The following is a 51420-nucleotide window of genomic DNA, read 5'->3' as shown; positions in this document are numbered from 1 at the left end:
GCCGGATTCCGGCCGGGCACCCCGGGACGGAGGACCGCGCGGATCGCTTCCGCAAACGAACGCCTATCCGCCGAACATGTGCACGTGCGGGAAATGCAGACCAGAACCCTCATCAAGTCACTTACGCCTCAGGAAAGTTGACCTGCCGTGCCGGCATCCGGCGCATACCCTCGAGTAACTCCGCGAAGACGGTGGCATATGCCAAGGGCACGACCTTAAGGTGTCTTGCCGAATCCCTTACAGGGCGTCGCGGGCTGTGCAACAGTCGTAACGGTCCCTCCGTCCGACTCCGGCCCGAACCGTCCCACATCGGAGTGCGTCATGCCGCCCCACCTCTCCGCGGACCGCTCAGCAGCCCAGCCGCCAGGACGCGGCCCGGTCGAGGCGCTCATCTCGCAGACCCGGCGGCTCAGGGGCGAGGTGGACGCCGTACGGCGCGGCACCCCTGCGGACACCTCGGACCCGCGGGACCGCTGGCGGCGCGCCCTGTACGAGCTGGCGCTGCGCCGGCTCGACGACCTGGACGAGCACCTGGCACAGCTGCGGGACGGCCCGCCGCCCGTCCCCGCGCCGGCCGCTCCCGCGGGGACGGCGCGGCCGCCCACCACGGCGTCCGCGCCGAGGCAGGGCGCCCTGCTCAGCCGGGTCGGCAGTGCCGAGTGGAACCTGCTGACGGACGAGGCCAGTTGGTCCGGGGAGTTGTACCGCATCCTGGACCGCGACCCTGCCACCCCGCCGCTCACACTCGACGAACTGCCGTCGCTGGTGCACGACGAGGACCGGCCGAGGCTGACGGCGATGGTCACGGGCTGCCTCGTCGACGCCCGGCCCATCGACGGGGAGTTCCGGCTGATACGCCCGGACGGCAGCGTCCGGACCGTGCACATGATGGGCGAACCGGTTCTCGGGTACGACGGCAGCACCGCCTCGATGTGGGCCGTGCTGCGGGACGTCAGCGAACTGCGCCGGTGCCGACGGGCGGTCGGCGAGACCCGTGACCCGCTGCACCACCGGGGACAGCACGCGGCGCGGCCCGAGCACCGGATCGCGGTCGAGCTGCAGGAAGCCGTGCTGCCGGCCTGGCGCGGCTCCCTGCGGCTCCCGCGAAGGGGGCCCCGGACCCTCGACGTCGCCGCCCGGCACCTCCCGTCGGCGACGGGCGCGGCAACCGGCAGGGACTGGTACGACGCCCTCGAACTGTCCGACGGCACCACCCTGCTCAGTGTCGGCGGGCTGACCGGTCAGGGCGTCGGCGTGGCCTCGAGGATGGCGATGCTGCTCGGTGCCATGCGCGGCATGGCGATGTCCGGCACCGATCCCGGACCGCTGATGGCCTGCCTCAACCGGTTACTGGACGCCACCGGGCAGCCCGCCCTCGGCAGCGGCCTCTGTCTGCGCTACCGGCCCGAGAGCCGCTCCCTGACGTGGGCTCAGGCCGGACACCCCGTCCCACTGCTGTTCCGCGGCGGAACGGGGTGCGCGCTGGACGCCCCGGACGGCGTCCTGCTGGGCGCCACCCCGGCAGCCTCCTACGGGCAGGCCGAGGAGATCCTCGAGGCCGGCGATCTGCTGCTGCTGCACACCGGCGGACTGGTGCCCGGACGGTCCGGGGCCGCGTCCGTGCGCCGGCTGATCGGCCTGGCACCACAGTTCGCGGAGAGCCGCACCGCGCAGGACTGCCTGCTGGCCGTCCTGCGGGAGTTCGGGGACAGAGAACGCGAGGACGATGCCTGCGTGCTCGTCGCCCGGGTGGCCCCGTAGGACTCAGCGGGCTCGTACCACCCGTACGCCTCGTGAGCAGGGCGCCCCGGTCCCCCTATGCCCGTGCGCTGTTGCCCCCCTTGCCCCTGGGCCTCGGCAGGGTCGCCCTGATCTCCTCCCGCAGTTCCTGGATCCTGGGATACGAGGAGTACTCGGCGGTGAGCCGGTACATCTCGCGCAGCCGGTCCCAGGTGCGGCGCGAGGAGTTGGAGCCCATCGACATCAGCGCGAGCCGCGCGTACCGGTCCGCCTGTTCCGGGTCGTCGGCGATGAAACATGCGGAGGCCATGGAGAGATGGTCGAAGATCTTCGACCGTTCCCGGCCGTCGATGCGCAGGGACAGCGCCTTCTCCGCGTAGTGCTGGGCGTGCACCGCCGCGCCCGGTTCGAACTCGGCCAGCGTGCGGTAGGCCAGGGCGTGCATACCGTACAGATCCTCGTCCTTGAAGATCTGCATCCAGTCCGGCGGCTCCTGGTCCCTCCCCCGGTCGGAGGCGAACAGGTCCTCGGCCCGGCCCAGGGTGCGGCGCATCGCCTGTCCCCTGCCCATGGACGCCTGTGCCCAGGCCTCGATGGTGTGGAACATCGCGCGGGTGCGCGGCAGTACTTCCTCGCCCGAGCCCGAGTGGGCGAGTTTCAGCAGGTCCAGGGCGTCGTCGGGACGGCCCAGGTGAACCATCTGGCGGGCCGCGCGGGACAGTGCCTCCCCCGCGCGCGGCCGGTCGCCGCCCTCCCGGGCGGCGTGCGTGGCGATGACGAAGTACTTCTGCGCCGTGGGTTCCAGGCCGACGTCGTGCGACATCCACCCGGCGAGGACGGCGAGGTTGGCGGCGACGCCCCACAGGCGCCGCTGGAGATGAGGTGGGTGGTGGTAGGCGAGCATGCCGCCCACCTCGTTGAGCTGGCCGACCACCGCCTTGCGCTGGAGGCCGCCGCCCCGGGCCGCGTCCCAGGCGCGGAACACCTCCACGGAGCGCTCGAGTTCCTCGATCTCCTGGGACCCGATGGGGGCGGCCTCGTACCGGTCGATTCCGGCGGCGTCGGCATGCGCCGGACGGTCGGGCCGGTGAGCGTCTGTGGTCAGGACGGGGTCGGTGTGCAGCCAGTCGTGCATGGCGCCGGTGAGTGCGGATCCCGCGGTGAGCGCGGCGCCCGCGCCCACCAGGCCTCGTCGATTGAGCATGAGGTCCATTCCCGTGAATTCGGTGAGGACCTCGGCCGTCCGCTCGGGCGCCCACGGCATTCCGTCGGGATGTTCGGTCTTCCCGCCGCTCTGCCGTTTCCCCGTACGCCCGTGCCGGACCAGACCGAGATCCTCGATGGTCACGACACGGCCGAGACGCTCGGTGAACAGGGCCGCCAGCACCCGCGGTACGGGATCACGCGGGATCTCTCCCTTGTCGATCCACCGCCGCACCCGGGAGGTGTCGGTCGCCAGCTGGGGATGGCCCATGGCCGCCGCCTGCCGGTTGACCAGCCTCGCGAGTTCACCCTTGGACCAGCCGGCCAGGCCGAACAGGTCCGAGAGCCGGGTGTTGGGTTGTCCGCTCACGTCAAGCCCCCAGGTTCTCGGCTGAGTTGACAGTAGTCCGGTGAAAGGTGCCGGGCGACTATTCGCCAGGGTTCGCCAGGGTTCGCCAGATGGTGTGCCAGGGGTCGACGGGTGTCGAGTAGGAACGCGCCACCACGACCCGGTCTCCGCCGGGGCATTCCCCAGGATGCACCTGGGCGACCGGGCCGTGTGGTGCGCTGACGTCGCAGGCACACGAAGGGATCTGTATCGCCCATGTACGCAGCATCGTCCTCCGTGTCCGCACCGCCCCGGCCGCTCCGGCCGCCCCGGCCGCGTCCGTCGGACAGCGGTCCCTACCTCGCCCCCGCGCGCCAGGCGGCCCCCGTGCTCGGTGCGGGCACCGCCCGGCGCGCGCCGGGCGCCGGCCCCCAGCAGCTCAGTGGGCGGCTCGACCTGTCCGGCCCCCAGGGCGCCCAGTTGCGCTCGGCGATCGCGTCGGTGCACCGCATCTGCCCGGAGTTCGCGCCGGCCCAGGTGCTGCGCCGCAACGGCCGGTCCGTTCTCCTGGTCGGTACGACGGGCCGGAGCACCGCGGTGGCCAAATGCTTAACGGATCACTCGCCCGCCTGGTCCGAGCGGTTCCGGCACGAGATAGCGGCCTACCGCTCGTTCGTCCGGCACCGCCCGCCTGTGCGGGCGCCCCGGCTGATCGCGGCGGACCCGGACAACTGCACCCTGGTCATCGAGCGGATGCCCGGCCGGGTGGCGGCCCTGCAGCGGCATCCGGTGGAGGCACCGCCGCGGGCGGACATCAGGGCGGCGCTCGGCGCGATCTGCCGGCTGAACGCATGGCGCCCGCCCGCCGGTACGTTCGACGCCCCGCTGGACTACGCGGCGCGCATCGCCCGCTACCACGAGCTGGGTCTGCTCACCGACCGGGACATGGACGATCTGCAGAAGCTGCTGCACGGCATCGCGCAGACAGCCGGGCGCCAGGGCATGGGCCAGTTCTGTCACGGCGACGCGCTGCTCTCCAACATCCTGATCTCGCCGGCCGGTCCCGTGCTGGTGGACTGGGAGCACGCGGGCTGGTACCTGCCGGGCTACGACCTGGCGACGTTGTGGGCGGTCCTCGGGGACGCCCCGGTGGCGCGCCGGCAGATCAGCCAGATCGCGCAGTCGGCGGGCCATGCCTCACGCGACGCGTTCCTGGTGAACCTGATGCTGGTGCTGACACGTGAGATCCGCACCTACGAGACGGCCGTACAGCGTTCGATGCACGACGCGCCCCCGGTGGCGCCGAACACGGCCCGGCCGGGCGCGCTGCCGTCCGGCGAGGAGCAGCGGCTGCTGCTACGGCGGCTGCACGACGACTGTCAGATGGCCCGCAAGGCCGTGCGCGCGGCGGTCGGCACGCGCTGACCCGCCGGGGACATGCGAAGGCGCCGCACGCCTTCGCATGTCCCCGGCGGGTTCCCCACGGGTCCCGGCACGATGTCGGCACGTCTTCGACATTTCACAACCGGTTTCCGGTGCCATCGGTGTACGCCACTGATGTGCCGCAGGTCTCCGGGCCGCCGCCACGAAAGTCCCGTGGGCCCTGGACGACAGGGGAATCACACTCCTCCTGGGCATGATTGACGGATCATCGGCCAGCCGGTAGCACAGTCGCACCCGCAGGCCCCGTACGAGTCACCCGTACGGCCCTACGGCTCGTACGGCCCGTCCCGCCCGATCGTCCCAGGAGACCGCGTTGCGAGGATCCCCCGTCCGACCCGGCCGTGCGCCGGCCGTCGGTGCCCGCCCTGCCCGCCGTACGGCCGGTGCCCTGGCCGCGGTGGCGCTCACTCTGCCGCTGCTCGGCGCGGCCCCGTCCGCTGTCCCACCGGATGCCGGGCCGTCCGACGAGACCCGGCTGCAGGAAGCTTTCGGCGCTGCGGCCGCCGCGTACGAGGTGCCGCGAACCGTGCTGCTGGCCGTCTCCTACCTCCAGTCCCGCTGGGACACTCACGACGGCGCGCCGAGTGTGACCGGTGGCTACGGCCCGATGCACCTCACGGACGCCCGCACCGCGTCGGCGTCGGTGACGTCGCATCACGACGAGGGGACGGAGGATCCCCGGGGCGACGAGGCCCGTCCCGCGCTGCGTCCCCAGGCGCACGTGCCGCGCACCGCCGCCGCCCTCCCCGACCGGCTGGCCACCCTGCCGAGGGCGGCCGAGCTGACCGGGCTGAGCGCCGAGCGGCTGCGCGACGACCCGGCAGCGAACGTGGCGGGCGGCGCCGCGCTGCTGGCCGACGCCCAGCAGCAGCTGGGCATGGCGCCGAGCGAGGATCCGGCCCATTGGTACGGCGCGGTGGCCCGCTTCTCCGGCGCGGACGACACCGCGTCGGCGGCGGCGTACGCGGACGACGTCTACTCGGTGATCCGCGCCGGTGCGCACCGGGTCACGGACACGGGAGAGCCGGTCGCCCTGGCCGCCCGTCCGGATCTCGCCCCGGACCGGTCGGCGCTGCGCCGCGCCGGTCTGCGGACCGTGTCCGCAGGCTCCGCCGGCACGGAGTGTCCCGCGACGGTGTCCTGCGAGTGGATCCCGGCCCCGTACGAGGAGTTCGGGGACGGTGACTACGGCAACCACGACCTGTCGGACCGTCCTGCCTCGCAGCCGATCCGGTACATCGTCGTCCATGACACCGAGGGCGCCTGGGAGGGCGTTCTCCACATGGTCCAGGACCCCACCTATGTGTCGTGGCACTACAGTCTGCGCTCGACCGATGGTCACATCGCCCAGCACGTGAAGGCGAAGGACGTGGCTTGGCACGCGGGCAACTGGTACGTCAACGCCGGATCGATCGGGCTGGAGCACGAGGGCTTCCTGACAGAACCGGACGCCTGGTACACCGAGGCGATGTACCGCTCCTCGGCCCGGCTGGTGCGGTATCTCGCCGAGAAGTACGACATCCCCCTGGACCGGCAGCACATCCTCGGCCACGACACCGTGCCCGGTACGACCGCGGCGACCGTGCCCGGCATGCACACCGACCCCGGGCCCTACTGGGACTGGGCGCACTACTTCGAGCTGCTGGGCAGCCCTTTCGTGGCCACGGCCGGGAAGAGCGGCGGCCTGGTGACGATCCGCCCCGACTACGCCACCCACGGCCCGGTGTTCACGGGCTGCGGGAGCGCGGGCGAGCCGTGCGCGGCGCACGGGTCCAGCGCGGTGCGGCTGTACTCCGACCACGACGAGAAGTCCGCCCTGATCAGGGACATCGGCCTGGGTTCGCATCCGACGACCGGGGTGAACGACCTGTCGTCACGGGTGTCGGCCGGCCAGCAGTACGCGGTCGCCGACCGGTGGGGCGACTGGACGGCGATCTGGTACCTGGGGCAGAAGGCCTGGTTCAGGAACCCGGAGAGGCAGTCCACCGCGGTGCCCGCCGCGGGCCGGGTCGTGACCCCGAGGAAGGGGCTGGACTCCGTGCCGGTGTACGGACGCGCCTACCCGGAGAAGGCCGCCTACCCGGAGGGGGTGCCCGCACAGGAGGTGTCCCCGCTGCCGTACACGCTGCCGAAGGGCCAGCAGTACGTCACCGGGGACAGGATGCCCGGTGAGTACCTGTACGCGGTGGCCTTCGACCGGTCCTCGCACCAGGTGGTCAGGGGCAAGGAGCTGTACTACCAGATCCAGTTCGGCCACCGGGTCGCGTTCGTGCGGGCGGCGGACGTGACGGTGAAGCAGGCGTAGCGGCGGCCGTCCCCAACCCTCGATTCCGGCCCTCGTTCCCGGCCCTCTGTTCCCCGCCGGTGAGCGGGGCCGGTCAGCCCTGCTGGAACAGTTCGGCGGGCAGCGGCTTGAGGAGGGTGTACAGGTCGTCGGTGATGGGGCGGTCCCAGGCGGCGATGGTGACCAGCACGTTGTCGCTGCGGTCGAACTGCACGCAGGAGATCCGGCTCTCGGAGAGCTTCACCCGGCGCACGATGAGCAGGTTGTCGCCCTGCATGACGGGCACGTCCTCGGTGCCGACGACGGTGACCTCCTCGTCGTTCTCCAGCGCCAGCAGCAGCTGCGCGACCTCGAAGGGGACCTCGCCCTCGGGGACCTCGCGGGCCGGGGAGCCCTCCGGCAGATTGCCGATGATCATCGCGGGGCCGCGACCGCCGAACAGGTCGTAGCGCAGGAAGACGCCCTGGCAGGTGCCGTCGGGGGCGGGCAGCAGCCCGGCGCCCAGATTCCCGGGCCAGTCACCCGGGTCCATGGCCAGTACGTCGAAGTCGGGTCCGGCGGGAGTGGCGCTGCGGCGGCGGAGGAACGACATGCCGCCATGGTACGTGCCCGGACCCGCGGGCGGACGGCCGGGCGACCCCGCCACGCTCGCCCGGTCGGGCCTGTGGCCGACGCTGTGCCCGGCTCCCTTTGGACTACCCCTGCGGGGGCGCCGGCGGGACCACCGCGACGGGACTCGCCGCGTGGAGCAGGACGGCCTGGGTGACGGAGCCCATCATGCGGGCCGGTGCCAGCAGGCGTCGCCGGTGGCGTCCCACGACGACCAGATCGGCCCCGTCGGAGGCCTCGACCAAGTGCCCGGCGGCGTCCCCGGGCAGCACCCGGACCTCGGCGGCGACCTCGGGGTGCCGTTCGCGGTGCGGGGCGAGGAAGCCATCGGCGAGGATGCGGGTCTCGTGCTCGACGGCGCCCTGGTCGATCTGCGGCGCGGGCATCTCCCCCGGCAGCATCCAGGTCTGCAGGGGCCACGAATAGGCGGCGACGACCCGGACACCGGCGCCACGCAGGGCAGCCTCACGGAAGGCGAAGGCGAGGGTGGCCTCGTCGGGGCCGTCGACGCTCACGCCGACGACGACCCCGGGGCCGGCTCCGGCGGGCTCGGCGGCCTCGACGGGCGTGCCGGTGTCCCGTTCGGGCCGGGGGACCACGACGACGGGGCATTCGGCGTCCCGGGCCGCGGCAAGGGAGTTGGAGCCGAGCAGCAGGCCGGCGAAGCCGCCGCGGCCTCGGGAGCCGAGCACCAGCAGCTGTGCGGTGGCCCCCAGTTCGGGCAGGACGGCACCGGGAGCGCCGTCCAGGGCGGCGAAGTCGACGGCTGGAAGGCCGGTCCGTCCCTCCAGCCGGCCGCGGACCAGACCGAGGACCGGATCGTCCTCGGGGGCGGGCGGCCCGGCGGGCCCTTCTTCGGGCCGGCCCCAGAGGGCGTACTGGCGTACGTGCGCCACCCGCAGCGGGGCCTCGCGCCGGTGTGCGGCGTCCAGGGCCCACTCCAGGGCGCGCAGACTGTCGTCCGAACCGTCGACCGCCGCGACGACCGGCTGGGTGCTCATGGGGTTCCTCTCTTCCGGACCACGACCCTCACGTTCCCGGGCCGGCCTGGCTCGGGGCCCGGACCGGAAGGGTATCCCTGGTCATGTGTCCAGAAGATGGGCGGCGACACCTGTCCGGCGGTCCTACCGCTCACCGGCCGGCAGGCCCGGGCGCGTGCGTCCCGAAGCCGTACGCCCCGGCTCACGTCAGGTCGAACTCCCCCTCCCGGGCCCCCGACACGAAGGCGCCCCATTCGGCCGGGGTGAAGATCAGGGAGGGACTCTGTGGGCGGCCACTGTTCCGCATGGCGATGAAGCCCTCCACGAAGGCGATCTGGACATCCCCCAGGCCTCGGCTGCTGGACTGCCACTGTGCGTTGCTCAGATCCAGGTCGGGCTTGTCCCAGCCGGTGAGCGGTCGCTGCTGGATGGTGCTTTCGGCCACGTCCGTACTCCTCCCGATTTCCGTCGTCCGCGGCCAGCCTAGCCATCGGTTCCGGCCACCGACAGGTCATGTCGGGGGTCCCTTTCCACAAGGGGCGCGGACGGGCCGGGAGGCGAGGGCCCGCTGCTCGCCAGTCACACGGGGTGGCGGTGGGGGACGCCGGACATGTTGACGGGCAGGTCGCCGCGGAGTTCGGTGGCTCCCCGCCCGGTGGGTGGGAAGGCACATCCGGAGGAGGTCGAGCAGGCCCTCAGGTCCCGTCCGGACGCGGCCGTGGCGCGGGTCCGGACGGGCGGCGGCGCGACCGTCTCCGGAGAAGATCCGGGCCCGCTGCCGGGGCCGTCCGGCGGGATACGGGATTCCGCGCCGACCGGTGACCACGGGAGTCGTCCAGCGGTCGCCGCACGGGAGCGGCTGCCGGTGGGCACGCCGGCACGCGGCGGAGGGCTGAGCGGAGCGGGGTGCGCGTGACGCGCGCGCCGGGACCGCCGGCCTCCCGACGACGGGGGCCGGACAACGGGCTCCGAGCCGCGGAGTTCGACCTGCGGAGTTCGACCTGCGGACTCCGGACCACGGACCCCGGACCCCGGACCCCGGACCCCGGACCGCGCGATTGAACGCAGGATGACGTGTGAACGTACTGGTGGTGGCAGGTCCGTTCGCGGGCCCGCTGTGCCATGCCCTCGCAGTACCGCACGGAAGGACCCCCGGGTGCAGCTCTTCACACGCTCCCGTCAGCTGTCGGACCCCACCGGGAGCGGAGCGGACCCGGCCGACGGCCCGACCGAAACCACTGACCACCCCACCGCCCCCGCCGCCACGCCCAAACCTTCCGAAGAGCTCCCCGACGGCCCGGCAGCCACGCGACGGGACCGCTGGCGCCACGGCCACCCCCGCGCCGCCCGCGGTGTCACCGTCGGGACGACCGTCCTGGCCGGAGCGCTGCTGCTGTTCGCGCTCCTCGTACCGAACCGCGTGGAGCGGCTGTCCCTCGAGGCGTTCCTCCGCATCCCGGCCGAGGGCGTCCTGCTGGCGACGCTGCTGCTCGCGCTGCCGCCGAGGCCCCGGCGGATCACGGCGGTGGTCTCGGGCGTCCTCCTCGGTCTGCTCGCCGTCCTGAAGATGGTGGACATGGGGTTCTACCAGGTGCTGGCCCGGCCGTTCGACCTGGTGCTCGACTGGATCCTGTTCGACGACGCGGCCGAGTTCGTCCGGGAGTCGTTCGGCCGGGGCGGGCAGATCCTCGCCGTGCTCGGCGTGATCGTCCTGTTCGCCGCCCTGCTGGTGCTGATGACGCTGGCGGCGGTGCGGATCACGGACCTGATGGTCCGCCACCGTGCGTCCGCCGCCCGCACCATCCTGGTCCTCGGCGTCGTGTGGATCACCTGTGTGACCCTGGGCGTGCAGATCACCGGCGTCCCGCTCGCCACCAGGGGCACCGCGGAGATGCTGGGCAACCGCCTGGAGCAGGTGCGCGCGGGGCTCAGGGACGCACGGGTCTTCGAGCAGCAGGCCGCCGTCGACGTCTTCGCCGACACTCCGCCGGACCAGTTGTTCACCGGGCTGCGCGGCAAGGACGTCCTGTTCACCTTCATCGAGAGCTACGGCCGGGTCGCGATCGACGATCCGGCGATGGCGGAGCCGATCGACGCGGTGCTGAAGGAGGGCACCGGTTCCCTGAAGGCCGCCGGTTTCGAGTCGCGCAGCGGCTGGCTCAGGTCGCCGGTGACGGGAGCGGGCAGCTGGCTCGCCCACTCCACCTTCCTGTCCGGCCTGTGGATCAAGAACCAGCAGCGCTACCGCAGCCTCACCACCAGCGACCGCATGACCCTCACCAACTACTTCCGCAAGACCGGCGACTGGCGCACCGTCGGCATCGTGCCCGGAGTGCGGCGGGCCTGGCCGGAGGGCAGGTACTTCGGCCTGGACCACATCTACGACTCCGAGCACCTCGGCTACCGGGGCCCGTACTTCAGCTGGACGCCGGTGCCCGACCAGTTCAGCATGGAGGCCTTCGAGCGTCTGGAGCACGGCAGGAAGGACCGTGAGCCGATCATGGCGGAGATCATCCTCGCCTCCAGCCACAACCCGTGGTCCCCCAACGCCCGCATGATCGACTGGGACGACCTCGGCGACGGCTCCGTGTTCCACGGGATCAAGAAGGAGGGTACCGACCCCGCGGAGGTCTGGCAGGACCCGGAGAGGGTACGCACCGAGTACCGCAAGTCCATCGAGTACTCGCTGCGCAGTCTGACCGGGTGGATGGAACGGTACGGCGACGAGGACACGGTCCTGGTCTTTCTCGGCGACCACCAGCCGGTGCCGACCGTCACCGCCGGCAGCACCGGCAAGGACGTGCCGGTCACGATCGTCGCCCACGACGAGAAGGTCCTGGACCGGGTGGCCCACTGGGACTGGACCGAAGGCCTCAAGCCCGCGCCCGACGCCCCGACCTGGGGCATGGACGAGTTCCGCGACCGCTTCATGACCGCTTACGGGCCACAGGGCGGCAGGGGCAGCGGTGAAAACCGTACCGGGAGCGGCGGCTCATCCGGCTCCCCCCGCTGAGCGGAGGTCTCCCGGCCTCGCTCCCCCTCCCTCGCCTCCCTCGCTCCCCCGTCCACGGCGTCCCCGACGCGCGGAAGAAGTGTGCACCGGGCCTTGCCCCGGGCGGGGTCGGGCTGGATTACTGATGCCTGCGAGAGCGACCGAATGATCGGTCGTCCGCATTGGCCTGATGGACGCGACGGATGCGATGAGCGAGGGGAAGTTCCCGATGGCTCAGGCGGTGGACCTGCTCGACCCGGCGGAACGGCTCGGCGTGGAGGAACTGCGGGCGCTCCAGCTGGAGCGGCTGCGGGCCTCCTTGTGGCACGCCTACGACCACGTGCCGTTCTACCGGGCGTCGTTCGACGGGGCAGGCGTCCACCCGGACGACTGCCGCTCCCTCGCCGGCCTGTCCCGGTTCCCGTTCACCACCAAGGCGGACCTCCGGGAGAACTACCCGTACGGGATGTTCGCCGTGCCGCGCGAACGGATCCGCCGCCTGCACGCCTCCAGCGGGACCACCGGGCGCCCCACGGTCGTCGGCTACACCGAGGGCGACCTGTCCATGTGGGCGGACGTGGTGGCCCGTTCGATCCGCGCGGCGGGCGGCCGGCCGGGGGACACGGTGCACGTGGCGTACGGCTACGGCCTGTTCACCGGCGGCCTGGGCGCCCACTACGGCGCCGAGCGGCTCGGCTGTACGGTGATCCCCGCCTCCGGCGGCATGACGGCCCGGCAGGTGCGGCTGATCCAGGATCTGAAGCCCGCGGTGATCATGGTGACGCCGTCCTACATGCTCACCCTGCTCGACGAGTTCGAGCGGCAGGGCGTCGATCCGCGCGGCACGTCCCTGCGTGTGGGGATCTTCGGCGCCGAGACCTGGACGGAGCTGATGCGGCAGGAGATCGAGGAGCGGTTCGCCATCGACGCCGTCGACATGTACGGGCTGTCGGAGGTCATCGGACCGGGTGTCGCGCAGGAGTGCGTGGAGACCAAGGACGGGTTGCACGTGTGGGAGGACCACTTCCTCCCGGAGGTCGTCGACCCCGTCACCGGCGAGGTGCTGCCGGAGGGCGAGCGGGGCGAACTGGTCCTCACCTCGCTCACCAAGGAGGCGATGCCGATCGTGCGGTACCGGACGCGCGACCTGACCCGGCTGCTGCCGGGGACGGCACGGGCGGCGTTCCGGCGGATGGAGAAGGTCACCGGCCGCAGCGACGACATGGTGATCCTGCGCGGGGTGAACCTCTTCCCCACCCAGATCGAGGAGATCGTGCTGCGCACACCGGGCGTGGCGCCGCACTTCCAGCTCCGGCTCACCCGGGAGGGCCGTATGGACGCCCTCACGGTGCGCGCCGAGGCCCGGCCGGACGCGGACACCGCCACCCGCGCGGCGGCGGCCCGGTCCGTCGAGGCGGCCGTGAAGGACGGTATCGGGGTGTCGGTCGGGGTGGAGATCGTCGATCCGGAGACGCTGGAGCGGTCGGTGGGCAAGATCCGGCGGATCGTGGACCTGCGTCCGCGCTGAGCCGCACCGGTCCGCGCCGGGCCGGGTACCGCGCTCACCCGGTGAAACGGTCGCGCAGCTCCCGTTTGAGGATCTTCCCGCTGGCGTTGCGCGGCAGTCTGTCCACGAAGAGCACCCTCTTCGGCGCCTTGAAGGAGGAGAGCCGCTCGCGCGCGTGCGCGATCAGCTCCTCCTCCGTCACCTTGCCGCGCGTGACGACGACTGCGGTGACGGCCTCCACCCAGCGTTCGTCGGGAAGGCCGATCACGGCCGCCTCGGCGACCGCCTCGTGCGTGTACAGCGCGTCCTCGACCTGCCGCGAGGCGACCAGCACGCCGCCGGAGTTGATGACGTCCTTCACCCGGTCGACGATCGTGAAGTAGCCGTGGGTGTCCCGCACCGCGAGGTCCCCGGAGTGGAACCAGCCGTCGCGGAAGGCCTCGGCGGTCTCCTCGGGCTTGTCCCAGTACCCCTCGCACAGCTGCGGCGACCGGTAGACGATCTCACCGGGTGTTCCGTCGGGTACGTCCTTGCCGTCCTCGTCGACCACCCGCGCGTCCACGAACAGCACGGGCCGCCCGCAGGAGCCCATGCGCCCTTTGTGCTCGTCGGGGGCGAGGACGGTCGCCAGCGGGCCGATCTCGCTCTGCCCGAAGCAGTTGTAGACGGCCAGGTCCGGCAGCCGTTCCGTGAGCCGTTCCAGGACCGGCACGGGCATGATCGACGCCCCGTAGTACGCCTTGCGCAGTCCGCTCAGGTCGCGGGCCTGGAAGTCGGGGCGGTCGGACAGGCCGATCCAGACCGTGGGCGGGGCGAACAGGCTGTCCGCGCGGCCCGCCTCGATCAGGTCGAAGATCCGGTCGCCGTCGGGCGCGTCGAGGATGACGCTGGTCGCGCCGACCGCGAGGTAGGGCAGCAGGAAGACGTGCATCTGCGCCGAGTGGTAGAGCGGCAGCGCGTGCACGGGGAGGTCACCGGCCTGGAGGTCGAGGGCGGTGATGGCGCTCAGGTACTCGTGCACCAGGGCGCGGTGGGTCATCATCGCGCCCTTGGGCCGGGCGGTGGTGCCGGAGGTGTAGAGCAGCTGCACCAGGTCCTCGGAGCGCGGCTCGGGCCCGGCGTGGGCGGGTGCCTCGGCCAGCAGCTCGAGCAGCGAGCCGTCGGCGTCGCGCAGGGGCAGCGTCCGTACGCCGTCCGGGAGCCGTCCGGCGAGGCCGGGGTCGGCGAGGACCAGGCCGCTGCCGGACTGGCCGACGAGGTAGGCGAGGTCGTCGCCGGTCAGGTTCTGGTTGAGGGGTACGTGCACCAGGCCGGCGCGGGCGCAGGCGAGGAAACCGATCAGGTAGGCGTCGGAGTTGTGTCCGTAGGCACCCACCCGGTCGCCGGGGGACGGTCCCGCGCCGAGCAGGACGCTCGCCGCGCGGGAGACGGCGGTGTCGAGTGCGTCGTACGTCCAGGCGCGGTCGCCGTACTCGACGGCGATCCGCGCCGGGGTGCGGCGGGCGCTGCGTCGCAGGAGTCCGTCGACCGTGCTGGCGTGTCCGGGCGTCATGGAAGACGATCCTCGGTTCACCGGCGGGGGAGGTCAAGACACCGGGCCGCTCGGCGGCAGGCCGTGCGGACGGTCCGGCTGCGGGCCCCTTCGGCGTTCCGGGCTCGGCAGCTGCCCGCCGGGGTGGGCCCCTTGTCCGGATAGGCGTCGTGGGCCGGCACGGCGTCTGCGGCCGGACGGATCGGCTCAGCCCCGGTCCCGTCGACTTGGGGAGCTTCAGGGTCCTGCCTTTGGCCCGGGGCTTCACGCCCCGGTGGCCGAACGCGCGGGGCCTTCGTGGTTGATCCCGGCGGCGCGGTCGGCCGCGTGCTTGTCCCGCATCCGTTCCACGACGTGCTCACCCTCGTGTGTGCTCACGCTCGCCGGGACACGGGCGATCATTCGGCCGCTCGCCGAAGAAGGATCGAGTTCGCCCTGTACGACCGGCCGTACCCCAGTGACCGGACGCGGCTGTTCCCGGGTGAGCGGTGGGTGACGTCCCGCTTCTGCGAGAAGGACATCCGGTCCTCGCCCGAGCTGAAGGTGGTCCGCGTGCACGAGCGTTGAGTGGGACCCCGTACGCCGGCTGTGCGGGGTGCGGCCCACGTGCGCAGGCGCCGAGTGAGAGGTTCGCACGGGCCCGGCCGGTGGCGAGCTGTCGTCGCACCGGGCGGGTGCTGCCCTGCCGGTAGGGCTTTCGCAGGCGACGTCCGCAGAACGTGCCGTCGGGTTCGGGTGGTGTCCCGGTGGGGAAGTCGATGCTGCCGGACCGCTTGCAGACGGCGAGCCGGTCGACTCGGTGGGCGAGCAGGACGGCGGCCGGGGCGGGGCCTGGTTCCTGGCCGGGGGCCGGTTCGACGGCACAGCCCGCACGCCCCGTTGACACATCCCGCACCTGACAGGAAAGTTTCACCTCGCAAGGCGATCCCGGAAGAATTTTTCAGGCCGCCGGCCGCGGCCACGACACGGGAGGAACCTCCATGGTGGACGAAGGGGCGAGGGCGGGCACAGCGGAGAGCGGCATCACGCGCCGCCAACTCGGCGTTCACGCGCTGGGCTTGGGCGGTGCTCTGGCCTTCGCCCCCCTCCCGGCCGGTCCGGCCGCGGCCGCTTCACCCCCTTCGGCGACATCGACGGCCGGGGCTGCGGCGGGCGGTGGGCACCCGACCCTGCGGCACGGGTCGGCCCGGAGGGCCGGACTGCTCGCCGGCCATCTGGACCGACTCGTCACCGACGCCGAGGCGTTCCTCGGACCGTCGCCCGGACACCCCTGGTACGCGGGTGCGGTGCTGCTCGCCGGACGCGGCGGCACCGTGGCCCTGCACCGGCCCATCGGCATGGCGGTGCGCTACCAGGCGTACGACGAGAAGACCGACACCGGCGTCGAGTTCCCGGCGGACCGGCAGATCCCCATGACCGAGGACACCGTCTTCGACCTGGCCTCGGTGTCGAAGCTGTTCACCTCCATCCTCGCGGTGCAGCAGATCGAGCGGGGCGCACTGGAGCTCGAGGCGGCCGTCGCCTCGTACCTGCCGGACTTCGGCCGCGCCGGCAAGGAAGGCGTGACGCTCCGTCACCTGCTCACGCACACCTCGGGTTTCCGTGCCTGGATCCCGCTCCACCAGGCGCCCACGTACGAGGAGCGCGTCCGGCTCGTCCTCGACGAGACACCCGTCAGCCCGCCCGGAACGGCGTATCTGTACTCGGACCTGAACCTGATCTCGCTCCAGCTGGTGCTAGAGAAGGTCACCGGCCGCGCCCTGGACGTCCTCCTGCGGGACGAGATCACCGGCCCCCTGGGCATGGACCGCACCCGCTACAACCCGCCCGCCTCGTGGAAGCCGGGGATCGCGGCCACCGAGGACGCCCGCCTGCCCTGGTCCGGTCTCGACCGGGGGCTGGTGTGGGGAGAGGTGCACGACGAGAACGCCTACAGCCTGGGCGGGGTCGCCGGCCACGCGGGCGTGTTCTCCTGCGCCTGGGACCTGGCGGTCCTCGGGCGGACCCTCCTCAACGGCGGCGGCTACGGCCGGGCACGCATCCTGGGACCGGAGTCGGTGGAGCTGATGTTCACCGACTTCAACACCGGCTTCCCCGGGGACGAGCACGGCCTGGGCTTCGAGCTCTACCAGCACTGGTACATGGGCGCGATGGCCACCCCGCGCACGGCGGGCCACACCGGGTTCACCGGTACCTCGCTGGTGCTCGACCCGACGAACGACTCGTTTCTCGTCGTTCTGGGCAACTCGGTGCATCCGGTGCGCAGTTGGCGCACCGGTTCGGCTCCCCGGGTGGCCGCCGCGAACCAGCTGGCCCGCGCGGTGCCGGTCGGGCCGGCGCCGGGGCGTGAAGGGCGCGGCGGACGGGACGGGCGGACGTCCTGGTTCTCCGGGATGGCCGGTTCGACGACGGCGACGCTCACGCTGCCCGCGCTGGACACGTCGTCCGGCGGTGCACGGCTGCGCTGTGCCCTGTGGTGGGACACCGAGCCGCACGCCGACCTCCTCACCCTGGAGGCCACGACGGACGGCGGCACGACCTGGCAGCCGGTGCCGTTCACCACCGAGCGCCGGGGCGAGGCACCCGGGCAGCATGCGGCGGGCACCGCGACGGGCTGGTCGGGCCGGGTCTGGCACGGCCTCACCGCCGCCCTGCCCACCGCGCGGAGCCTCACCCTGCGCTGGCGGTACGCGACGGACCGGCTGTATGTCGGGCGCGGAGCCTACGTGGACGCAATGCGCGTCCGGGCGGGCAGCGGCGTCCTGTTCGACGAGGCCCGTCCGGCGGACGCGGCACGGGTGCGAGCGTCGGGGTGGACCCGGTCGGCCGACTGAACGGCCCGCGCATCCCGGTCCGGTCGCCCCGTCAGCTCGCCTCCAGCACCGACATCGCCGCGTTGTGCCCCGGTATCCCGCTCACCCCTCCCCCGCGCACCGCGCCCGCGCCGCACAGCAGGACGTTGGCGTGCCGGGTCTCCACCCCCCAGCGGCCGGTGCCGTCCTGGGTGTGGGGCCAGGCCAGGGCACGGTGGAAGATGTTCCCGCCGGGCAGCCCGAGGTCGCGGTCCAGGTCGAGCGGGGTCTTCGCCTCCAGGCATGGGCGTCCGTCGGCGTCGGTAGCCAGGCAGTCGGCGAGCGGTTCGGTCAGATGGGCGTCGAGCTGGGCGAGCGTCGCGGCGAGGAGTTCCTCGCGTACGGCGTCGTTGTCGTGGGCGAACAGCCGGGCCGGGGTGTGCAGGCCGAAGAGGGTGAGCGTCTGGTAGCCCTGGGCGGCGAGCTCCGGACCGAGGATCGTCGGGTCGGTGAGCGAGTGGCAGTAGATCTCGGAGGGCGGAGCGGCGGGCAGCTCACCGGCGGCGGCCTGGGCGTGCGCGGCGGCCAGCTGCCCGTATCCCTCGGCGATGTGGAAGGTCCCGGCGAACGCCTCGCGCGGGTCGACGGAGTTGTCACGCAGCCTCGGCAGCCGCGTGAGCAGCATGTTCACTTTCAGCTGGGCACCCTCGGCGGGGGCCGGGGGCGTGTCGCCGGTCAGTAGGGCCAGTTCTCGCGGGGAGGCGTTCACCAGGACGTGCCGGGCGGCGGCGACGCCCTCTTCGTCGGCCGTCCGGTGGGTGACCTCGGCGGTGCGGCCGTCCGTGTCGATGCGTACCACCTCGTGGCCGGTGGCGATGACCGCGCCCGCGTCGCGCGCGGCGGTGGCCAGCGCGTCGGTGAGCGCGCCCATGCCGCCGACCGGCACGTCCCAGTCGCCGGTGCCGCCGCCGATGACGTGGTAGAGGAAACAGCGGTTCTGCTCGAGCGTGGGGTCGTGGGCGTCGGCGAAGGTGCCGATGAGGGCGTCGGTGAGGACCACGCCCCGTACGAGGTCGTCGGTGAAGTTCTCCTCGACGGCGACACCGATCGGTTCCTCGAACAGGGTCCGCCAGGCCTCCTCGTCGTCGACGGTGCGGCGCAACTCCTCCCGTGTGGGCAGCGGCCCGGTGAGGGTGGGGAAGACACGCTCGGCGACGCGGCCGGTCATCCCGTAGAAGCGCTGCCAGGCCTGGTACTCGCGGTCGGAGCCGGTGAGCCGGGCGAACGCCTCGCGGGTGCGCCGCTCACCCCCGCCGACGAGCAGCCCGGTGGGCCGGCCGCCGCGTTCGGCGGGGGTGTACGAGGAGACGGTGCGGGAGCGTATCCGGAAGTCGAGCCCCAGCTCCCGGACGATCTTCCGGGGCAGCAGGCTGACCAGGTACGAGTACCGGGACAGCCGGGCGTCGACACCGGCGAAGGGGCGGGTGGACACCGCCGCCCCGCCCGTGTGGTCCAGCCGCTCCAGCACCAGCACGGAGCGTCCGGCCCGCGCGAGATAGGCGGCGGCGACAAGGCCGTTGTGGCCTCCGCCGACGATGACGGCGTCGTATGTCCGGGTTCCGGTTCCCTCGTGTGCGGTCATGGTTCTTCGTAACATGTGAAGATCCGTGCCGACCAGGCGGCGAGTGATGCCCCTACTCGGAGACCGCACCGGTCACCCCGGCGCACCGGCATACCCTCCGCTCCCGTACCCGCCGTCCGCCCTCACCGTCCGCCGTCCGTCACACTCCGCCCACCGCCCGCTGCTGCCGCGGTGCCGTCACCTCGCGGTACAGCCCGGCAGCCGCGTCTTTGTGCCCGAGGCGCTCCAGGCACTGGGCCTCGTCGTTGCGGGCGGCGAGGGTGTCGCGGTGGTCCGCGCCGAGGAGGCGCTCACGGGCGTCGGCCACCCGGCGGTACTCGGTGAGCGCGTCCGCCCAGCGGCCCAGCCAGCCCAGGCCGACGGCGACCTCACGACGGCTGACCAAAGTGTCCGGATGGTCGGCGCCGAGGGTGCTCTCGCGCAGCGCGCACACCGCGCGGGACTCGGCGAGGGCCTCGGCCCAGCGGCCGAGCCGGCCGAGGCTGACGCCCAGGCCGTGCCGGGCGCGCAGGGTCTCGGGGTGGGCGGGGCCCTGGACCCGGGTGCGGTCGTCGACCAGGCCGCGGTAGAGGTCGAGAGCCTGCGCGGTGCGGCCGAGCCGACCGAGTCCGATGCCGATCTCGTAGCGGGCGGCGAGCGTGTCGGCGTGGTCCGGGCCGAGCGCCCGCGCACGGGCCTCGGCGACCTCGCGGTAGGCCTCCAGGGCCTCCGCCCACCGCCCCAACTGCCCGAGGGTGTAAGCGGCTTCGTAGCGGGTGAGCAGAGTGTCCGGGTGCTCGGGGCCGAGCACCCGGGCGCGGGCGGCGGCCACCCCGCACGCCATGCGGTACGAGTCCTCCAGGCGGCCGAGCCTGTTGAGGTTGAAGGCGAGGTCGTGCCGGCAGCACAGGGTGTCGGGGTGCTCGGCACCCATGGTGCGCTCGCGGGCCGAGAGCACCGCCAGATACACCTGATGGGCATCGAAGGGCCGGCCCAACTGGGCAAGTACGTATGCCATTTCCTGGCGAGCGGCGAGCGTGTCGGGGTGCTCGGAGCCGAGCGCGCGGATGCGGGTCTCGGCCACGCGCTTGTACTCGCGCAGCGCGTCGGCGGCACGGCCGGTGCGGCTGAGGGCGAAGGCGGCCTCGTAGCGGCTGGCGAGGCTGTCGGGGTGGTCCGGGCCGAGGAGGTGGGCGCGCTCCGCTGCCACCGCCCGGTGCACTTCCCCCGCCTCCGTCCAGCGGCCGAGGCGGCCGAGGCTCAGTCCGGCGTTGTGCCGTGCGGCCAGCGCGGTCACCGCCTCGGGCGACGGGGCGGGCCGCTCGTCCGGCGGGGGCGGGCCGTCGTGGCCGGTCGTGGGGCGGGCGATCCACTCGCCGAAGAGCCCGCCCGCCGGGTCCGGCGGGGTGCTGCGCGGTCCGGCGACCGCCTTGCGGCCGGAGGTCATGCCGCGCGTCCAGGAGGGAAGCCGGGGCGCGCTGCCCACCGGCTCGGGCCGGGTGGCCCAGCGCGGCGGGACGGCACGGTCATCCGCGGCGGACTGGCCGGCGGGCTCCGGCCAGTCCGGCACCGCGACCGGGGCCACGGCCGAAGCCGCGGTCGACACCGCCGCCGGGACCACCTGGGCCGCCTGGGCCGCCTCGACCGCCCGGCCCGCCGTCGGCACCGGCTGCAGGGCCGGAGCGGCCCGCAACGCGTCGACGCGGCGGGCCAGTTCGCGTGCGCTGTCGGGGCGCCTGCCGGGTTCCTTGGCCAGCAGGTCGAGGATGATCCGCTCCAGGCGCTCGGGCAGTTCGGCGCGGTGGCAGCGCGGCGGCCGGGGCGGGGTGTCACGGTGCCCGACGAGGACCGCCCACGCGTCGTCGAGGTCGAACGGCGGAACCCCGGTGGCGATTTCGTAGAGCACGCAGCCGAAGGAGTACAGGTCGCTGCGCCGGTCGACGTCGGTGCCGCTGATCTGCTCCGGTGACATGTAGTGCGGGGTTCCCATCGCGATGCCGGTGCCGGTCAGCCGGGAGGTGAACCCGATGTCGTGGCCGAGGCGGGCGATGCCGAAGTCGCAGATCTTCACCGTGCCGTCGGCGAGCCGCACGATGTTGGCGGGCTTCAGGTCCCGGTGCACGATGCCCTGGTCATGGGTGTAGGCGAGAGCGGCGGCGACCTGCTCGGCGATCTCCACCACCTCGTCGACCGGCAGCGGGTGCTGTTTGTTGTCCTCCAGGAGCCGGCTGAGGTCACGGCCCTGGAGCAGCTCCATCACCAGGTACAGCACACCGTCGTACTCGCCGAAGTCGTGCACGACGGTGATCCCGCGGTGCTGCAGGGACGCCGCCACCCGGGCCTCCCGCCGGAAGCGCTCGCGCAGCACCCGGCTGAACGCATGGTCGTGCTGTGCGTCCACCGGCTTGAGGCACTTCACCGCGACCTCCCTGCCGAGCGACTCGTCGCGTGCCCGCCACACCTCCCCCATGCCGCCCCGCCCGACCGGATCGACCAGCCGGTACCGGCCGTGGATCAGCCTGCCGTCCCCCATCGTCCGCCCCCGTAAGTGTCCAACGCGCCCTCCCCTGGCCCGTCCAGTATGGCGATGTCTCACCCGGTTTTGTACGGTGCCGCGCACGCGTGTGACGTCAGTGTGCCGGGGGAGTCAGTGTGTCGAGGAAGTCCGTGCAGGCCCGCGCGCAGGTCCGGCACGCCTCGGCCGTGCGCTCCGCGCCGGGGTGTCCGTCGAAGGCGTGCGCACCCTCGAGGCACACCTGCCGGCACCATTCGACCTGGACCCGGACGGTCTCCTCGTCCGCCTGGTTGCCCTCGGACAGCACGCGGCTGGTCGCGTCGCACACCTCCGCGCAGATGACGCCCTTGCGCCGCACGAATTCCTGGGGTGCGCCGCCGCCGGGATCCACCAGGCTCGCCCGCACCGCGCAGGCCCGCGAGCACTCCGCGCACGCCTGCGCGCAGGCGAACCGGTCCTCGAGATACCGGTACAGCTCCTGCTGGGACACCTGGGATGTCGACGCCACACCGGGCGGGTAGCCCTGACCACGGACGGTCAAACCACGACGGACGGACCTGTCCTGCCGATACATCGGGAGGTCGGGGGTACCAGCACCTCATGTCGAACATTGCGATGAACGTCCCGACGCACTCCTCCTGGACCCAGGCGGGCGATCTCGCCGTCGGCCGCGGCGCCGCCGGTATCGGGCTCGTCGTGGTGGCCGTGCTGGTCGTGGGCCTGCTGATCGGCCTCTTCGCCTCGGGCAGCCGCCGGGTCCGGCGCGGCGACTCCCGCAGGCCGCGCCCGGACGAGCAGCCGCGTATGCCCGAGGGCGGCCCGGTCCGTGAGGTCCGTGAACGCCGGGAGCCCGACGAGATGCCCCGCGACGGCGACCGTCTGAGGCCGCACGACCTGCACGGCGGCAGCTCCGGCAGCCGCACCGGCACCTCGCAGGACCGGCCGCGCTGGGACGAGGGCGACCGCACCTAGCGGCTGCCGCGCATCCTCCGCCTGCCTGCGGCACGGCGGGCGGCACACGGGGCGGGTCATGAGTTCGCCGGTCGGATCACACGGCCGCGGAACCGTGACCCGCCCCTTCGCCTGCGCGAAGTGAGGTGGATCACAGGGGCCGGGTGCATCGTGGGGCGGGGTCCAGCGTCTTTGTCCGGGTGCAGGGGTTTGAACGGACGGGATGGTGAGGATGGAGCGGTTTCGGGCAGACGGCTTCGACGAGTTCGTGGCTGCCCGCTGGGGGACGCTGCTCCATGTCGCGCGTCTGCTCACCGGCGGCGACCGGCAGCGTGCCGAGGACCTGGTGCAGGAGGCCCTGGTGAAGCTGTGGTTCGCCTGGCCGAAGGTCGCCGAGCAGGCGCCGGACGCGTACGTCCGCCAGGTGCTCGTGCGGCTGGCGGCCCGTTCCGCCCGGCGGCGCTGGTGGGGTGAGCGTCCGGTGGAGCAGCTGCCCGACCGGCCCGAACCGGGCGATGTGTCGTCGGCCGTGGCCGAACGCTCGCGGCTGGAGGCCGCACTGGCCCTGCTGCCGCCCCGGCAGCGGGCCGCGGTGGTGCTGCGTTACTGCGAGGACCTGCCCGAGGCCCAGGTGGCACGGGCCCTCGGCTGCCCGGTGGGCACCGCCCGGTCCCACGCGTCGCGGGGCGTGGCGCGACTGCGGCAGATCCTGTCCGACGCCGTCAGGCCCGTGGGGTGAAGGGAGAACCGATGGACGACTTCGAGCGGGAGCTGACGCACATGATGCGCGGCCCCCGGCAGCAGACCCCCTTCGATTCCGAGCAGCGGGAGCGGCTGCACCAGGGCATCCGGGCCCGTCACCGGTCCCGGACGCTGTGGCGGGCGGGTGGCTCGGCCCTGGCGGTGGCCGGGCTCAGCGCCGGACTCGCCCTGCTGCCCGGCCTCGGCTCCGACTCCCGGCCACCCGCCGATCACCGTCCGCTGCCCGCGACCAGTCCGACGCCGCCCCCGGTGATCCCGACGCCCACTCCGCCGGCGACGAGCCCGGCTCCCAGCACCTCCCACCCGCCCATGAGCCCGCCCGTCACCACGGGCGCCGGCACCAGTGCCCCGGGGAACCGCACGCCGACCTCGACCTCGACCTCACCGCCTGCCACGACGAGCGGGAGCGGGCGGGCGCCCGTGCCTTCCTCTCCATCCGTGACCACGGCGCCGGCTTCACCTCCGCCCACCTCCGGGCCTCCGTCCTCGCCCACCTTCCCGGCCGGCCTCGAATCGGCCGGAAGCGGGTAGTCGCAGCACCGCACCGCCCTTCCCCGCCCGGGGCACCGTTCGGCCCGGGACCTTCACTCCGATCACTACCGCGAGCGCATTGGCATGCCCACCTCACAACGAGGGGTCGTGCCGTACGCCGGAAAGCGACCGTGAACCAGCCATGAGAACCGCCAGGCGGTCGGCACCGGCCGACCGCCGCGCCCCCGTCGCATCCGATACACCTGACGCACCCGCCCCGCCCACGCTCCTGCCGCCTCGTACGCCGCCGGCCGACAACGGCGACGGGGACAGCGACGACGGGCACCCTGATCCCGTGCTCGACGTGGTCGTTCCCGTGCACAACGAGGAGAAGGACCTGGAGCGGTGCGTCCGGCGGCTCCACGCGCATCTCGTGGGGACGTTCCCGTACTCCTTCCGGATCACCGTCGCCGACAACGCCAGCACCGACGCCACCCCGCGGATCGCCGCCCGGCTGGCCCTGGAACTGCCCGGTACGTGCTGGATCCGGCTGGCCGAGAAGGGGCGCGGGCGGGCGCTGCACACCGCCTGGTCCGGCTCCCGGGCCCCGGTGCTCGCCTACCTGGACGTGGACCTGTCCACCGATCTCGCGGCCCTGCTGCCGCTCGTCGCCCCGCTGATCTCCGGGCATTCGGACCTCGCGATCGGCACCCGGCTGGCGCGCGGCTCCCAGGTCGTGCGCGGACCGAAGCGGGAGATCGTCTCCCGCTGCTACAACGGTCTGCTGCGCGGCACCCTCGCCGTGGGGTTCTCCGACGCGCAGTGCGGCTTCAAAGCCGTACGCCGGGACGTCGCCGAGCAGTTGCTGCCGCTGGTGGAGGACCGGGGGTGGTTCTTCGACACCGAACTCCTGGTGATCGCCGAGCGGGCCGGACTGCGCATCCACGAGGTGCCGGTCGACTGGGTGGACGATCCCGACAGCCGGGTCCACATCGTGTCCACGGCGCTGGCGGACCTGCGCGGCATGGCCCGGCTGGGGCGTGCCCTGGCCGGCGGCCGGCTGCCGCTGACCGCGCTGCGCCGGGGCGGGGGTCTCGAACGGGTCGCGGAGTTGCCGCCCGGCCTGGCGGGTCAGCTGCTGCGCTTCGCCGCGGTCGGTGCCGCCAGCACCCTGTGCCACCTGCTGCTCTACACGGCGCTCCGGGCCTTCACCGGCGCCCAGGCCGCCAACGCGCTCGCCCTGCTGGCCAGCGCGGTCGCCAACACGGCCGCGAACCGGCGGCTGACCTTCGGGGTGCGCGGCCGGCCCGGGGTGCTCGGGCACCAGCTCAAAGGGCTGGCCGCCTTCCTGGTCGGCCTCGCGCTCACCAGCGGGTCGCTCGCCGTCCTGCACCGCGCCGTCCCCGGGGCCGGTCCCGGCACGGAACTGCTGATCCTGGTCCTCGCCAACCTCGCCGCGACCCTGCTGCGCTTCCTCCTCCTTCGGTCCTGGGTGTTCCCAGGCCGCAGCGCCCGCCATACGACAGGACCCTCCGCCTCATGAGCAGCACCGTCCGGACCGGCCACCCGGCGAACCAGGCAGGCCCGGCGCCGGCTCCGGCACCCGGCGCCGCCGGCATCTCCGACGCCTCCCCTGCTGCGGACGCCGGCCGGAACCCCCGAAAGCGGCTGCGGCGTGCCGTCGCGCGCCACGGGCCCGTCCTCGCGACGTACGGCGTACTGAAGCTCGTGGGCTTCGCCGTCTTCATGTACCTGCTCGACTCGGCCGGCGACTTCCGCGAGAAGCATCCCCGCTTCGGCGGCGGCGACCACACCTGGGACGTGCTGGGCAGCTGGGACGGCTGGTGGTACCAGCAGATCGCCCTGCACGGCTACGACCCGGCCCTGGAGCCCGTCCCCGGCGCCACCGGCATGATCACCCTGAAGGGCAACTCGGCGGCGTTCTTCCCGCTCTACCCGACGCTGATGCGGCTGGTCTCGGAGGTCACGGGGCTCGGCCCGTACGGCGCCGGAATGACCGTCTCGGTCGTCTGCTCGTTCGTCGCGGCGCTCGGGATCCACGCGGTCACGGCCCGGCTGGGCGGGCGGCGGGCCGGTCTGGTCGCCGTCGGCCTGTGGGCGGTGTGGCCGGGTTCCGGCGCCGAGTGGGCGGTGTACTCCGAGTCCCTCTACACGGCCCTGGCCGTGTGGGCCTGCTACGCCGTCATGACCCGTCGCTGGCTCGTCGCCGGGCTGCTCACGTTCTTCGCCGGGCTCGCCCGGCCGACCGCCGTCACCCTGGTCGCGGCCCTGGCCGTCGCCGGACTGATCGCGGTGTGCCGGCGGCGGGAGCGCATCCGCCGTCCGCTGCTCGCCGTGGCGATCGCCCCGCTGGGGGCGCTCGGCCACCTCGGCTGGGTCGGCCACCGCATGGGCGACTGGGGCGGGTACACCAAGCTCCAGGACGGCGCGTGGGGCCACACGTTCGACTACGGCCGACACAGCCTCGACGTCCTGACCTCGGTCCCCGTGGGCCATTTCGACTATCTGTTCGCGATGCCCTTCGAGGACGTCATCGGTGTCGGGGTGGTCCTGCTCGTGCCGGTCCTCACCGTGCTGCTGGTCCGGCTGCGCCCACCCGCCGTGCTCGTCGTGTACACGGTGCTGTCGTACCTGATGGTGATGGGCACCCAGCAGTACTTCGGCAATGTCTCGCGCTATCTCCTCCCCCTGTTCCCCCTCCTGATCCCGCTCGCCCTGGCCATGCGCCGCCTCCGGCTGCCCTCGTTGGCCACCGTGCTCGGCACGGCGGCGCTGGCCTCCGGGTCGTACGCGGGATACGTCCTGTTCGAACTCGGGGTGCCGTAGGACCCGCACCGCGTCTTCGGCGGATCACGCCCGAGACGCGGTCAGGAACCTGGTCGGACCCCGAGTCACGCGAGGGCGGCCACGGTCGGCGCGCGCACGCCGGTGTCCGGGGTGGGCTGGACGACGGGGGCGAAGAAGGGGCTGTGGTTGACGGGGATGTCCTCGGCGACGGTGCCGCCTCGCGCGGCCTCGGCGTAGCGGGCGGGGTCGATGCCGCCGATGCCCCAAGTAGGTGAACGGCCCGCCGAACGCCGCGGGGATCTCGCTCATGTCCTCGCTCGCGGCCTGCGGACCGATGGTGTGCGCGTCGTCGCCGAAGAGCGGGCCGAGCGGGGACGGCAGGAGCAGCAGGCCGATGGCAGCGGTGACGGTGCCCGCGGGGCGGCGGACGAGTACACCGGTCGCCAGGCCCAGCAGCGCGGCCACGGTGAAGCAGCCGGCGACGCCGAACAGGGCGGGCCACGGCTCGCCCGGGGTGTGGGCGCCGTCGTCGAGCAGGGCGGTCCCGACGGCGAGGGCGAGGGTGCAGGAGACCAGGGCGACGGTGCACGCGAGGCCCACGACCAGGCTCGCTTTGGCCGCGAGCACGGTGGTGCGGCGCGGGGTGGCGGCGAAGGTGGTGCGGAGGGTGCCGCTGCCGTACTCGCCGGTGATCACTCACCAATGCTCCCACCACGGCGACGAGCATCTGGGCGACGACGGAGAGGGTGAGGCTGCCGCCGAGCACCGTGTCGTCCGGTTGCAGGCTGCCCGTCGCCGCGACGAACACGGCGCCCGGCCCAGGGACGAGGGCCGTCGCCGGCATGGTGAACACGAGTGAACGGACGCCGCGGAACTTGATCCATTCGTGGGCGAGGACCTGGGAGGAAACCGGCCCGAGCGCCCGCCGGGGCGGCCGCGTCCGACCCGGTGAAAAGCCCGACGACGGCCACGACCAGGACGTCCACGGCCCCCGGGGGGCAGCGTCCGCAGACGGGCGGGCAGACGGTCGAAGGTCGTCACGACCACACCGCACGAGCCGCGCCATGCTGTCGCATACGACAGCGGGAGTAGCCGCGCCGACGGACGGGACCGGTCCGGGCAGCTTCGGGGCCTGGGCAGCCCCGGGACCGGGCGGAGTCAGACCGCCGACCAGCCGTTGTCCACCGGCAGGACGACGCCGTTGATGCTGCTCGCGGCGTCGGAGGCGAGGAAGACGATGGCGGCGGCCTGCTCCTCCGCTTCGCTGACGCGGCCCATGTTGACCATGTACCGGCCGACCACGGCCGGCCCGTGGGCCTCCCGGTCGACCTCCAGGCCGGTCGAGATACCGGTCATCGTGCCGCCCGGCACGATGGCGTTGGCGCGGATGCCCTGGTCCCGGTACATCACGGCGAGGGAGCGGGTGAGCCCGAGGACACCGTGCTTGGAGACGGTGTACGCGGTGCCCGCCGCGCTGCCGCGCAGCGCCGCCTCGGAGGCGGTGTTGACGACGGCTCCGCCGCCGGCGGCGAGCATGTGCGGCAGCACGGCCCGCGTCAGCAGGAACGGCGCCGTGAGATTGATCCGCAGGACCCGCTCCCACTCGGCGTCGGTGACATCCAGCGGCGCGGACATGCTGTCCATGACGCCCGCGTTGTTGACCAGGACGTCGATCCCGCCGAAGGCGTCGACCGCGGCGGCCACGACCGCGTCGACCACCGCGCCGTCGCTCAGGTCTCCAGCGACGGCGACCGCCGTGCCGCCCGCCGACCGGATCTCGTCGACGACGCTCCCGGCCCCGTCGCCGTTCAGGTCGGCGACGACGACCTTCGCCCCCTCCGCGGCGAACCGCAGCGCGGCCGCACGGCCGATGCCGGAGGCGGCCCCGGTGACGACGACGCTCTTGCCGGACAGCCCCGCACCGGATGTGGCGCCCATGAGAACTCCTCTGCTCGACGTATGGATATGTCGATGCGCCGACGGACTGCCGTCGTTCGCCGACGCGCATCAGCGTACTACTTATTGTCGCGGTGTGACATAAAGACATGACGTGCCATTACGGCACGGCGTGACACAAAATAGACTGTGCGCAGCGAGCGAAGGGGGTACGCATGACCGGACGGGTGGGTGGTGCCACGGGGCGGCCGCCGTTGACGGAGCGACGACGCGCCGAGACGCGCGGCGAGATCGCCGAGGAGGCGGTGCGGCTGTTCGTCGCGCAGGGCGTGGCGGCGACCACCGCGGAGGACATCGCCTCCGCTGCGGGAATCTCCACCCGTACCCTGTGGCGGTACTTCCGCTCGAAGGAGGAGTGCGTCCGCCCCCTGCTCACCACCGGTCTGGAGACCCTGGCACGGGAGGTACGGGACCAGAACGGCACGGCCCCGCTCGCCGAGTCCGTCCTGCACGCCCATCACGGCGAGGGCGCGGAGCAGGATCCGGGGGTGCTGCGCGACCTGGTACGGCTGTGCCGGGACGAACCGGGACTGCGTGCCGTATGGCTGGAGGCGCACTACGACGCCGAGGCCGAGTTCGCCGCGATGATCGCCGACCGTACCGGCCGCCCCGCCGACGACCTCGCGGTCCGCGTGGAGGCGGGCGTACTGAACACCGCGCTGCGCATCGCGGTGGAGGACTGGGCCCTACGGCCCGACCCGGCGGCGGGCCCGCCGCTGGGGGACACCGTCACTGCCGCCCTGCGCCTGATCACCCACGTCGAATGACGGGGACGGCGACCACGTCACCGGGGGCACTCAGCCGTGTGAGGACAGCCCCGGCGCCGCGCTGGATGCCGGAGAACATCCCGGTGACCTCAGCACGGTCACCGTGATGGGGGGCGACGTCCGACCGCATCGTGGAGACCAGCACGTCACTCGGCCTCGGCCTCGCGCTCCCCCTGGCCGTGCGGTCCCACTACCGGCGCGCGATCGATGACGGGCACGGCGACGACTGGACCCGCGTCATCGACAGCATCCGGGGACCGGGCTGACCGCACGCGGGGGCACTTGGTGCCGCGCCGCTCCCGGTTCAGCAGTCCGGACCCGGTCGTGACCTCGAGACGATGAGGTGCGGGCCGGCGTCCGGGCCTGTTGTCAGTGGTGGGCGGCATGATGCCGGTCATGACTACTCCCGCAGCAGTGATCGTGGATGCCGCCGCCTACGCTCAGGCGGTCGAGAACGCCGTGAGCGCGGCGGCCGCCTACTACGAGGGCGGTACCTCGCCGTTGGACGACGACACCTACGACCGGCTGGTGCGCGGAATTGCCGCCTGGGAGGCGGAGTACCCGGACGAGGTGCTGCCCGGCTCCCCCACCGGCAAGGTGGCCGGCGGCGCGGTGGAGGGCGACATACCGCACACGGTACCGATGCTCAGCCTCGACAACGTGTTCTCGGCGGAGGAGTTCACTGCGTGGACGGCGTCCCTGACCCGGCGCGTCGGCCGCGAGGTCACCCGTTTCAGTGTGGGCCCGAAGCTGGACGGGCTCGCGATCGTCGCCCGGTACAGCGGCGGTCGCCTCACCCGGCTGATCACCCGAGGGGACGGGACGGCCGGGGAGGACGTCTCGCACGCGATCGGCACCGTGGTGGGGCTGCCCGAGCGGCTGGCCGAGCCGGTCACCGTGGAGGTGCGCGGTGAAGTCCTGATGACGGCCGCCCAGTTCGAGTACGCGAACGAGGCCCGCACGGGCCACGGCGGTCAGCCGTTCGCCAATCCGCGCAACGCGGCCGCGGGCACCCTGCGGGCGAAGGACCGGCTCTACACGGTGCCGATGACGTTCTTCGGCTACGGACTGCTGCCGCTGCCCGACACCGACCGTCCCCTTGCCGAGCGGCTGACGGAGCTCGCGCACAGCGACCTGATGAGCCTGGCAGCCGAGCTCGGCGTGCACACCAGCGCCGCGACCATGGTCCCGGACTCCGTGGCCGAGTCGCCGGAGGAGATCCTGGCCAGGGTGAGGGAGATCGCCGGACTACGGGCCGAACTGCCGTTCGGCATCGACGGGATCGTCATCAAGGCCGACCTCGCCGCAGACCAGCGCGACGCCGGCTCCGGCTCCCGCGCCCCCCGGTGGGCGATCGCGTACAAGCTGCCGGCCGTGGAGAAGATCACCCGGCTGCTGGAGGTGGAGTGGAACGTCGGGCGGACCGGAATCATCGCCCCGCGCGGAGTTCTCGAACCCGTGGTCGTCGACGGCTCCACCATCACCTACGCCACCCTGCACAACCCGGCCGACATCACCCGCCGCGATCTGCGGCTCGGCGACCACGTCATGGTCCACCGCGCCGGTGACGTCATCCCCCGCGTGGAGGCTCCGGTCGCCCACCTGCGCACCGGCGAGGAACAGCCCATCGTCTTCCCCGAGCAGTGCCCGCGCTGCGGGTCGGACATCGACACCGGCGAAGAGCGCTGGCGTTGCGCGCAGGGCCGCAACTGCCACCTGGTCGCCTCGCTCTCCTACGCCGCGGGCCGCGACCAGCTCGACATCGAGGGCCTGGGAGCCACCCGCGTCGTCCAGCTGGTCGACGCGGGCCTCGTCTCCGATCTCGCCGATGTGTTCGCCCTCGGGCGCGACCAGTTGCTCGGCCTGGACCGGATGGGCGAGACCAGCACCGACAACCTGCTCGCGGCAATCGCCAAGGCCAAGGAACAGCCGTTGTCGCGGGTGCTCTGCGCGCTCGGAGTCCGTGGCACCGGCCGGTCCATGTCCCGGCGCATCGCCCGGTACTTCGCCACCATGGACAGCATCCGCGCCGCCGACACCGAAACAATGCAGCAGGTCGACGGCATCGGAGCGGAGAAGGCACCCTCGATCGTCGCGGAGCTCGCCGAACTCGCCCCGCTCATCGACAAACTCGTCGCGGCGGGCGTCAACATGACCGAGCCCGGAGCCACCCCGCCCCCGGCCGCCGACGCCGCTCCCGACGGCCGGGACACGGCCGGGACGGACCGCCCACTGGCGGACATGACGGTGGTGGTCACCGGCGCGATGACCGGAAGCCTGGAGAAGCTCTCCCGCAACGAGATGAACGAACTCGTCGAACGGGCCGGCGGCCGCTCCTCCTCCGGCGTCTCCAAGAGAACCACCCTCGTCGTCGCCGGAGAAGGAGCCGGCTCCAAGCGTGCCAAGGCAGAACAGCTCGGCATCCGCCTCGCCACCCCGGACGAGTTCGCCACGCTGGTCGCGACCTTCCTGGAATGACCGGCTGAGCCGAACCCCGGCACCACGCCAGGGGGGAAGGGGTGGGGGTGGAGCACGCACACCGGCGGCCGGGTCGGGAGGGGCGGCCGGCCGCGGCTCCACCCGCGTCCGGGAATGGCCGCGGGCCCGCCCCGCGTTGCCGCGAGCATGACGACGAATGCGCCACGGCCCGAGGTGCTGCGATACACCGCCTTCTCGAGCACCCCCGACGGCGGAAACCCCGCCGGTGTCGTGCTGGACGCCACCGGCCTGGACGACAGCGACATGCTGGCCATCGCCGCCGGCCTCGGATACTCGGAGTCCGCGTTCCTGACCGCGCCTTCGGACGGCCTCGGCGGCCGAAAGGGGCGGGCGTACCGCATCCGCTATTTCAGCCCCAGGGCCGAGGTGCCGTTCTGCGGGCACGCCACCGTCGCGACCGCCGTCGCGCTCGCCGAGCGGACAGGCCCCGGGGAGTTGGTGTTCGCGACCCGTGCGGGCGTCGTGCCGGTGGAGGTGGCCGAGGAGGGCGGGACGGTCAGGGCCACACTCACCAGCGTCGAGCCGTACATCGAGGAGGTCGACGACGACGCTCTCGCGGAGGCACTCGCCGCGCTCCGCTGGCCGGCCACCGACCTCGACCCCGGCTTCCCGCCCCGTATCGCCTTCGCCGGTGCCCGGCATCTCGTCCTCGCGGCGGCCACGCGTGCCCGCCTCGCCGATCTCGCGTACGACTTCGCGCGCCTCGAAGCCCTGATGCACCGCTGGGACCTGACCACGGTCCAGTTGGTGTGGCGTGAGTCGGCCACCGTCTTCCACGTCCGTGACCCCTTCCCCGTCGGCGGCGTCGTCGAGGACCCTGCGACCGGCGCCGCGGCCGCCGCGTTCGGTGCGTACGCCCGTGAGCTGGGTCTGGTCCCCGAGGACGCCGTCCTCACCCTGCACCAGGGCGAGGACCTGGGCCGTCCCGGCGAACTCACGGTGACGCTGCGCGCGGGTGATCCGCGCGTCCGTGTCGGCGGAGCGGGAGCTCGCATCGGCTGAGGCGCCGGCCGTGACGGCGGTGCGGGCAGAGCCCCCCACCGTCCCCGGCGAATGACACGCTCCGCTGCAGGGATGACCATTTCGAAGGGTTTTTCAACCAACCGGTAGCGAACGCAGTGGCCCCGGGGGACGGATGGTGGAGCCGGCAGTTCCACCACCGCCGAGGAGGCAGCCATGGGTGAAAAGATCGCTGGTGTGGAGATCCCGGACAGCGAGCTGGCCCGGTTCGCGACGGAGCCGATCCGCACCACGACACCGCCGCTGATCTTCGGTCATTCCCGCCGGGTGTTCCTGTTCGGCAGTCTGAAGGTCACGGTGCTGGGGCTCCGGCCCGACCCCGAGCTGCTCTATGTGGCGGCGCTGTTGCACGACACCGGTCCGGTGGCGCCGTACCGCGGCGACGACCAGCGGTTCGAGAGGGACGGTGCCGACCGGGCCCGCACGTTCCTGCCGGCCCACGGCCTGTCCCGGGCCGACGCGGACACGGTCCGGACGGCCGTCGCCCTGCACACGGCGCCCGAGATCGCCGGGACCACGGCGGGCGTGGAGACCGACCTGCTCGGCCTGAACCTCACCCACCTCACTCGGGCCCGGATCGCCGGGGTCACCGCCGCCCATCCCCGCCCGGACTTGAAGCGGCAGATCCTCCATGCCTTCACCGACGGGTTCGGGCACCGCCCGGACACCACCTTCGGCACGGTGAACGCGGACGTCCTGGAGCACTTCGTCCCCGGATTGCGCCGTACCGACTTCGTCGACGTCGCCCGGAACTCCACGTGGCCCGGGTGAGCGGCCGTCAGGGGCCCTGTCGCCCCCGGGGGGACGGCCCTCCCCCGCCGGCTGCGCCAATGGGGTGACTGTCATCCAGGACGGGCTCCGCACCGGGCAGGAATCAGCGCATCCGCACCGGGGCGCTCGGCGGAAGCATTGGTGTGCAGGTGACCGAGAGTGAGAAGGGGTTGTGCATGCTTGGACTGCGGCCCACTGCGGCCGAACCGGTGGGGCCCGTCAACGGTCCGCTCACGGCCCTCGACGCCGTCCGGGCCGTCGAGGCGGAACTCGAGCATGTCCTCGACGAAGGGCTGTGCCGGGCCCGCGACGTGGATCCGGTCTTCGCCCGTGATGTCGCCGGCCGGGTCACCGCGTTCGTCCGGCGGGGCGGGAAGCGGCTGCGTACGGCGTTCGCGTGGTGCGGGTGGCGGGCCGCGGGCGGTTCGGGCGACGCGACGGCGGTACTGCGCACCGGCGCGGCCCTCGAACTCGTCCAGGCATGCGCTCTCATGCACGACGACGTGATGGACGGATCCTCGCTGCGCCGGGGCGCGCCGGCGGTGCACGTGGACCTCGCCCGCATGCACCGCGCCGCACGCATGAACGGTTCACCCGAGGCCTTCGCGACCTCCGCCGCGGTGCTGGCCGGCGATCTGGCCCTGGCCTGGGCGGACGACCTGCTCACCGAGACGGCACTCGGCTCGCCGCACGGCCCGCGGCTGTACCACGAGTGGCGGGCCATGCGCGGCGAGATGGTCGCCGGGCAGTACCGGGACATCCACGCCCAGGCGTCCGGGTCGTCCTGCGTCGACGAGGCCTTGAGCATCGCCACGCTCAAGAGCGCCCTGTACACGGTGGAGCGCCCGCTGACGCTGGGCGCGTCCCTGGCCGGCGCCCAGGCCCACGCCCTGGACGCGCTGCGCTCCGCCGGACGGTGTGCGGGTCTGGCCTTCCAGCTCCGCGACGACCTCCTCGGCGCCTTCGGCGACTCGGCCCTGACGGGCAAGCCGGCCGGTGACGACCTGCGGACACGCAAGCTGACCTACCTGCTCGCTGTCGGCCTGAGACTCGCCGACGCCTCTGGTGACGAGAGGGCCGCCGAAGCGCTCGCCCCCGGCGCGGTCTCCCGGTCGGAGGAGGCCGTGGAGCGTATGCGGGCGGCGCTGGAACGGACCGGGGCGCGGGCCGCCGTGGAGAGAAGGATCTCGGAGTTGGCGACGACGAGCCTGCGGCACTTCGCGAGGACCGGCGCCGAGTCCGCCGTACGGCAGGACTTCACCGCGCTGGTCGCACGGGCGTCGGGCGTCGCACTGGAGCGCGCCGGGGAGGCCGCGTGAGAACGGTACCGGGGCCGACGGATCACGTCGTCGTGGTGGGTGCCGGGCTGTCCGGCCTCGCATGTGCCCTGCACCTGCTGGGCGCCGGCCGCAGGGTGACGGTCGTCGAACGGGACCCCGGACCGGGCGGCCGGGCCGGCCGCCTGCGTCTCGGCGGCTATGAGGTGGACACCGGTCCCACGGTGCTGACCATGCCGCACCTGGCCGACGAGGCCTTCGCCGCCGTGGGCGACAGCCTCTCCCGCCACGTCGAGCTGATGGCGCTCCACCCGGCTTACCGGGCGTGTTTCGCGGACGGGACGTCGCTCGACGTCCACACCGACGGCGAGGCGATGGAGGCGGAGGTGCGGCGGTTCGCCGGACCGGCCGAGGCGGCGGGCTACCGCGGGCTGCGGGACTGGCTGGAGCGGCTGTACCGGGCGCAGATGCGGCGCTTCATCGACACGAACTTCGACTCGCCCTTCCGGCTTCTGCACCCGGACCTGGCCCGTCTGGCGGTGCTGGGCGGGTTCGGACGGCTGGACGGACGCATCGGCCGCTTCCTCTCCGACGAGCGTCTGCGCCGGGTCTTCTCCTTCCAGGCCCTGTATGCCGGTGTCGCGCCCGCGCGGGCTCTCGCGGCCTATGCGGTGATCGCCTACATGGACACCGTGGCCGGCGTCTGGTTCCCCAAGGGGGGCATGCACGCGCTGCCGCGCGGCATGGCGAACGCGGCAGCCGGCGCGGGTGCCGCGTTCCACTGGTCGGCCGAAGCGACCGCGCTGGAACGCTCGGCCGGGCGTGTACGCGCCGTGCGGCTGGCGTCGGGCGAGCGGATCCCGTGCGACGCGGTCGTGCTGACCTGCGAGCTGCCCACTGCCCACCGGCTGCTGGGCCGCGCCCCGCGCCGCCCGGTACGGCTGCGTCACTCACCGTCCGCCGTGATCCTGCACGCCGGGACCGACCGCACCTGGCCCGGCCTCGCCCACCACACCCTCTCCTTCGGCGCGGCCTGGGAACGTACTTTCGACGAGTTGACCGTCGAGGGGCGCTTGATGAGCGACCCGTCCCTGCTGATCACCCGGCCGACAGCGCACGATCCGGACATGGCGCCGTCCGGCAGGCACCTCCACTACGTACTGGCTCCCTGCCCGAACACCGATGTCGGTCCCTCCGCCGCCGCCTGGCGGGACCTGGGCCCGCGCTACCGCGACAGCCTGGTCGCCGAGCTGGAGCGGCGGGGCCTGGACGGGTTCGCCGGCAGTGTCCAGGAGGAAATGCTGGTGACCCCGCTGGACTGGGCGGCACAGGGGCATGCGGCGGGCAGCCCCTTCTCGGTCTCCCACACCTTCGCCCAGACGGGCCCGTTCCGCCCGCGCAATCTGGTGCGCGGCCTCGAGAACGCCGTGCTGGCCGGCTGCGGCACCACCCCCGGTGTCGGCGTGCCGACGGTGCTCATCAGCGGCAAGCTCGCCGCCGCACGCGTCACCGGCGGCCTCCAGAACCCTCACGCCGGCCGCGCCCGTCCGCCGGCACCGCGCTCCACCCGTGCCGTCGCCTCAACCGCGGAAGGCGTCCATGACCCGTCGTGAACTGGACGCCGCCGACATCACCGATCCCGCCCTGCGCGCCGCCTACACCGAGTGCCGGCGGCTCAACGCCCGGCACGGCAGGACCTACTTCCTGGCCACCCGTCTTCTCCCCGTGGAACGCCGGTCCGCAGTGCACGCGCTGTACGGCTTCGCCCGCTGGGCGGACGACATCGTGGACGACCTCGGCGGGCACCGGACGCCACAGGAACGTGACCGGCTGCTGCGGTGCCTGGAGAGCGACCTCGCGCACGGGCTGCGCACCGGGGGCGGGGACGAGCCCGTGGTCCGTGCCGTGGCCGACACCGCCGGCCGGTACGGCATCGAACACGTGCTGTTCGCCGACTTCCTGGGCTCGATGCTCAGTGACCTGCACGTCACGGACTATCCGACCTACAGCGACCTGCGGGCCTACATGCACGGCTCGGCCGCGGTGATCGGGCTGCAGATGCTGCCGGTGCTGGGCACGGTCGTACCCCGGGAGGAGGCGGCGCCGCACGCGGCGGCCCTGGGGGAGGCGTTCCAGCTCACCAACTTCCTGCGGGACGTGGGAGAGGACCTGGACCGGGGCCGCGTCTACCTGCCGGCGGACCTGCTCACCACGCACGGCGTGGACCGTCCGCTGCTGGAGTGGAGCCGTCGCACCGGGCGTCGCGACCCGCGCATCCGCGCGGCACTCGTCGCCGCCGAGGCCATGACGCGAAAGGTGTACCGGGCGGCGGAACCCGGCATCGCCATGCTCGACCCCCAAACGCGCCCCTGCGTCCGCGCCGCGTTCACGCTCTACGGCGGCATCCTCGACGCGATCGCGGATCAGGGGTACTCGGTGCTGCACCGCCGTGCGGTGGTGTCGCGGGGGCGTCGTACGGCGACGGCCGCCGCAGGAGTCGTACAGATCGTCGGCGCGCGGTGGCGCACCCGCGCCTCACACGCGGTGCCCCGGGCGGGTGACGCGGCACTCCGGAGGAAAGGACCCGTGCAGTGAGTGACCGAACGGACCGGGCCGGCTGGACACCACCGTTGCGGCGACGTCGCCGGTCGCGCTGGGCGGCACAGACCCCGACCTGGCGGGAGGCACGCCCGGCCCTGATCGCCGAGGCGCTGGGGCGGGCGTCCGCCCGTCCGTCGGGCAACTGGTTCGTCGTCGGTGCCTCCCGGGACGTGCGCGCCGGTGGCCGCCCGTACGGCGGTACGGTGGGCGGCGTCGAGGTCGTGGTGTGGCGGTCGGACACGGGAGAGCTGCGCGCGGGACCGGGCGCCTGCCCGCACCTCGGTGCGCCCCTGCGCGACAGCCGGGTGGTGTGCGGCGGACTGGTGTGCCACTGGCACGGACTGGCCCTGGACGGCGGGCCGTTCGCCGGCTGGGATCCGTACCCGGTGCACGACGACGGCGTACTGGTGTGGGTCCGCCTCGACCCGGTCGGCGGCGAAGAGCCGTCGGAGCGCCCCTTCGTGCCGGTACGGCCGGTGGCGGGCAACGCAGTGGACGCCGTGTTCACCGCGGTCGGGCGGTGCGAACCGCAGGACGTGGTCGCCAACCGGCTCGACCCGTGGCACGGTTCGTGGTTCCATCCCTACTCGTTCGTGGACCTGACGGTGGCCCGGTCGCCACGGGGCGAGGAGGACGACGTCTTCGTCGTCGACGTCTCCTTCCGGGTGACCAACCGTCTGGTGGTACCGGTCCGGGCGGAGTTCACCGCTCCGGAGCCGCGCACCGTCGTCATGCACATCACCGAGGGTGAGGGGGCCACGTCCGTGGTGGAGACTCATGCCACACCGCTGACCGGCGAGGCGGACGACCGGCCGCGGACCGCGGTGGTCGAGGCGGTCGTCGTCGCCTCGGACCGGCGGGGCTTCGCGCTGGCACGGGCTGCCGCGCCCGCGCTGCGCCCGCTGATGCGCCGGACGGCCGCCCGGCTGTGGCGCGACGACCTGGCGTACGCGGAGCGGCGGTGGACGCTGCGCAGCACGGGGCGGTTCCCGGAGTGAGCGGGACGTCGGCGGTCACGTCCTCCTGCCGTGATGCAGCCGATTCGGTCAGGTCCCGCCGCCTCCGGTCCCGGCGTGCCGGTGTCCACCGGTTTGTCGGCCTCGCAGCCGAAGTGTCCGGAGCCACCCGAACGCGGGGACGTCGTCTCCCGGCTGCCACGGCTCGCCGCGCCGCCCGCGGTCAAGGCCGGGACAGGGCCGGCCGCCGCCCGGATGCTCCGGCCACGAAGCAGTGCAGGGGGCGTCCGGCCGCTCCGGGAATGGACACTCAGCGTCTCCCGAACGTGCCGAGTGCTCGCAGCACGGATGAACGGCCCGCTCGAGGAACCGTCCACAGCACCTGGCCCCGGACTCCCCAGTCGGCGAGAAGGGCGCCGGCCGCCAGGAAGCCGGTGGTGGCGGCGCGTTCCATCAGGGCCACCGGCAGATCGCAGCCGATCGCGTCACCGGCCAGGGTCACCCGGGGGTGAGGCGTCACCACGGTGGGCCGCCGGGCGTAGGAGCCGACCGGGAAGAACGGGCAGTCGGAACGCCACTCGTGCCGGGCGTCCAGGATCCGCGCGCCCCGTGTTTCCGGATAGACCTGGCGCAGGCTGTCGAGGAGACGGTTTTGCACCATGCCCCGTTTCGCGTCGGCGGCGACGGCATAGGCGTGCAGTTCCACCACCGAGCCGCCTGTCCGGGCGGCCCATCGGGCGGCCTCGCCCTCGTAACGTTCCAGGACACTGATGTTGTCGAGGCCGTCGTATCCGCTGGTACCGAGGAATCCGGGGCGGTCGGCGTGGACCGGCCGGTCCAGCCAGAGCCGGGACACGAGGAAGGGCGGGGCCGTGGCGAGGGCGGCGACGTCGTCGCGCCAGGCGGGGGTGCCCAGACCGGGTGACGCCGCGACGACCCCCCGCAGCGCCCCGGGGTCGAGGGCGAGGACGGCCGCATCGTGCCGGCCGGCGACGGTGTCGGTCCGCACCTGGACACCTCCGCCGCCGCAGGGGTGGACGCCGCGCACGGGTGTACCGGTGCGGACGTCGACTCCGAGGCGTTGGAGGTAGTCGCCGAGAGGTTCCCACAGTGCCTGCGGAAAGGGTTCGCTCGGCACGTCGAAGAGCAGGCCCTCGGCGGAGCCGAGGAAGTAGATGTGGAACATCAGCAGCAGTTCCGCCGCGGACAGTTCGCGCGGGTCGGCGAAGAAGCTGCGCGAGAACACCTCGAACGCGAGATGGTGCGCGGCTTCGGGGAAGCGGACGCGTTCCAGGAAACGGGTCGCGCTGATCGAGTCGAAGCGTTCGTAGACCTCGGGCACGCGGACGTCGAACAGGGGCAGTGCGGCCTGTGCGTCCATGGCGCCGAGGTCGCGCCAGCCGAAGGTGGGGCTGAGGGCGACGAACCCGAGGGCGCTGAACGGTGGTGTGCGCGGGACGCGGGCAAAGCTGTCGGTCAGCCCGCCGCCGTGCCGCAGTGGGTAGTCGGGCAGCGGCCGGAGACGGTCGAGACCCGGATCGGTGCGCCGCAGGAGGCCGCGCAGGTTGTAGTACTGCCGGAAGAAGGCGTGGAAGCCGCGGCTCATGGTCGCCCCGGAACCGTCGGCGAGGCGGGTGCGCCAACCCGCGAGACGGCCGCCCAGCGACTCCTCCCGTTCGTAGAGGGTCACGCGAGCGCCCCGTTCGGCCAGCAGCGTGGCCGCTGCGAGACCGGCGACGCCTCCGCCGGCCACGGCTACGGACGGAGCGTCGCCGGGTGCGAACCGTTCCCGGCCGGGCGCGGGCATCATGATCTCGGCCTTGCGGTCGCGCCCTCGTCGAGCCGCGCGGCGGGGGGCGCTCACAGGGCGTACTCCCCTGCCGCGGCCACACCGTTGCGGGCCAGGAAGGTGTGCACGATGCCGGTCTGCCACCCGGCGACTGGGGCGGCACGCACGCCGGTGAACCCGGCGGCGGCCAGACGCGCGGTGAAGGCGGGGACGGTGTCGAAGTCGATGACGCTTCGCCACAGGTGCCGGTAGAGGGCGCTGTCACCACTGAGCGTTCCCGCGGGAATGATCACCCCCTGGCACACGGTCGTCCACAGAGCCCGGTGGGCGGCCGAGCCGCTGAGGCTGTACTCGTGGACGGCGAGCCGGCCGCCCGGTCGCAGCAGGGACCGGACGGACGTCAGGACACCGTCCGGGTCGGTGACGTTGCGAAACAGGTAGGCGGCGAAGACCGCGTCGTAGGGTTCCTCCCCTTTCCCCGTCACCTCCTCGGCCGTCAGGTGCTGGAAGCGCACTCGGGCCGGCCACGGTTTGGCCCGTGCGCGCCGCAGCATGCCCGACGAGGCGTCGACGGCCGTGATCCGGGCGCGGGGCGCGGCCCGCAGCAGGGCCCGGGTGGAGGCTCCGGTGCCGCAACCGAGGTCGAGGACGTGCAGACCGGCGCCGCCCCGGGGCAGTCGGAGCCGTCGCGCTGAACGCAGGAGGCCGGTGCGGTAGCCGGGGTTGAGGGCCGTGAGGCGGTCGTAGGTGTGCGAGGCGTGGTCGAAGGCGCGTGCCAGATCGTGGTCGCGCAGCAGTGTCATCGGTGCCTGTCTCCGATTCGTGGGTCGGGGTGGGATCGGCGGGGCAGAAAGGGGAGTTCGACGGCGGTCCGCAGCATGGGGCCGATGGGGGTGCGCAGGCCGATGCCCCACTCCTCCCAGGGCGAGGTGGCCCCGTCCAGGAACCGCAGCAGACGCCCCGGCGGGATGCGGCGGAACAGGCCGGTGAAGAAGTCGGGGCCGTCGATCCGGCCTGTGTCCAGGGCCCGCAGCAACACCGCGTCCATCGCGAGCGCCCGCCTTCCGTGCGGCGGAGGCGCGATCGCCCGTCCGTCGCGCAGGGCGGTGGCGATGGCCCGGCTCTGCCGCTGCACGGCGGCGAAGGTGTAGCCGGTCGCCGGGCGGGTCGCGCCGCCCGCCGTCCCGATCCGGAAGACGGCGGGCCCGGTCCGGCGGGCGAAGCGCGCGTCCGTCATGGGGATGACACCCTGCTCCGTCGATTCCACGGTGAGCGCACCGAGCTTCAGGATGTCGCGGCTGTAATCGGTCAGCGCCGCGTCGTACGCCTCGCTGGTCAGCGGGGTACGGGAGAACTCGGTGTACTCGACGAGCGCTCGGTCCGGTGCCAGCGGCAGTACGTAGCCGAAGGCGAGCCCGTGACGCGGCTGCGGCACCCGGAAGTCCATCAGGTCGGCCACCGCGGGATCGAACCGGTCCACGTCCGTGCGCACGAACCAGCCGCGGAAGTGCTGCATCAGCTGTGTCCGGGCCGGTGGCAGGGCACGCCGGGGCCGGGAGTCGAACACGTGGCGGGCGCGCAGTGTCTGCGTACGGCCGTCGGATGTCGTGCAGCGGACTTCCGCTCCACCGGTTGTGCTGCGCACCGTGTCCACCGTCGCGCGCAGGACGCGCGCGCCGGGGGAACGGGCCAGCAGGGAGTGCACCAGCCGTTCGAATTCCGTGGACCGGAGCATGCGGTACCGCAGCGGAGCCGGGTTCAGGGTGATCGCGTCGCCGTCGGCGCCGTGGACGCGCAGCCGGGACCAGGAGGCGCTGACCGCCCCGTCGTAGTCGCCCGTGCCCTGATCCCAGTAGCACCAGGTCCGCTCGGGGGGCCGGCGCGGACCGTCCGGTGCCTCCACCAGGGTGACGGTGGTGGAGGCACCGGACGCCGCCAGCCGGTGCGCGAGGCTGAGCCCGGACGCGCCACCGCCGACGATGACCACGTCGGACGTCTCACGGGGTCTCCCGGAATGCCGGCTCACCTGGCGCGCCGTTCGACGAGGGGCGTCCCGTCCGCGGCCGTGCGCAGCAGTTCGGCGTCCGCCTCCATCGCGTCGGCGACGGCTGCGACGACCTGGCGGGGGTCGCCCCCTGCGGGCATCGGCGGGGCCGTGCCCGCGACGGGCCGGTCCGCGAAACCGGTGTCCAGATGACCGGGCCGGATGTCCAGGACCCGGATGCCGGCGGTGCGCGCCTCGCGGCGCGCAGCGCTGAGCCAAGCACTCAGTGCGGCCTTGGAGGCGCTGTAGTCGGCCATGCCCGCCTGCGGGCGCTCCGCGACCACGCCGGTGACGGCGACGATCGCGGAACCGGGTTCCATGACGGCGAGCGCGGCACGGAAGAAGGCGGCGGGAGCGAGGACGTTGACCGCCATCAGATGCTCCGCGACCTCGTCGCCGGTCTCCTCCGCCCGGCCGAAGGCAACCGATCCGAAGGCCGTCACCACGGCGTCCAGCCCGCCCAGTGCGGTCACTGCACCATGAACGGCACGGGCGCAGGACGCGGGGTCGTAGGCGTCGAACAGGAGGGTCGGAGCATCCGGGTAGGCCTGGCCGGCCCGGGCGAGACGGGCCGGGTCACGGCCGGCGAGGGCCGGGCGCGCTCCCCTGCCGGCCAGTTCCGCGGTGAGGGCCCCGCCGAGGACGCCGGTGGCGCCGGCCACCAGCACGCGCGCGCCGTTGAGGTTCACGTCTCGCTCCCGATCCCAGGGCATGTCACCGGCTCTGCTTCTCCACCGTGTGTTCCGCAAACCGGCCGCCGGTGGATGCGGCGGAAACGGTCCGGCCGGCCGTCAGCCGCGCGCCAGGTCGCGGAGCACCTCCCGGGCGGCCCGCGTGCCCGATGCCAGCGCGCCTTGCACCGAACCGGTCGCTCGGTGGTCCCCGCAGACGTACCGGCCCGGGGCGAAGCGCGTGGGGCGGCTCAGCGGCCAGGGCGGCGTCATCGCGGGCAACGCCCCCTCGGCGGTGTACACGGCGACCTGGCGCCAGCCGCTCGTGTCCGTGCCGTACAACTCGGCCAGGCGCCGGAGCACGGCCTCGCCCGCCCCGGGCCGGTCCTCGCCCAGCACGGAACTGGAGACCAGCACGGCGCCGGATGACGCGTAGGTGGGAGCGACCTCGGTCAGCACACAGGTGTTCAGCACCTCGCCGGTGGCGTCCACGACCAGGGTCGGCTCGGCCAGAGGGGTGCGCGCCGGCGCGTGGTAGTACGTGGTGACCGTACGGCCGTCCGGCACGGCCAGGCCCGGCAGCAGACGGGCCGCGACGGCGGCCTCCGTCGCCACCACGACGGACGTGGCCGGCAGCTCGCGGCCGTCCGTCAGAAGCACCCCCGAGGCGGTGACCCCGGCGACGGGCGTCTCCAGCCGGAGCACGCCCTCGGGGAGACCGGCAGCCAGTTGGGCGGGTACGGCGCCGATACCGTTGGCTGGCAGGCAGAGCGTTCCTCTGACCATGCTCCGCCAGACCAGATGGAAGAAGCGCGCCGAGGTCTCCATCCGGTCCTCCAGGAAGACGCCGGACAGGAAGGGGCGCATGATCTCGGTGACCGTCGCGGCCGACAGCCCGGCGCGGGTCAGGGCGGCGGCGGTGGAGCGGTCCGGACGGTGTGTGAGGGAGCGGGCGGGCAGGAGGGCGTCACGCGCGGTGAGCGTGGCCAGCGCGGCCAGGTCGCGGGCCGGCAGGACCCTCCCGGGCAGCAGCGCCCCCGCCGCCTTGGGCCGCCGGGTCGGGTCGGCGAGGTGGACGGGCCCCGTCGAAGTGTGCGCGATGATGCCCGGAGTGAACGGCCTCAGCCGCAGACGTCGCAGGTCCAGGCGTCGTTTCACCTGCGGATACGCGGTGTTGAACACCTGGAATCCCCGGTCCAGCAGGAAACCCTCGCGCCGGTCCGTACGCATCCGGCCGCCCGCACCGTCGGACGCCTCCAGCAGCGCCACACGCCGCCCGGCGCGACCCAGGTCCAGGGCGCAGGCCAGACCGGCGAGACCCGCTCCGACGACGACCGTGTCAGGGCTCCGACCGTGTGGAGTGGTCATGTTCCTCTTCCTTCGACGTCCTTCGATTCCCTGGAAGCGAACCTTTGTACGGTTGGGGTGGGATTCGCCCTGCGGCGCGCCTTGCGGCACGGAACGCGCTGTTCGCAGTGCGTCGTTCGCGGCGCGACCGGATCGGACCCTCACGAAGTCCACCCGAGCACGTTCCGTCCGGCGAGACCAGGCGCCACCGCGGTCACCTACCCGACAGGCTGAGTCACATCACCTGAGCACGGCCGACTCCACCACCGCGACGGCCTCCGCCAGCCCCGGCGGATGCGGCGACCCCGGCACGGCCTGCCCGGCCCAGCCGGGCCCGAGCGTCAGGACGAGCGGCTTCCGGCGGGCTCCGCGCACACCCCACTCCATCGCCGCGACATGCTGGGCCAGCGGTCGGCTCGCCGTGTTCCGGGACTGCGCCCACAGCCCCACCGCGGCCGGTCCGGTCCTGCGTACGACGGTCACGAGTGACTCGACGGGCAGCGCGCCGCCGAACATGCGCACGGGAAGGCCGCGTTCGGCCAGTGCGGCCGCCAGTACTTCCAGCGGCAGCGTGTGGTTCTCCCCGGGCACACAGGCGAGCACCGTGGTGGCACCGGACCGGTCGGCGGCCACCGGCGGCGCGTGGCGCCGGAGAGCGCCCGAGACGTGCCAGGACAGGAAGTGCTCGACCTCGACGTACCTCTCCCTGGAAATCTCCCACTTGCGGCCGGCCGCCTGCAGCGTAGGCATGATCACCTCCGTCCATGCCGCGACCAGGCCGTGCTCCTCGATCACGGCCCTCAGCAGGTCGTCGAGAGCGGCGGCGTCGAGGCGCAGGGCCGCGCGGGCGACTCCCCTGCACTCCTGGCGCACGTCCCCCAGCCGCAGACCGGTGCCGGCCCGGGCCGCCGGCTGCGGTACGGGAGCGGCATTCCCCTCACGCGGGGCCGCGTCCGGGTCGCGCGGGGCCGCGTCCGGGTCGCGCGGGGCCGCGTCCGGGTCGCGCGGGGCCGCGTCCGGGTCGCGCGGGGCCGCGTCCGGACCTGCCTCGTCGAGCGCCAGACGGGCGGCCTCGGCGGGCGGCAGCCCGGTCGCCGTCAGGGCGCACATCCGCTCCAGCCGTGCCAGATCCTCCGCTGTCCAGCGGCGGTGCCGGCCATCGGTGTGTGCGGTGGGACCGAGGCCGTAGCGGCGGTCCCACGACCGGACCGTGGTGGGCGCCACCCCGAGACGCCGCGCCACCTCACCGGTGGTCAGCCCGCCACCGCGCCGCACACCTGCTCGATCGGCACCGTTCTTGTTCACGCCCACACCTCCACCTTACGACGCACAACCGACGCATGTTGTGTGCATCGTTCCGGCTTACAACACTGGACAGCACGCGCCCGGTGGTCACGGCACACGCCGGCCGGGTCCGCTCCGCGGGCGGCCTTGCGCCCCGCACTGCTCCCACGGCAGGAGGAACGTGCCATGAGCACGAACACACGATCCACCGAAGTCCGCTCCCCGGCCGTGCAGAGGACCCCGTACGAGGACGAACTGGCCCGTGGCCTGCGGGCCGCGGACGAGAACGCGTTCGCGGCCGTCTATCTGCGCTGGGGCTCACTCGTCCACACCATGGCCACCCGGTCGCTCGGCGACACCCATGAGGCCGAGGACGTGACCCAGCAGGTGTTCCTCGGCGCCTGGCGCGGACGGACCGGCTTCCGTCCGGAGCGGGGACCGCTCGGCGCCTGGCTGGTCGGTATCACACGCCGGAAGATCGTCGACGCCCTGGCAGCCAGGACGAAACGTCTCACCCTGATCGATTCGGTGGCACAGGACACCGGTTCGCACCACCAGGAGGTGAGCGCCCCGGACGACGTCCTGGACCGGGTGCTCCTGGTCGACGCCCTGTCCCGGCTGCCGCACCGCCAGCGCGAGGTTCTGTGCATGGCGTTCTACGGAGACCTGACCCAGGCCCAGATCTCCGAGCGCACCGGAATGCCCCTGGGCACCGTGAAGAGCCACACCCGACGTGGCCTGCACCGGCTGCGTGAGGCGATGGAGCAGGGCCTCTCCGAAGAGTCCGCCGCGTAGCCGCGCAGGAATTCCCCGTCCCGCGCATCCACGACGGCACCCGCGCACGAAATACGGATGAGATACCGCAAACCGGCGGAATCTCTCAGTGAAGGGACGATCCTCATGACCTCCCGAATCCCCCTCACCCTCGCCGCCTCGGCCGGCGCCTGCGCTCTGGCCCTCGGTGTCACCGCACCCGCCACGGCGGCCCCCTCCGCCCAGGACCCGGCCATGGTGTCCGTCTTCCACGGCATTCCCGGCCTGACCGTCGACGTCTACGCCAACGGTGAAGAACTGCTCGGCGACTTCGAGCCCGGCACCGTGACCGACCCGCAGGCCCTCGACGCGGGCACCTACGACATCCAGGTCTTCGAAGCCGGCCAGGGTCCCGACGGCACCCCTGCCGTCGAGAAGGAGATCGAGGTGCCGACCGGGGCGAACGCCACCGTCGCGGCCCATCTCTCCGCCGACGGCGAGCCCCAGCTGACGGCGTTCGTCAACGACGTCTCGAAGGTGGACGCCGGCCAGACACGGCTGACGGTGCGTCACGTCGCCGCCGCCCCGGCCGTGGATGTCCGGGCGGGCGGGCAGCCGGTCTTCAAGGGCCTGGAGAACCCGAAGGAGGACACCGCCGTGGTCGACTCCGGCACCGTTTCGGCCGACGTCGTGCTGGCCGGCACCGACACCGTGGCGATCGGTCCGGCCGACCTGAACCTCGAGGAGGGCACGAGCAGCATCGTCTACGCCTGGGGCAGCGCCGACGACGACAACCTGGCGCTGGCGACCCAGACGCTCAGCGGCATGGAGTCGGCACCGAACGGCGTCGACGCGGGCGGCAGTGGCGCCGCCGTCACCACGAACTCCTCCGACCAGTGGTTGGCCTGGGCCGCCGCGGGCGGCATGGTCACACTGGCCGGCGGCCTCCTGATGGCACGCCGGGCAGTGGGCAGGCGTGGGTGAGAAGGGGCGACGACTCGGCGGTCTCGCGGTGACGGCCTCCGCACTGGCGGGGGTCCTCACCGTGGCGGCCTCCCCGTCGGATCAGGCGGCTTCCCCGCCCGACTTCGGCCCGGCGGTGCCGGCCCGGGCCGCCGGGCCGGCCGAGCACCCCGGCCCCACCGCGACGGGCCCGGATCCGGGTCATCACTCCGAGCGCCCGCTTCCGCCGCCCCGGCGCGTCCTGGTACGCGACGTGGGTCTCGACGCCCCGGTCCGGCCGGTCGGCGTCACGGAGCGGGGCGCGCTGGTGATCCCCTCGAATCCCACCGTAGCCGGGTGGTACCGCTTCGGCCCGGCGCCCGGAAGCTCTCGGGGCTCAGCCGTGCTCGTCGGACACGTGGACAGTGAGTCGGGCGCCCTCGGTGAGTTCGCAGCGCTCTCCGACGTACGGCCCGGAGACCGGGTCGAGGTGCGCCGCGCCGGCACCGGACCGGCTGTCTACCGGGTCGTCGCGCGTACGACGGTGCCGAAGGACGACCTTCCGTCCTCCGCCTTCCGCCGGACCGGTCCCCCGGTTCTCACGCTCATCACCTGCGCGCCTCCGTTCGTCCCCGACCGGGGCGGCTACCTGGCCAACGTGGTCGTCACGGCCGAGCCGGTCCGGGAATGAGCGGGCGCACGCATCCGTGCGCGGACTTCCGCCCGGTGCAGGTGGGGAAACAGAAGGCGGAACACAGGGAACAGGAGGTTGCGGTGGACCACGTCGAGCCCGCGCACCTGGTGGAACTGGCACTGGGGAACGGCGTTTCGAGCAACGACGTCAGCGCCCTGCGACACATCGCCGTATGCATCCGCTGCAGGAAGGAGCTGAGCCGGATGGCGCGGGTCGTGGCCGCCGCACGCAGCGTCGAGGAGCCGGACCTGCCGGCCGCCCGCCCGGAGCGGGTCTGGCAACGGATCACGCAGGAGTTGGCCCTGACGGGGGAGGCCGCCTCAGCACCGTCCGTGGGGGCCGACGACGCACTTCGCGCGGTGCCGGCATGCGAACACCGCACCGGCATCCCCCGGGACGCCGTCGCCCGGACGACTCGTTTCGTGCTGGGTGTTTCCGTCGGAGCCGCGGTCATCCGGTGGTGGAGGCGGCCTCGTCCGGCGAGGCGGCCCGACAGGAACGGCTGACACACGGCCGGCGTCGCAGGGCCTGTGATCCGGGCCGGCCGGTGCAGACCCTGGGGCCGTCACGGCTGGCTGCGCGCCTGTTCCGCCGCCTGACCGGCGGCGCCGGTCTCCGTAGTGGCACCGCGGGTGCTGAGCTTGCCACCGCTGGACTCCAGGTGCGCGCGGACGAACCACTGGAAGAGTTCCAGGCCCCGCAGCTGCTCGATGAGCATGTCCTGAGTGACCGGATCGGATGTCTCGGTGGCCTGCATGGCCTCACGGTGGTCCTTGATGACGGCGGTGTACACCAGGTCGAGGGCCCCGAGGTGCTCGATCGCTTCCGCCCGGCCGATCGAATAATCGTTCCAGGTGCGCCGGTCCACCAGCGCGCCCGGGGTGCCGTTGGGCTGTCCGCCGAGTGTGGAGATCCGCTCGGCGAGGTCGTCGGTCATGGCACGGACCTTGTCGACCTGGGGGTCGATCATCTCGTGCACGGCGATGAAGTGCGGCCCCACGACGTTCCAGTGGACGTGCTTGAGCGTCAGGTGGAGGTCGTTGAGGGAGTGCAGACGCATCTGCAGCACATCGCTGATGCGCTGGCTGTCCTGGATGCTCATCCCGGGCACGGTGTACGAGATGTCCGCATTCTGTGACGGCACGGCGGTGCTCCTTGTGCGATCGGATGCTGAGACGACCAGACAAGCACCGATCACCGCGATCTCGGCGTACGGCCACGTCCCGCCCGTCCCATCTCACCGGTTCGGAGCAGGCCGCGCACGGGCGGCGAAAGTGGCATCGAGCCGGACACGCGTGCGGAAGGGAACGGACACCGAAGCCGCGCAGACGACCCGGCGAGCGCGTCGCCGCCGACCGCGAAGGCGCGACCGGGCAGGCTCCGGACAGTCCGCCCCACTCCTGTGAGCCAGGTACGCGTCACTGTCGGCGAGGCGGCCCGATCCGCCGCCCGCGCGAGAGCGGCGGCGGGTCCGGCCCATGGGGAGGGCCCCGCACAGGCCACCTGCGGTAGGGCACCTGCCGCCACCGTCGATGCGCGGGCCCGGAGGCGGGTTCGCCGCATACCACCGGATCGACCGGTGCCACGCCGAGGGTTCCGCGCGTCCTTCCCCGGCTCAGCCGGCCAGCGGACCGGCGGCAAGGCGGAGGGTGTCCTTCTGCGCTGCGAAGGCATCGGAGTCCTGGGCGATCTCCGTCCACCAGCCGGGGCCGTCCTCGATACAGCGCAGCATGACACCCTCACGGATGGCCCACGGACAGACCGTGGCCTCGCGCAGTCCCATGACTTTCAGCGCGGTGTGGCCGACCACCGCTCCGGCCAGACTCTGTGCGGCCCGGGGCGCGGTGATGCCCGGCAGTTGCGCACGCTCGTCCACCGGGAGTGCGGCGAGGACGCCGATGGTCTCGCGAAGATCCCTGCGGTCCATGCTCCGGTGACTGAACGGGCCTTGGCGTCCTGGGGCGGCGCCACAGAGGCGGGCCAGCTGCTGGAAGGTACGGGAGGTGAGGGCGGCGGTTGTCGGGCGCTCCCACCGGATCCGGGCCGCCACGTCCCGCAGTGCATGGCGGACCCTGCGGCGGAGTGCTCTCAGCTCGGTGTCGGTGGGCGCGTCCTCGACGTGGAAGAACTCACGGGTCAGACGACCGGCGCCGAGCGGGAGGGAGGCGGCGAACTCGGGGAGACGGCCTCGTCCGAAGGCCACTTCCAAGGAGCCGCCCCCGATGTCGAGAAGGACCAGCGGGCCGGCGCGCCAGCCCAGCCACCGGCGAGCTGCCAGGAACGTCAGTTCGGCTTCGGTCTCCCCCGCGAGTGTGCACATCGGTATGCCGGTCTCCTGACGCACGAAGCGCAGTACTTCGGCGCGGTTGGGTGCGTTGCGCACGATGGCGGTGCCGAACGCCAGGGGTTCCGCCGCCTTCCAACGCCGCGCCGTACGCCCCGCCCCGGCCACCGCCTCGGCCATCTGTTCCAGTGCGCTGTCGCCGATGGTGCCGTCCGCTTCGGTCTGCTCGGACAGGCGCAGCTTCCACTTCGCCGTGTGCACCGGCAGCGGAACACCGCCCTCCACGTCCGCGACCACCAGACGGACCGTGTTCGATCCCGCGTCCACCACGCTGACCCTCATTGGGCCCGGAATACCCCGTCCGGGCCGAGCGAAACGGCAGGCGGTGGGCCCCGCCCGCAATGTCTCCCCGGATGGCGGGAACTCCGTGCGACGTCCGGGTCGCCGGACTCGCCGCTTCCGGTCGGCCGAGAGCGTGGGGAACCGTCGCTTACGGGTACTCGGGCCGGGCGGCGGTGAATCCACCGCCCACACCACGGAGGGACGGTTCCATGACTCGGCATGTCGGTGACCGTGACCTGGTGGTACGTGCGGTGGTCGGCGGAGAGCGGCACCCGGTGGGCGTCGTCTCCCCCGCGACCCGGCTGTCGAGCGCGACCCGGAGCCGGCTCCCGGCGACATCGGCGCCGCCCGGCCCCCTCAGTGATACGTCACGCAACACGTCCTCACCTGCGCCCCGAAAGGAGTGTCCGTCATGACGACTCCTGATCCCGACCCGAGGCGAACCCCGGGAGCCGAGCCGGGCGGTGATGCGCCCCCCGGTGAGACGCCCCCCGGTGAGACGCCACCCGCCGAAGGGGGCACCTATGGCATCTCCCATCCGGAGCCGCCCGAACTGCGCAAGGGCTGGGGACCGATGCCGCTGGCTCTGATCATGGCCGTGGTGGCACTGGTGGCGATCGGGCTGATCGGCATGCTGGTGGTCCTGATCATGTGACATCGTCGCGCGCCGCCGGGCGTCGGTACGGCCGGCCGAGCGGCTCGGCGGGCCGGTGACCGCTGACAGCGCAGGAGCGCCTCTGCCGTGCGCCCTGAGTCCTCAGAGGGTGGAACCAGGATTCTCCGGCCGGATCCGTCCGCGCCAGGCACCCGTCTCACCACCACTGCCCTCGATGAACTCCTTGAAGCGGTGCAGGTCCCCCTTGACCCGGCGGTCACGGCATGTGGT

The 51420-nt window shown here is 73.0% G+C and carries 41 protein-coding genes and 3 pseudogenes; 24 read left to right on the top strand and 20 right to left on the bottom strand.

Going from position 1 to position 51420, the window contains the following annotated elements:
* The first annotated feature begins 321 nt into the window (after positions 1-321).
* A complete protein-coding gene (locus ACFWVE_RS22585) occupies positions 322-1761 on the top strand; it encodes a PP2C family protein-serine/threonine phosphatase (RefSeq protein ID WP_384016705.1) in 1440 nt (479 codons plus the stop codon).
* Between the two features lie 55 nt (positions 1762-1816).
* Here the strand turns inward: ACFWVE_RS22585 and ACFWVE_RS22580 are convergent, their stop codons facing one another.
* Entirely contained in the window at positions 1817-3313 is a 1497-nt protein-coding gene (locus tag ACFWVE_RS22580) for a hypothetical protein (protein ID WP_384016702.1), read from the bottom strand.
* Between the two features lie 234 nt (positions 3314-3547).
* Between ACFWVE_RS22580 and ACFWVE_RS22575 the strand changes: the two genes are divergently transcribed.
* Positions 3548-4696, top strand: a complete 1149-nt coding sequence (locus tag ACFWVE_RS22575) for an aminoglycoside phosphotransferase family protein (RefSeq protein ID WP_384016699.1) — start codon at positions 3548-3550, stop codon at positions 4694-4696.
* A 331-nt stretch (positions 4697-5027) separates the two neighbouring features.
* A complete protein-coding gene (locus ACFWVE_RS22570; protein ID WP_384016696.1) occupies positions 5028-7019 on the top strand; it encodes an N-acetylmuramoyl-L-alanine amidase in 1992 nt (663 codons plus the stop codon).
* Between the two features lie 73 nt (positions 7020-7092).
* Here ACFWVE_RS22570 and ACFWVE_RS22565 read toward each other — a convergent pair whose 3' ends face one another.
* The 3 genes from ACFWVE_RS22565 to ACFWVE_RS22555 form a co-directional block, all read right to left on the bottom strand.
* Entirely contained in the window at positions 7093-7590 is a 498-nt protein-coding gene (locus tag ACFWVE_RS22565; protein WP_384016692.1) for a hypothetical protein, read from the bottom strand.
* Positions 7591-7693: 103 nt separating this feature from the next.
* The gene (locus tag ACFWVE_RS22560) at positions 7694-8608 is read right to left on the bottom strand and encodes a universal stress protein (RefSeq protein WP_384016689.1); all 915 of its coding nucleotides are present in this window, start codon (positions 8606-8608) and stop codon (positions 7694-7696) included.
* 181 nt (positions 8609-8789) lie between these two features.
* Positions 8790-9032 (bottom strand): DUF397 domain-containing protein, encoded by a 243-nt coding sequence (locus tag ACFWVE_RS22555; protein WP_384016686.1) that lies wholly within the window; start codon positions 9030-9032, stop codon positions 8790-8792.
* A 711-nt stretch (positions 9033-9743) separates the two neighbouring features.
* On the opposite strand from ACFWVE_RS22555, the gene ACFWVE_RS22550 reads away from it, so the two are divergent.
* Positions 9744-11600, top strand: coding sequence for a sulfatase (locus tag ACFWVE_RS22550; protein WP_384016683.1), 1857 nt, complete (start codon positions 9744-9746; stop codon positions 11598-11600).
* A 208-nt stretch (positions 11601-11808) separates the two neighbouring features.
* Positions 11809-13107 (top strand): phenylacetate--CoA ligase PaaK, encoded by a 1299-nt coding sequence (gene paaK / locus ACFWVE_RS22545; protein ID WP_384016711.1) that lies wholly within the window; start codon positions 11809-11811, stop codon positions 13105-13107.
* Between the two features lie 34 nt (positions 13108-13141).
* Here the strand turns inward: paaK and ACFWVE_RS22540 are convergent, their stop codons facing one another.
* On the bottom strand, positions 13142-14638 hold the full coding sequence (locus ACFWVE_RS22540) for an acyl-CoA synthetase (protein ID WP_384016680.1): 1497 nt from the start codon (positions 14636-14638) through the stop codon (positions 13142-13144).
* Between the two features lie 959 nt (positions 14639-15597).
* Here ACFWVE_RS22540 and ACFWVE_RS22535 point away from each other — a divergent pair.
* The gene (locus tag ACFWVE_RS22535; protein WP_384016677.1) at positions 15598-17451 is read left to right on the top strand and encodes a serine hydrolase; all 1854 of its coding nucleotides are present in this window, start codon (positions 15598-15600) and stop codon (positions 17449-17451) included.
* A gap of 31 nt (positions 17452-17482) precedes the next feature.
* Here ACFWVE_RS22535 and ACFWVE_RS22530 read toward each other — a convergent pair whose 3' ends face one another.
* The 3 genes from ACFWVE_RS22530 to ACFWVE_RS22520 form a co-directional block, all read right to left on the bottom strand.
* The gene (locus ACFWVE_RS22530) at positions 17483-19051 is read right to left on the bottom strand and encodes a phytoene desaturase family protein (protein WP_384016674.1); all 1569 of its coding nucleotides are present in this window, start codon (positions 19049-19051) and stop codon (positions 17483-17485) included.
* Positions 19052-19190: 139 nt separating this feature from the next.
* Positions 19191-21563, bottom strand: coding sequence for a tetratricopeptide repeat protein (locus ACFWVE_RS22525; protein WP_384016671.1), 2373 nt, complete (start codon positions 21561-21563; stop codon positions 19191-19193).
* A 97-nt stretch (positions 21564-21660) separates the two neighbouring features.
* Positions 21661-22053 (bottom strand): ferredoxin, encoded by a 393-nt coding sequence (locus tag ACFWVE_RS22520; protein WP_384016669.1) that lies wholly within the window; start codon positions 22051-22053, stop codon positions 21661-21663.
* Between the two features lie 92 nt (positions 22054-22145).
* On the opposite strand from ACFWVE_RS22520, the gene ACFWVE_RS22515 reads away from it, so the two are divergent.
* Together ACFWVE_RS22515 and ACFWVE_RS22510 are read left to right on the top strand one after the other, a co-directional pair.
* The gene (locus ACFWVE_RS22515; RefSeq protein ID WP_384016666.1) at positions 22146-22517 is read left to right on the top strand and encodes a DUF6479 family protein; all 372 of its coding nucleotides are present in this window, start codon (positions 22146-22148) and stop codon (positions 22515-22517) included.
* A gap of 211 nt (positions 22518-22728) precedes the next feature.
* Entirely contained in the window at positions 22729-23235 is a 507-nt protein-coding gene (locus tag ACFWVE_RS22510; RefSeq protein ID WP_384016663.1) for a SigE family RNA polymerase sigma factor, read from the top strand.
* A gap of 232 nt (positions 23236-23467) precedes the next feature.
* On the opposite strand, the gene ACFWVE_RS22505 is transcribed toward ACFWVE_RS22510, so the two are convergent.
* Positions 23468-23704, bottom strand: a complete 237-nt coding sequence (locus ACFWVE_RS22505; RefSeq protein ID WP_384016661.1) for a hypothetical protein — start codon at positions 23702-23704, stop codon at positions 23468-23470.
* 227 nt (positions 23705-23931) lie between these two features.
* On the opposite strand from ACFWVE_RS22505, the gene ACFWVE_RS22500 reads away from it, so the two are divergent.
* Complete coding sequence (locus ACFWVE_RS22500; protein ID WP_384016658.1) at positions 23932-25272, top strand: glycosyltransferase; 1341 nt, start codon at positions 23932-23934, stop codon at positions 25270-25272.
* The gene (locus tag ACFWVE_RS22495) at positions 25269-26576 is read left to right on the top strand and encodes a hypothetical protein (RefSeq protein WP_384016655.1); all 1308 of its coding nucleotides are present in this window, start codon (positions 25269-25271) and stop codon (positions 26574-26576) included. The genes ACFWVE_RS22500 and ACFWVE_RS22495 overlap by 4 nt, the downstream gene beginning before the upstream one ends.
* A 65-nt stretch (positions 26577-26641) precedes the next feature.
* On the opposite strand, the pseudogene ACFWVE_RS22490 reads toward ACFWVE_RS22495, so the two are convergent.
* Both ACFWVE_RS22490 and ACFWVE_RS22485 read right to left on the bottom strand, forming a co-directional pair.
* A pseudogene (locus ACFWVE_RS22490) lies at positions 26642-26894 on the bottom strand (amidohydrolase); the annotation flags it as partial.
* A gap of 801 nt (positions 26895-27695) precedes the next feature.
* Positions 27696-28475, bottom strand: coding sequence for an SDR family NAD(P)-dependent oxidoreductase (locus ACFWVE_RS22485; RefSeq protein ID WP_384016652.1), 780 nt, complete (start codon positions 28473-28475; stop codon positions 27696-27698).
* 173 nt (positions 28476-28648) lie between these two features.
* On the opposite strand from ACFWVE_RS22485, the gene ACFWVE_RS22480 reads away from it, so the two are divergent.
* The 9 genes and pseudogenes from ACFWVE_RS22480 (at position 28649) to ACFWVE_RS22440 (ending at position 38426) form a co-directional block, all read left to right on the top strand.
* Positions 28649-29260 carry a TetR/AcrR family transcriptional regulator gene (locus tag ACFWVE_RS22480; protein ID WP_384016649.1) on the top strand — a complete coding sequence of 204 codons (612 nt, stop codon included), beginning with the start codon at positions 28649-28651 and terminating at the stop codon, positions 29258-29260.
* 40 nt (positions 29261-29300) lie between these two features.
* Positions 29301-29526 (top strand): annotated as a pseudogene (locus ACFWVE_RS22475) (NAD(P)-dependent oxidoreductase); the annotation flags it as partial.
* 130 nt (positions 29527-29656) lie between these two features.
* A complete protein-coding gene (ligA, locus tag ACFWVE_RS22470; RefSeq protein WP_384016647.1) occupies positions 29657-31738 on the top strand; it encodes an NAD-dependent DNA ligase LigA in 2082 nt (693 codons plus the stop codon).
* A gap of 147 nt (positions 31739-31885) precedes the next feature.
* On the top strand, positions 31886-32761 hold the full coding sequence (locus ACFWVE_RS22465) for a PhzF family phenazine biosynthesis isomerase (RefSeq protein ID WP_384016644.1): 876 nt from the start codon (positions 31886-31888) through the stop codon (positions 32759-32761).
* A 174-nt stretch (positions 32762-32935) separates the two neighbouring features.
* Positions 32936-33550, top strand: a complete 615-nt coding sequence (locus ACFWVE_RS22460; RefSeq protein WP_384016641.1) for an HD domain-containing protein — start codon at positions 32936-32938, stop codon at positions 33548-33550.
* Between the two features lie 176 nt (positions 33551-33726).
* Positions 33727-34869, top strand: coding sequence for a polyprenyl synthetase family protein (locus tag ACFWVE_RS22455; protein WP_384016638.1), 1143 nt, complete (start codon positions 33727-33729; stop codon positions 34867-34869).
* Positions 34866-36440: a phytoene desaturase family protein gene (gene crtI / locus ACFWVE_RS22450; protein ID WP_384016635.1), complete on the top strand. Its 1575-nt coding sequence runs from the start codon at positions 34866-34868 to the stop codon at positions 36438-36440. Before ACFWVE_RS22455 ends, crtI begins: the two co-directional genes overlap by 4 nt.
* On the top strand, positions 36427-37422 hold the full coding sequence (locus ACFWVE_RS22445; RefSeq protein WP_384016632.1) for a phytoene/squalene synthase family protein: 996 nt from the start codon (positions 36427-36429) through the stop codon (positions 37420-37422). The genes crtI and ACFWVE_RS22445 overlap by 14 nt, the downstream gene beginning before the upstream one ends.
* Positions 37419-38426 carry a DUF5914 domain-containing protein gene (locus tag ACFWVE_RS22440; protein ID WP_384016628.1) on the top strand — a complete coding sequence of 336 codons (1008 nt, stop codon included), beginning with the start codon at positions 37419-37421 and terminating at the stop codon, positions 38424-38426. The genes ACFWVE_RS22445 and ACFWVE_RS22440 overlap by 4 nt, the downstream gene beginning before the upstream one ends.
* A 268-nt stretch (positions 38427-38694) precedes the next feature.
* On the opposite strand, the gene ACFWVE_RS22435 is transcribed toward ACFWVE_RS22440, so the two are convergent.
* The 6 genes from ACFWVE_RS22435 to ACFWVE_RS22410 all read right to left on the bottom strand — a co-directional run bounded on the left by ACFWVE_RS22435 (position 38695) and on the right by ACFWVE_RS22410 (position 45540).
* Positions 38695-40194 carry an FAD-dependent oxidoreductase gene (locus ACFWVE_RS22435; protein WP_384016708.1) on the bottom strand — a complete coding sequence of 500 codons (1500 nt, stop codon included), beginning with the start codon at positions 40192-40194 and terminating at the stop codon, positions 38695-38697.
* A gap of 50 nt (positions 40195-40244) precedes the next feature.
* A complete protein-coding gene (locus ACFWVE_RS22430) occupies positions 40245-40976 on the bottom strand; it encodes a methyltransferase domain-containing protein (RefSeq protein ID WP_384016625.1) in 732 nt (243 codons plus the stop codon).
* The gene (locus tag ACFWVE_RS22425; RefSeq protein WP_384016622.1) at positions 40973-42199 is read right to left on the bottom strand and encodes a lycopene cyclase family protein; all 1227 of its coding nucleotides are present in this window, start codon (positions 42197-42199) and stop codon (positions 40973-40975) included. Before ACFWVE_RS22425 ends, ACFWVE_RS22430 begins: the two co-directional genes overlap by 4 nt.
* On the bottom strand, positions 42196-42906 hold the full coding sequence (locus tag ACFWVE_RS22420) for an SDR family NAD(P)-dependent oxidoreductase (protein ID WP_384016619.1): 711 nt from the start codon (positions 42904-42906) through the stop codon (positions 42196-42198). Before ACFWVE_RS22420 ends, ACFWVE_RS22425 begins: the two co-directional genes overlap by 4 nt.
* 102 nt (positions 42907-43008) lie before the next feature.
* Entirely contained in the window at positions 43009-44256 is a 1248-nt protein-coding gene (locus ACFWVE_RS22415; RefSeq protein WP_384016616.1) for an NAD(P)/FAD-dependent oxidoreductase, read from the bottom strand.
* 219 nt (positions 44257-44475) lie between these two features.
* Entirely contained in the window at positions 44476-45540 is a 1065-nt protein-coding gene (locus tag ACFWVE_RS22410) for a MerR family transcriptional regulator (protein ID WP_384016613.1), read from the bottom strand.
* 165 nt (positions 45541-45705) lie between these two features.
* On the opposite strand from ACFWVE_RS22410, the gene ACFWVE_RS22405 reads away from it, so the two are divergent.
* From ACFWVE_RS22405 to ACFWVE_RS22390, 4 genes are all read left to right on the top strand, one after another.
* Positions 45706-46314 carry an RNA polymerase sigma factor gene (locus ACFWVE_RS22405; RefSeq protein WP_384016610.1) on the top strand — a complete coding sequence of 203 codons (609 nt, stop codon included), beginning with the start codon at positions 45706-45708 and terminating at the stop codon, positions 46312-46314.
* Positions 46315-46419: 105 nt separating this feature from the next.
* Positions 46420-47256, top strand: a complete 837-nt coding sequence (locus ACFWVE_RS22400; RefSeq protein ID WP_384016607.1) for a DUF4397 domain-containing protein — start codon at positions 46420-46422, stop codon at positions 47254-47256.
* Positions 47249-47905, top strand: a complete 657-nt coding sequence (locus tag ACFWVE_RS22395; RefSeq protein ID WP_384016603.1) for a class F sortase — start codon at positions 47249-47251, stop codon at positions 47903-47905. The genes ACFWVE_RS22400 and ACFWVE_RS22395 overlap by 8 nt, the downstream gene beginning before the upstream one ends.
* Positions 47906-47988: 83 nt before the next feature.
* Complete coding sequence (locus ACFWVE_RS22390) at positions 47989-48414, top strand: hypothetical protein (RefSeq protein ID WP_384016600.1); 426 nt, start codon at positions 47989-47991, stop codon at positions 48412-48414.
* Between the two features lie 59 nt (positions 48415-48473).
* Here the strand turns inward: ACFWVE_RS22390 and ACFWVE_RS22385 are convergent, their stop codons facing one another.
* Positions 48474-49052: a Dps family protein gene (locus tag ACFWVE_RS22385; protein WP_384016597.1), complete on the bottom strand. Its 579-nt coding sequence runs from the start codon at positions 49050-49052 to the stop codon at positions 48474-48476.
* Between the two features lie 471 nt (positions 49053-49523).
* Entirely contained in the window at positions 49524-50534 is a 1011-nt protein-coding gene (locus tag ACFWVE_RS22380; RefSeq protein ID WP_384016594.1) for a Ppx/GppA family phosphatase, read from the bottom strand.
* Between the two features lie 412 nt (positions 50535-50946).
* On the opposite strand from ACFWVE_RS22380, the gene ACFWVE_RS22375 reads away from it, so the two are divergent.
* A complete protein-coding gene (locus ACFWVE_RS22375) occupies positions 50947-51189 on the top strand; it encodes a DUF6480 family protein (RefSeq protein WP_384016591.1) in 243 nt (80 codons plus the stop codon).
* Between the two features lie 102 nt (positions 51190-51291).
* Here ACFWVE_RS22375 and ACFWVE_RS22370 read toward each other — a convergent pair.
* A pseudogene (locus tag ACFWVE_RS22370) lies at positions 51292-51420 on the bottom strand (cyclase); the annotation flags it as partial.

Origin of the sequence: Streptomyces sp. NPDC058632, from assembly GCF_042717095.1 — a bacterium.
GTDB lineage: Bacteria > Actinomycetota > Actinomycetes > Streptomycetales > Streptomycetaceae > Streptomyces.
The sequence above is the reverse complement of the archived record's forward strand: the minus strand, read 5'-3'. Positions and strand labels throughout refer to the sequence as shown.

Excerpts from the sequence above, each read along its gene's own strand:
- ACFWVE_RS22585 (WP_384016705.1), top strand. The coding sequence starts at position 322 with ATGCCGCCCCACCTCTCCGCGGACCGCTCAGCAGCCCAGCCGCCAGGA.
- ACFWVE_RS22575 (WP_384016699.1), top strand. The coding sequence starts at position 3,548 with ATGTACGCAGCATCGTCCTCCGTGTCCGCACCGCCCCGGCCGCTCCGG.
- ACFWVE_RS22565 (WP_384016692.1), bottom strand. The coding sequence starts at position 7,590 with ATGTCGTTCCTCCGCCGCCGCAGCGCCACTCCCGCCGGACCCGACTTC.
- ACFWVE_RS22560 (WP_384016689.1), bottom strand. The coding sequence starts at position 8,608 with ATGAGCACCCAGCCGGTCGTCGCGGCGGTCGACGGTTCGGACGACAGT.
- paaK (WP_384016711.1), top strand. The coding sequence starts at position 11,809 with ATGGCTCAGGCGGTGGACCTGCTCGACCCGGCGGAACGGCTCGGCGTG.
- ACFWVE_RS22540 (WP_384016680.1), bottom strand. The coding sequence starts at position 14,638 with ATGACGCCCGGACACGCCAGCACGGTCGACGGACTCCTGCGACGCAGC.
- ACFWVE_RS22535 (WP_384016677.1), top strand. The coding sequence starts at position 15,598 with ATGGTGGACGAAGGGGCGAGGGCGGGCACAGCGGAGAGCGGCATCACG.
- ACFWVE_RS22530 (WP_384016674.1), bottom strand. The coding sequence starts at position 19,051 with ATGACCGCACACGAGGGAACCGGAACCCGGACATACGACGCCGTCATC.
- ACFWVE_RS22525 (WP_384016671.1), bottom strand. The coding sequence starts at position 21,563 with ATGGGGGACGGCAGGCTGATCCACGGCCGGTACCGGCTGGTCGATCCG.
- ACFWVE_RS22515 (WP_384016666.1), top strand. The coding sequence starts at position 22,146 with ATGTCGAACATTGCGATGAACGTCCCGACGCACTCCTCCTGGACCCAG.
- ACFWVE_RS22510 (WP_384016663.1), top strand. The coding sequence starts at position 22,729 with ATGGAGCGGTTTCGGGCAGACGGCTTCGACGAGTTCGTGGCTGCCCGC.
- ACFWVE_RS22500 (WP_384016658.1), top strand. The coding sequence starts at position 23,932 with ATGAGAACCGCCAGGCGGTCGGCACCGGCCGACCGCCGCGCCCCCGTC.
- ACFWVE_RS22495 (WP_384016655.1), top strand. The coding sequence starts at position 25,269 with ATGAGCAGCACCGTCCGGACCGGCCACCCGGCGAACCAGGCAGGCCCG.
- ACFWVE_RS22485 (WP_384016652.1), bottom strand. The coding sequence starts at position 28,475 with ATGGGCGCCACATCCGGTGCGGGGCTGTCCGGCAAGAGCGTCGTCGTC.
- ACFWVE_RS22480 (WP_384016649.1), top strand. The coding sequence starts at position 28,649 with ATGACCGGACGGGTGGGTGGTGCCACGGGGCGGCCGCCGTTGACGGAG.
- ligA (WP_384016647.1), top strand. The coding sequence starts at position 29,657 with ATGACTACTCCCGCAGCAGTGATCGTGGATGCCGCCGCCTACGCTCAG.
- ACFWVE_RS22465 (WP_384016644.1), top strand. The coding sequence starts at position 31,886 with ATGACGACGAATGCGCCACGGCCCGAGGTGCTGCGATACACCGCCTTC.
- ACFWVE_RS22460 (WP_384016641.1), top strand. The coding sequence starts at position 32,936 with ATGGGTGAAAAGATCGCTGGTGTGGAGATCCCGGACAGCGAGCTGGCC.
- ACFWVE_RS22455 (WP_384016638.1), top strand. The coding sequence starts at position 33,727 with ATGCTTGGACTGCGGCCCACTGCGGCCGAACCGGTGGGGCCCGTCAAC.
- ACFWVE_RS22445 (WP_384016632.1), top strand. The coding sequence starts at position 36,427 with ATGACCCGTCGTGAACTGGACGCCGCCGACATCACCGATCCCGCCCTG.
- ACFWVE_RS22435 (WP_384016708.1), bottom strand. The coding sequence starts at position 40,194 with ATGATGCCCGCGCCCGGCCGGGAACGGTTCGCACCCGGCGACGCTCCG.
- ACFWVE_RS22430 (WP_384016625.1), bottom strand. The coding sequence starts at position 40,976 with ATGACACTGCTGCGCGACCACGATCTGGCACGCGCCTTCGACCACGCC.
- ACFWVE_RS22415 (WP_384016616.1), bottom strand. The coding sequence starts at position 44,256 with ATGACCACTCCACACGGTCGGAGCCCTGACACGGTCGTCGTCGGAGCG.
- ACFWVE_RS22405 (WP_384016610.1), top strand. The coding sequence starts at position 45,706 with ATGAGCACGAACACACGATCCACCGAAGTCCGCTCCCCGGCCGTGCAG.
- ACFWVE_RS22400 (WP_384016607.1), top strand. The coding sequence starts at position 46,420 with ATGACCTCCCGAATCCCCCTCACCCTCGCCGCCTCGGCCGGCGCCTGC.
- ACFWVE_RS22380 (WP_384016594.1), bottom strand. The coding sequence starts at position 50,534 with ATGAGGGTCAGCGTGGTGGACGCGGGATCGAACACGGTCCGTCTGGTG.
- ACFWVE_RS22375 (WP_384016591.1), top strand. The coding sequence starts at position 50,947 with ATGACGACTCCTGATCCCGACCCGAGGCGAACCCCGGGAGCCGAGCCG.